The following is a 48,313-nucleotide window of genomic DNA, read 5'->3' as shown; positions in this document are numbered from 1 at the left end:
CCGGAGACGTCGAGACCGGGAGTGTGCGGCAGCGTCACCGGGATGGGGCCCTGCATGAAGCCCCCGCGGATGTTGCCGTCGACCGAGTTGAACGATGTCGCGGCGACCCGGATCCGGACCTGGTCGGCGCCGGGGACGGGCTGCTCCACATCCTCGTAGCGCAGGACATCGGGGTCGCCGTACTCGTGGAAACGCACCGCCTTCATCGGAGATCTCACTCTCACTCGATTCGGATTTGCTTCGAAATCGAAGCAACTGCGATCACGCTACCACTGCTTCAACTTCGAAGCAAGCGGATGTCTATCGGCCGGAGCGGTGTGGAGGACGCACCGCCGCGACCAGCGCGGCGGCGGCTTGGTCGATGTGCTCGCGCAGTCGCCCTGGGCCGCCGTGAGGCGATCTCTCCCAGTCCTCCGGGCCGGCGACGACGACAGTGGGCACGGGCTCCGCGTGCAGGCAGGCGAGGCGGTCACGCATCACCTGCCCGAGGTCAGGTGGCCGCCGGCGCGAGCCGCTGTTGACGGCGAGCAGGACGGGCATGCCGGACAGGGCTCCGTCCTCGAGCACGTCGAAGGACGATTCGAATACGTCACTGGGGGATGTCACGACCACCGGAGTGGCCACCACGAGCCCGTCGGCCACCGCGACCGCCGCGATCGCCTCACACAGGTCGAGGCTGGCCGGCCCCCGTGTGGAGCACCCAGTGAGGTCGGCCGCCAACCGGCACAGCTCCAGCACCTCCAACTCGACTCTCACTCCACTCGCCCTGAGCGAGACGCAGACGGACTTCGTGATCTGGTCCGCGAGCAGGCGGGTGGGGCGTGGGTGGCCGACGCCGGCGCTGACGACGGCGAGGGACACAGAGCTCACTGGTCGTCCCTGCGGCCGGCCGTGGTGCCGTCAGCGGGGAGGGCCGAGGAGGACGTTCCCGGACAGTTCGGCGGCTTCGGCGAGCAGTTGCATCGGGATCTCGAAACCCTCCGGGCGCGGCTCGCGCAGGTCGCGGCCCGCGTAGCTGCTGCGACAGTCGGCCACGGTGCCCGTGCCGTCCCCGCCGCGCTCGTCACCGGAGGGGTGAGGTCGCGAGGGCGTCGCGGACCGCGGGTACGACCTCCTCGGCGAAGATCTCGTACTGCCGCACTTCGGTCAGCACTACGCACGCCTGACGCAGCGCGCGGTCGGCCGGCAGGGTTAGAGGGTCGACGTTGGCTCCGAAGATCACGGGCGGTGGCACGGCAGGCTCCTGTCGGGTCGGCGGCCACGGCACCCCGCGGCCGGTCCTCCCCAGCCTTGCCGCTGGAACGACGTCATCCCAGAGCTGGCAGGTGCCCACCCATGCCCGCAGGTGCCCGCCTCGGCCCTCCCGCGTACCGGTTCGTCACGCTCCGCCTTTGCGGCGGCGAGGCGCCGCCGAGCGAGGCGGCGTCGAGCGCATGTGGTCGCGCACCGGCGCCAGCAGGCCGGCGAGGGCCTTGACGTCGTCGCGCGAGAGCGGCTCGAAGAGCAGGCCGCTGACCACCTCGATGTGACCGGGCAGCACCTTCGCGAGCAGCGCGCGTCCGGCATCGGTGATGGTGACCGTGACGCTCCGCTCGTCATCCGGAGAGGGGGCGCGCACGACCAGGCCCGCCTTCTCGAGCAGACCAGCCTGGTAGGTCAGGCCGCTGCGGCTGTAGACGACGCCGTCGGCCAGGTCGGTCATGCGGTGGCTGCCCGTCGGTGAGTCTCCGAGACGGGCCAGCAGCTGGAACTGCACATAGCTGAGATCACCGGCCTCGCGCAGTTGTTGCTCGACCGCGTGCCGGAGCAGGCTGGTCACCTCGATCAGGTCGAAGTAGGCGCCCAGCTGCACGGGATCGAGTGACGGCGGTGAATCAGGCATGACCGGATTCTACTGCTTCGAATTCGAACGAGCACCGTCGTCGCGGCGGAATCCCCCGGGTGCGGCCCTGAGCACAGCCGGGGTAGCAGATGCTGGCCCAGATGCTCGGCCGCCTATCCTGCTGTGGGTGTTCCAATTCGGATGGCGAGCACGGAGGGCGGACGACTATCCGACCATGGTGTCGGAACGGTGCACCAACTGGGATTCCGCGAAGCTGTACCCAGCCAGGTGTCAGGCACCGACGCAGTATGGCGCTTCGGGATGGTGACCGCAGATCTTGTCGAGCTGGGTCAGTGGCTCCTGGACGCTGAGCCTCTACTGCGCAGTGGGCTCGGTGCGCAGCTACGCCGGTTGCCGTACAGCCAGATCATGAGCCGGGTCGCCGAGCTCGGCGTGCAGACCACGGCCCGGACCCCCGCCTGGTCGGCGTGGAATGGAACGTCGACCGTACCGGTGTCATCGCTCCACGGGCGGTGCACAACGCCGCTGACATCGCCCGCCGAGGGCTGATGATCGGCGACCATGTCACCGTCAAGAAGGCGGGCGACGTCATCCCACGCGTCGAGGCACCGGCGGCGACGCCGGTCACTACTTGATGGGCTTCAGACTCAGGTGGGTGAGCCAAGCCTCGCAGTGGCCGCCGGTGCCCTTGTCGAAATCGACCCAGAAGACGTTGGCGAGCGCGCCGAGGTTACCGACGCCAAGGTAGGCGTACTGAATCCACGGGCCCTTGTGCCAGTGGTCGTCCTCTTTGGCGTTCCAGCCGGTGTAGCCGGCGCCGCCCATGTACCGCCAGGTGCCCGTGCCCTGCTTGACGGCCTCGATGTCCATCACACGGGTGTTGGCGTGGTTGCCCTTGGTCTTCTGGATGGCATAACCCCACTCGACGATCGGAACGACCGGCTTGCTCTTGGTCGGCTTGGCGGCGGTCTTCACGTAGCCCTTGAACCAGCGGCCCTTGGCCTTGCAACTCGTGTAGGCGATGTACTTGCCCTTGGGCAGCCCTTTGACCTGGCTGGTCACAGAGCGCGTGTTCTGGTCGGTGTCAGCGGACGCAGTGGGGGCGAGCGCGGCGAGGCCCGCCGTCGCGAGAACGGCGGCGACGCCTATTCGCTTGATGCTGCGTGACATGGGCGTTCCTTCCTTGACCCCGCCGGATACGGGGGGCACGGGAATGGGATCAGGAAAACGATCTTGAGCCCGGCCGAACGCGGCATGAATGGCACCCTGACCATGGATGAAGCGTGGCCGACCACTGGGAGCCATCGGGTCGGCCGCTGCGCGCGCTGAGGGCCGCGTCGCGCAGCACCGACACGGCCGGCTCGGGTGGGTCGTCCGCCGGCAGGTCGGCCAGGCTCACGCCGGCCAGGATGTCCTCGAACCGTTTCCGTACTCCGGCCCACAGCTCCGACAGCCGCGCGGCCGACCCCGGGTCGGCTACTGGATCCCGGCACGGACCGACGTGATGCGCTGCGTGTTGAAGCCGAGCCAGTGCATCCGGCCCACGTAGCGCGCGTGCTCGATCTTGAGACAGCGGTCCATGATCACGGTTACGCCGCCGTCCTCGGCGATCCGCGCGCCCTCCTCGTTGACCACACCGAACTGGCACCAGAGGGTGTCGGCGCCGATCTCCACGGCCTCCCGCGCGATCCCCGGCAGTGCGTCCGGCGCGCGGAAGACGTTCACGACGTCCACCGGCACGGGAACGTCGGACAGGCTCGCATAGCACGTCTCTCCGAGGATCCGCGTCTCGCGGGGATTCACGGGGATCACGCGGTAGCCGTGCCGCTTGAGGTAGTAGCCGACGAAGTAGCTGGCCCGCAGCTCGTTGCTCGAGAGACCCACGATGGCGATCGTCCTGGCCGTGTGGAGGACGCGCTGGATCGCCGAGGCGTCCTGGTACCGCGTGAGATCGGTCATGAGCCCTCCTTCGCTTCCTTCTTTCCCGCCGCCGCGGTGACATGCGTGAAACCCTGCTCCAGGTCCCAGATCAGATCGTCGACGGATTCGGTGCCGACCGACAGGCGCACCGTGCCCGGCCCGACGCCGGCGGCGCGTAGTTCGTCGTCGCCGAGCTGCCGGTGCGTCGTGCTGGCGGGATGAATGACCAGGCTCTTGGCATCGCCGACGTTGGCCAGGTGAGACCAGAGCGTCAGGCCGCGGATGAGGGCCGTCCCGCCGGTCCGGCCGCCGGCGCAGTCGAACGAGAAGACCGCGCCGGCGCCGTGCGGCAGGTACTTGTCCACGAGCGGCCGGTATCGGCTCGTGGGCAGGCCGGGATACGTCACGTTCGACGCCAGCTCGTGCGACTCCAGGAACGCCGCGACCGCCCGGGCGTTCTCGACATGGCGTTCCATCCGCAGCGACAGCGTCTCGAGTCCCTGCAGGAACAGGAAGGCGTTGAACGGCGGCAGCGCCGCACCGAGATCGCGCAGCGTCTCGGCCCGGAGCTTCATCAGATAGCCGTACGTCCCGAACGTCTCGTGGAACCGCAGGCCGTGGTAGGCCGGTGACGGGTCCGCGACCACGGGGAACCGGCCGTTGGACCAGTCGAACGTGCCGGCCTCGACGACGACGCCGCCGATGCTCGTGCCGTGGCCGCCGATGAACTTGGTCGCCGAGTGGATCACGATGTCGGCACCCCATTCGATCGGGCGGCAGAGGTACGGCGTCGCGAACGTGTTGTCCACGATCAGCGGCAGGTCGTGCTCGTGCGCGACGGCCGCCACGGTCTCGATGTCGAGCACGTTCCCGGCGGGGTTGCCGATGGTCTCGCCGAAGAACGCCTTCGTGTTCGGGCGCACCGCGTGCCGCCAGGCGTCCGGATCGTCGGGATCGACCCACGTCAGCTCCACGCTCATCTTGCGCAGCAGGTGCTTGAGCTGGTTCACCGTGCCGCCGTAGAGCGCCGACGACGAGACGACGTGGTCGCCCGGCTGGAGCAGAGTGAAGAGTGCGGCCGCCTGCGCGGCGATGCCGCTGGCGAACGCCACCGCGCCGCAGCCGCCTTCGAGGTTGGCCACGCGTTCCTCGAACACCGCGACGGTCGGGTTCATGATGCGGGAGTAGGTGTTCCCGTACTCCTGCAGGTTGAAGTACGCCGCCGCGGATTCGGGATCTTCGAACACGTAGCTGGACGTCTGGAAGATCGGCACCGCACGCGCGCCCGTGTTCGGGTCGGGCCGTTGCCCGGCGTGCAACTGCCGTGTCTCGAACCCGAACGCGTGGGCCTCTTCGGTGGGGGGAGGGTTATCGGTCACGAAGGTCTCTTCCTCGACGTCATCCGGCCCCGCCTTGGGCCGGACGGTGATCACTCAAGAACCGGCGGATGATGGGCGTCTGTCGCGCTTCTTCCAGGAGGAAACAATCGTGGCCGTACGGCGCGTCGATCACGTGGCACTCGACCGGCTTACCGAGAGCCAGGAGCGCCTCCTCGATCTCTTTCGACGCGGACGGCGGGTACAGCCAGTCGGAGCTGAACGCGATCAGCAGCGTCCGTGCCGAAACGCCCTGGAGCGCCCGCACGAGCGATCCACCGCCGTACTGGCGTGTGAGGTCGAAATAGGTCAGTGCGCGCGAGGTGTAGAGATAGGTGTTGGCATCGAAGCGCTTGACGAACGAGCCGGCCTGGTGGCGCAGGTAGCTCTCGACCGCGAACTCCGCGTCGGCGATCGTGTAGCGGATGTCGTCGGCGAACTGCAGCCGGCGGCCGAACTTGGCACTCAGCGCCGGTGCGGACAGGTACGTCACGTGGCCGACCATCCGCGCCACGCCCATGCCGGCATCGGGCGCGCGGCCCGTTCCGTGGTAGCGGCCGCCCTGCCAGGCCGGGTCGCGCATGATCGCTTCACGCGCGATCGCGTTCCAGGCGACGCCCTGCGGATGGAGGGCGTGCGTGCTGGCGATCGCCACGACGGCGTCGACCTGGTCGGGGAACAGGATCGCCCACTCCAACGCCTGCATGCCGCCGAGCGAGCCTCCGGCCACCGCCGCGAGCCGCTCGATGCCGAGCGCGTCGAGGAACGCGCGCTGGGTGCGCACCATGTCCGCGACGGTGATCACGGGGAAGTCCGGCCCGTACGGCCGGCCCGTCGCCGGGTCCACGGACGACGGCCCCGTCGTCCCGCTGCATCCGCCGAGCAGATTCGTGGAGACGACGAAGAAGCGATCGGTGTCGAACGCCTTGCCGGGGCCGATCATCCCGTCCCACCAGCCGAGCCCCTTCACGGCCGAGCCGTCGCGATCCTCGGCCCCGAATCCGTCGCGCGTGCTCTCCTCGGGCGGTGCCTTCGCGAAACCCGCGGCGTGGGCGTCACCGCTGAGCGCGTGGCACACCAGGATGACGTTGTCGCGCCGGGGGGACAGGACACCGTAGGTCTCGTACGCCACGCGAACCGGGTGCAGCTCCCGCCCGCAGTCGAGTCGCACCGGCTCCGGCAGGTCGAGGTACCGCGTCTCGACCGTGCCGGCCGACCCGGCCGCGAGCGTGGAAACCGATTTCGTCACAGGGGCTATGGTGCCCGTTACTGTCGGTGTATTGTCAAGCAGATCCATCGGGAATGTGGGTAAACCGACGAGAGGGCATCATTCGACATGACCACGGTCGTCAACGGAGTCAACGTGCAGGCGCTGCTCGAGGCGCGCGACGCGCTCAAGGGCGCTCCCGAGGCCGCCCAGTTCACCTGGCGGGCCTCCTCCAAGTGGCAGGACGGCGTCCACAGCACCACGACGGTCCGCGACTTCTTCGGCCTCGGACAGGAGCAGAGCCACAAGACCGAGTCGGTGTTCGAAGCCGACCACCCCGCGGTCTTCGCGGCGGAGGACAACGGCATCACGCCGATCGAGTATCTCCTCGTCGGCCTGGCGGCCTGCCTGACGGCGGGCGTGGCGTCTGTCGCGCAGAACCGCGGCATCCAGCTCCGCTCGGTCGAGTCGACGGTCGAGGGCAAGCACGACATTCGCGGGATCCTCGGCGCCGACAGCGACGTCCGCAACGGCTTCACCGACGTCAAGGTGACGTTCACGATCGACGCGGATGCCTCGAGGCAGGAGATCGAAGCGCTGGTGGCCCAGTCCCAGAAGCGCTCCGCGGTGTTCGATGCTCTGACGAACCCCACGGACGTCACCGTCGACGTCGCCTGAGGGGTCCCACCATCGAACGCGTCACGACCGTCGTCATCGGCGCGGGGCACGCGGGCCTCGCCGCGAGCCACTTCCTCGGCGAAAGGTCGATCGACCACGTCGTCCTGGAGCGCGGCGAGGTCGCGAACTCCTGGCGCCACGAGCGCTGGGACTCTCTGCGGCTCCTCACGCCCAACTGGCAGAGCCGCCTGCCGGGCCATCACTACGAAGGCCCGAACCCCGACGGCTACATGACGATGGAGGAGGTCACCGAGTTCATCGAACAGTTCGCCAAGGTCACCGGCGCTCCCGTCCGGACCGGCGCGAACGTCACGTCGCTGCGGCGCACCGACGACGGGTACCACGTGACGACCGGCCGCGGCGAGATCCGCTGCCGGACGGTGGTCATCGCGAGCGGAGCCTGCAACCGGCCGACGGTGCCGCAGTTCGCGGACGCCGTGCCGGCGTCCGTCCGGCAGCTGACGCCGTTCGACTACCGTGGCCCCACCGGGCTGCCCGACGGCGGCGTGCTCGTCGTGGGAGCGTCGGCGACCGGCGTGCAGCTGGCGGCGGAGCTGCGCCGGTCGGGTCGGCCGGTGACCATCTCGGTGGGGGAGCAGGTGCGGATGCCGCGCACGTACCGCGGACACGACGTGCTCTGGTGGATGAACGCCTCCGGCCTGTGGGACCAGCGGTACGACGAGGTCGACGACCTCGAGCGGGCCCGGCGGCTCCCCTCTCCCCAGCTCGTCGGAACTCCCGAGCGGACGACGCTCGACATCAACGCGCTCACCGCGATGGGAGTCGAACCGGTAGGTCGCTGGGCGGCCGTACGCGACGGCCGCGCACTGTTCTCCGGTGGCCTGCGCAACGTGTTCTCGCTCGCGGACCTCAAGCTGGAACGCCTGTTGGACACGTTCGACGAGTGGGCGCGGAGGAACGGGCGCGACGCTGACGTCGCTCCTCCCGAGCGTCTCCCGCCCACACGGGTGCCCGCCTCGACACGGTTGCAGCTTGATCTGCGGAGCGGTGAGATCGCCGCGATCGTGTGGGCGACGGGGTTCCGGCCCGACTACGGATGGCTCGACGTACCCGTGCTCGAGGAGAAGGGCCGGCTGCGCCACGAGGGCGGCGTGGTCGACAGCCCGGGACTGTACGCGCTGGGACTGCCTGTGCTGCGACGGCGCAAGTCCACGTTCATCTACGGCATCGAGGACGACGCTCGCGAGGTCATAGACCACCTCGCGGGGTATCTGGCCGCGCGCCGGTGACGGCTACGGCGGTCACCGAGGTCCGGCGGCGACAGATCCTGGGCATGCGGTCGGCGTCGTCGCATGCACTAAGAGATCGAGCGCGAAGGCACGCCATCGCCGATCCAGGGCGGCAGCGAAGTCCGCCCGGGCGAGCGTGCCGGATTGAACCGTCGAGCGTTCCGCTCCGTATGCCGGAGAAGGGGTGGTCTTGTGTCGCCGTAGCGAAGGGGATGAAGCGGTACTGTCGGATGAAACGCCGGGTGCGCGAGCCCAATGGCAGTCTTGCCGGGCGAAGACCCGCTGTGCGCGTGGTGCCCGCCAGGTCACCGGGGCGGACATCGTCCGGATCTCCCGCACGCTTGCCGTGGAACCGTGGCATTTCACGCAGACCGCGCCCGCCGTGGCCGGCGACCCCACCGGGATCGTTCTTGACAAAGGTCGGCGCCGTGTCTTCCTCAAGCTTGCCAACGCCATGCACGGGTGCGTCTTCTCGGTCCGTACTCCCAGCGGCGCGACCTGCTGTGGCCTGGGAGACGTCGCTCCGGCCTCATGCCGGATCTTCCCGGCCGCCACGAAGGACGGCGCTCCGGAGGTACGTCCCGAGCCCGAATGTGACTGCCGGGAGTGGAAGCTGGAGGATCTGGACCAGGAGGCGCTGACCGAAGCCCTGCGCACCTGGTCGGCCGATCGCGACCATTGGTTCGAGGTCGTGGCGCGGTGGAACGCGCTGGCCACCGAGTCCGATGAGGAACTGGGCATCGAGGATTTCCAGCGCTACCTGCTCGAGGCGCAGTACGCCCGCGAGGCCGGCGCCGGGTGGCCCGAGGAGGTGACGGTATGAACGGCAGTGGTGCCAATGTCGCCGGCTGTGCCAGTTGCGCCGGCAAATGCTGCCGCTCGTACGTCGTCGGAGTCACCGTCAGGGACGTCCGGGCGCTCGCCGAAGGAACCGCCATGCGTCCCAGCGACTTCATCAGGCTGCGGGACACCGACGGGGAGGGCTTCCGTCTTCGGCCGGGCGGGCCCGCGAAGGAGATCTGTCTGCAACGCAGACCGGAGACCGGCGCCTGCGTGTTCCTCATGGAGATCGCCTCCGGCAGTGCCCGGTGCGGTGTCTACGCCCACCGCCCGTTGGTGTGCAGCACCTTTCCCCTGCGCCTTCAACGTGGCGTGGTGACGACCCGCGAGGACACGGTTTGCGGTCCCGACTCCTGGAACCTCGCCACGATGGACCTTCCCGCCTACCGGCGCGACCTCACCCGCGACCGATCAGCCCGGGCCGAAACCCGACAGGTCACGCGGGCCTGGAACGAGATCGTCGAAGCCCGCCGGTGGGAGGCGACACCCCACGACCTTTACGAATATCTGCTGACCTGCCCGCTCGAAGCGGCGGCGCAAGGTCGCGAGGACTGAACGCTACGGCCGCGCACCGTGACCAATCCGCGGGGCATCTAAGAAGTGCCTACGCGTTGTACTGGACGACTCCCGTTACCCCCCATAGCCGCCCGGCCTGACGGGGGCGCCGGCGGAACTGCCGGAAACGGTGGGAGTCTCATGGCCTCAACAACGTGGAGACCGTCACGGCGCGCAGCCCGCGCCGGCGCAACCCCTCCAGCAGCGAGGGCATGGCCGTCGCAGTTCCGGAATGGCCGAAGTGCATACTGACGATCGACCCGCCATGCGCGCTGCGGAGCACGTTGCGGACGACGGCCTCCGGGCCGGGATCGGAGAAGTCCAGGGAATCGACGTCGTAGGACAGGCACGCGTGGTAGCCGACCTCGGTCGCCTGGGCTCGGACCATGGCGTTGGCGTGCGGCGTTCGGGAAGGCCGGAACCAACTGCCGATGGTGCCCGTGAGATTCCGCAGCCGTTCGGCGCACTGGGCGATTTCGGCGCGTGCCGCGAGCGGAGTCATCGCGTTGATGTCGGGGTGGTTCTGTGTGTGATTACCGAGTTCATGACCGCCGGCGAGGATCAGCCGCGCCATCTCCGGCTGGGCGTCCAGCCAGGTGCCGACCGCCAGCACGGTGATCTGCGCCCCGGCGGCCGCAGTCGCGGCCAACACCCGCCGCGCGACGGCCGGGTCGCCGGCGCCATGGAAGGTCAGGGCGACCTGCCGGCGCCCGCGCGGACCGTGGACGATCTCGCCGGAGAAGTACGGGGCCCTCGCGCCTGGCGTCACGGCCGTGGACTGGGCTGTGGTGGTCGGCCGCGAGAGGCCGCTCCCGCATGCTGCGGCGGCCCCGGAGGCCGCTGTTGCCGCGATTGCCCCGAGAAGACGCCGACGCTCGAACTCCACGGTCCGCAGCCTACGAAGGCTCAGATCAGGACGCGGTCAGCCCGACCTCTGGCAGAGGCCAACATCGTGCGGCCCGTCCCGCCCCTGGCCGATGGCGGCGCCACATGTCAATGATCAAGCGTCAGGCGGTGTGACGAGGACATGACCGGGGATGTCGGTGCGCTCGGATCTGTACCAGTCCACGATCGCCGCGGCCCAATGACCGACCGGGATCCGGCCGTCGCCTGACTCGTCCAGTTCCTCGAACACGGTCGCGCTGTTGGCCTCCGCGAACCCGCTCGCGGTCATGCAGGTGAGGAAGTCGTCCCGTTCGACGTATCCGTCGTCGTCGCGGTCGACCAGCGCGGCCATTGATGTCGCGTAGTCGGTCACGGCCTGCTCCGCGTCGCCGGGGTCGCCCAGCCGGGCGAGGTACTCGGCCAGGCTGATCCGGCCGTCGCGATCGGCGTCGAGGGACGCGCGCAGGCCCGCCCAGAAGCGGTGATGCCCGTCGAGAACCGCCTGGCCCTTCGCCGACTCGCGCGGCTCGCCCAGTGCACTGAGCACCTTGGTGGCGAGCCGGTCGAAGTCGCTCTCGTCCAGGTAGCCGTTACCGTCGGAGTCGAGTATGCGGAACCGCAGTAGCAGTCGCTCGTGGGCGCCGGAATCAACCTGTGCGGACTCGTGGTTCATAGGAACCTCTCGATCGCCGATTGTGATCAATGGCATACATTAAGTGAGTATTTTCGGCGCGGGTCTCTTCGCCGAGCCGGGTCCTGGCCGGATCCTTCTCGAAGTTGGTGATGGCACTGTTCATGCCGTCGGCCCACCTGATGAAGTATGGCGTTTCCTGTCAGTGGTAGACGGGGCCACGCCGTCGCGGCGCCGGCATGGTGGGCTCGTCGGCCCGCGCATCGGTCAGCTCGGCGCGCAGCGCGTTCAGCAGTATGTCCGCGGTGTCGCGGCTGAAGCCGTTGCGGATCACCATGCGCATCACGGCTACGTCGTCGAGGGCGTCGGGCAGGTGGTAGGCGGGTATCTGCCACCCGTGTTTGCGCATCCGGTCGTGTATATCGAATACGGTCATGGGCGTGTCGGGCCGCATCCGCAACGCCACGACCGGCAGATGGGTTCCATCGGAGATGACCTCCAGCGCGGGTATCGTCGCGATCTGTTCGGCCAGATAGGACGCCACATCACGGCAGGCTTGTTGCACCGCGCGGTAGCCCTCGAACCCGAGGCGCAGGTAGGTGTAGTACTGCGCCACCACCGGGGCGCCTGATCGGGAGAAGTTGAGCGTGAAGGTGGGCACACTGCCACCGAGCAGCTCGCATTCGAAGATCAGCTCTTTGGGCAGCGCCTTCTTGTCGCGCCAGATGATCCACCCGATGCCTGGGTAGACCAGTCCGAATTTGTGGCCCGAGGTGTTGATGGACAGCACGCGAGGCACTCGGAAGTCCCACACCAGGTCGGGCTCGAGGAACGGAGCGATGAAGCCGCCCACCGCGGCGTCGACGTGCAGCGGCACGTCCAATCCCCGTTCGGCCTGGAGCCGATCCAATGCGGACGCGATCTCGGCCACCGGGTCGTAGATTCCCAGCCCGCTGGACCCCAGAATGGCCACCGCGCCGATGGTGTTCTCGTCGCAGAGGCTCGCCACCTCGGACGGGTCGACGGTGAAGCCGGGTTCCCGGATCGGCACGTAGCGCGGCTCGACATCCCAGTAGCGGCAGAATTTCGGCCAGCAGGTGTGCACCATGCTGGGCATCACCAGGTTGGGCCGGTCCGCCGGCAGGCCCCGCGCTCGTCGCCGCGCACGCCAGTTGAACTTCATCGCCAGCCCGGCCAGCATCGTGGCCTCGCTGGAGCCGCTGGTCGAGCACCCGACACCGTTGGTGCCCGGGTCGTTCCAGAGGTCGGCCAGGATGTTCACGCACCGTGTCTCCAGCTCCGCCGTCTGGGCGTACTGGTCGTGGTCTACCAGGTTGCGGTCCAGGGAATCGGCGATCAGCTCCTTGGCCTGGGGTTCCATCCAGGTGGTGCAGAAGGTGGCGAGGTTGAGGCGGGCGTTGGAGTCCAGCATGATCTCGTCCCGGACCAGCGCGGCGGCCGAGTCCGGCGCCATCGGACCGGGCGCCAGCCGGTAGCGGGGAATTCCGCCGGCCGGCACCAGTCCGCTGTACAGCGGCTGCACGGCCAGTTCGACGTTCCGACGCTCGCGATGCACCTGCTTGACCACGTCGATCACACTCCTGCCGGGACGGAGGCCATGAACACGAGGGCTGATCGGCGACAAGGCCGGCTCCACAAGGCGCTGATCCGGGGGCTGGTGCGCATGACGTCTCCTTGGCGTGTCCGTGGCATGTCCATGGCGCCTGCCTGTCGCCACCAGCATGGGATACGCAACGTAGTTGCGTGACTACCGAATGGGTTACATCTTGGTAGGGGTGCGGGTGATCGTTCCTGATCAGTCTCCGCCCAGACGTGGGTCCATGGGTCTTGCCTTCCGTCCGGAGCGGCGACCCGACCGGCGCCGACCGGCTACGTCGATTGACGTACGGCCCTCCCCATTCACTGCAGGGGCGATTCTTCATCCGCTCGCGGTACTCCTGTCCACGCGGCTACGCCATGCCGAACTAAGTCACCGCCCCGGAGAATCGATCGAAGGCATCCGCGACGTCGTCAGGATCGCCCGGCGCAGCCGCCAAGCGCTTCGATTAGGGATTGCCCTAAGGTTCTCCGGACCTCATTGCGGCGAATTCGGGCTGTCGCCAGGATTCGAGGTGGTCCGACATTCCGTCTCGGTGTCGGCGAGCGGTTGTTTCCTGACCGGTCGCGGATGGGGGGATGACGGGGGCGAGCCACGGATGCCAGGCCGTTCACAGGGCGCCAGTAATCCCGCCCGCGCCCGTGACCCGCCATGGAGGAACCATGAATCTCCGCTCCATCCCTCGCTGCGCCGGCTTAGCCGCCGCGCTGGGCACCGCTCTGGTCACCACCGCCCTCACCGTCCCGGCCGCGCAGGCCGCCCGGACATCCGATCCCGCCGCGACCGCCGCGAATCTCGCGCGCACCCTCGGATCACGCACCGCGGGCGCTTACCTCGACCACGCGACGCATCGGTTGGTCGTCACCGTCACCAATGAAGCCGACGCACGCACGGTACGCGCGGCCGGCGCCGTCCCACTCACCGTCGTCCGGGACGGCGCTCGGCTACGGCATGACACCGGCACGCTCGACCGGACGGCGCGGGTACCGGGCACGGCGTGGTTCGTCGACCCGCGAACCGACCAGGTCGTCGTCTCGATCGATCAGTCCGTCACCGGAGCACGACTCGCCAAGATCAACAAGGCGGTCGCGGCACTCGGCGACGCGGTCGCCGTGCACCACGTCGCAGGCCGCTTCCGCCCACTGATCAGCGGCGGCGACGCGATCTACGGCGGCGGTTACCGTTGCTCCGTCGGGTTCAATGTGCAGGACGGCTCCGGTAACGCGTACTTCCTCACCGCCGGGCACTGCGGAAACGACGCGTCGAGCTGGACCGATGATTCGGGCCAGCCCGCCGGTGACACGATCGACAGCCGTTTCCCCGGTACCGACTACGCCATCGTCCAGTACACCGGCTGGGCGGACCATTCCAGCGACGTCGACCTGTACGACGGGAGCACACAGCCGATCACGCAGGCCGGCGATGCCTACGTCGGTGAATGGGTGCGGCGCAGCGGCAGTACGAGTGGGGTGCACGGCGGCACGGTCAACGGCCTGGACGCCACCGTCAACTACTCCGAGGGCACCGTGTACGGTCTGATCGACACGGATGTGTGCGCCGAACCCGGCGACAGCGGCGGATCGCTGTTCGACGGCAGCACCGCGGTCGGCCTCACTTCCGGCGGCAGCGGCGACTGTTCGTCCGGCGGCGAGACCTTCTTCCAACCCGTCACCGCGGCCCTTGACGCGTACGGCGTCTCCATAGGCTGATGCGGCGACGCGCGATCTGAGCCCAGCGGCGTCGAGCACCGAAGCAGCAGGCGGCAGATCGCGGGATGAACCGTCGGGAGGCGCACCGGCCGCTCACCAAGGCCGGTGCGCCTCCGCACAGCCGCATAGGCGGGGCCGTCCGCCCCTGACTCGGGTTACTCGAGCACCGTTTCGAACGGAAGCCTGCCGGATTGGTCGGAGGCGGTACATTCGTCCGGTGCGGTGGCGAGACGGTGACGGAACCCCGATGCGGTTGCGTCAGCAGCGCCTGGCCTGGGGGCGGTGGGTCAAGCCTGAGGCGGCCATGCACCTGATGCCCGGCGGGCTCGGCGAGGACCCGATCTCGCTGATCATCGGACTTCCGGGCCTTCTGGCCACCGCGGTGCTGCTGCCGTTCTGGCTGCTCGAACTCGCCCTGCGTCTGCTCCTCGCTCCGGTAGCGGCCGCGCTGCGCCTGACCAGCGTGATCCCGTACCGGGTGGAGCTCTACCGTAAGCGGCGGCTCACGGGCACCTACACGCCGAGGGGCCGCCGTGAGCTGGTGCGACTACGTGATCGGCTGACGGGCCGCGACGCCATCGCGGCCTGACGCCCGGGTCGCGACCCCGCGCTCTGCGCGCCTGGGCGGTATAGGGGCGAGTGTCCGGCCAACACCGCAACCGCCCTGGTCGGCCGTTTCCCGGACGGGGATCCCCTCATCGGCGCCGGAGTCCAGCGCACGCTAGAAGATCGTTGGGGCGGTAGCGCCGTAGACTCCGCCGAAAGCAGATGACCGAAAGGTGGCGCATGAAGCCGTCGCGGGCGGGTGATCCGCGCCAGGAGCGCGAGTCGGCGATCGACCACGCCATACGGATCGCTCGTTCCATCGACGACCACGAAGAGCGAGAGAACGCGCTCTTCGTGGTCGCCATGGCGCTTGCCGCGGCCGATCTCGACCATGCTGAGCAGCACCTGCGGCGCATCCCCTCGACGGAGGTCCGAGCACTGGCTTCGCTGGCGCTCGCCAAGGAGCTCTCCGACCCCGAGCGGATCCAACAGCTGATCGGTCACGCCGATCCGCTCATCGATCAGCTCCTGGAAGAGGGGCCGGCCTCCGTGGACCACGAGACGTTCGAGTCCCTGGTCGGCCGGCTCGTCGAGGTGGACTCCCGGCGAGCGCTTGCGGTGCTCGGCCGCGTTGAGCGGCTTGTCGTGGGCTTCCACGATCCAGGCGCCGACGACCTGGGCCTGCGACGGGTGCTGCGAGCCCGGGCGCTGGCCGCCGAGGCCGACAGACTGTCGGCCACCGCCCCTGACCGGGCCGCGGAGCTGATGGGCCAGGCGGTGGAAGCGGCGGGCATGATCCGCCCCGACCCCGACGATGAGCTCCAACTTCGCGACTCTCTGCTGCGCCGCACGATGGTGGAGATCGCCAAGGTCGGTTACGCCATCGACCGGCGATATGCCGAGCGTTTGATCGATCTTGCCGAAGCGTCGGCGCTCGGCGTCACGGACGAATACTCGCGGGACGGGGAACTCCAGTCGACCGCTGTGAGAGTGGCGGAGATCGACCCCGCCAGAGCCGAACGGATCATCGGCAAGATCACGACGGCGTACATCCGCGCATCCGCCTGGGAAGGCGTTCTCAAGGCCGCGGCCTCCACCGGACCGGAACACAAGCCGCTGCTCGATGCGGCCGAACGGAGCGTCATCCCCCCTGTGGAGCCCGGCTCCTCGTGGGACCGCCGGCGAGCCGAACCCGGGAACGGCGACAACCAGAACAGCGGCCGCTATCACCCCTACTATCTGGGATACATCGCTAAAGGCGCGGCGCGGTGCGACCCGTCGCGGGCCGAGATCATCGCCTCACGGATCACCGATGCCGGCGCTCGGAACGAGGCATTCGCCGACATGGCCGGCGAGATCGCCGAGGCCGATCCCTCGCAGGCACGGCGGTGGCTCGACGTCGCTTACCGGACCGCTCTCGAGGTCGAGCCGAGGCGGGCTCTTCCCGTGATGGGAAAGATCGCGGCGATCGGGGCCACCGTCTGCCCTGACACCGCGCGGCGGGCCGCCTCCCACATCGCCGCCAACGTCGACGTCGCGGACCTCGGGTTCGAGGAGGCGCAGCGGCTGGCGAAGATCGCCGAAGATGTCGTCGCCGTCGACCCGAGCCTGAGCATGCGCCTCATCGACCTCGCCGGAACCCGAGCGCACCAGCGTGTCAAGCAGCGGCTGGACAACGATGATCTGAAGCGCATCGCCAGGACCCTGACGGCTGTGGCGGCGGCGTGGGCCGACTCCAGTCCTGAACGAGCCACGCGCATCACGAGCCAGGTGCTGGAGGTGGCCCTGGCCGCACAGCCGGCCGACCCTCTGCTGATCTCCCTGCTCGACCAGGTGTCGGCCGCGTATCTGTCGATCAACGAGCTCGCCGCGCAGAAGCGACAGTCCCTCAAGCGGCTCATCCGGCAGTACCACGGTCCCGGCCGGGATCATCTGCTGTACGTCGCGGTTCCGGTATTCGCCGCGAGCGACGTCCGCCGTGCCGAGCAGATCGCCCAGGAGATCAGCGACGATTCCCTGCGGTGCGTGGCACTCAAGGTCCTCGCCGAGTCGATCGTCAAGCAGACCTTGGGCTCAGCTGAGGCGGCGCCTGCAGGCTGCCGGAGGAGCCGCTGATCGTGCCGGCGCGGGAACACCACCGCCGTGACGGTGCGAAGGCGGCGGCCTACCTGCCGCAGCCGGAGGCGTCGTCGGACGGGGTGGGACCAGACGCGATCAGGCCCGCTTCGCGCATCACCCGCCGAACGGTCGCCTCCAGCGCGCTGTCCTCGGCGATCACCGTCTCGCATCGGTCGGGCAGCAGGTCCAGCGGTCGGTACCACTGACGCATCTGCTCGGCCCCGAACTCGTCTCGCTGCGGCCGGCCCGCGTGCCGTCGGAGCGTCTCTTCCCAAGAGGCGTCCAGATAGAACCAGGCGCTGCGCGGGTGGTCGCGTCGCAGAGCCCGCAACATGGGCCCGTAGCGGTCGGCGGCCAGGATTCCTTCGAGGACCACGTGGTACCTGGCCCCGAGCGCGTGGCGAGTGATCGCGTCGATCAGCCCGATGTTCACCCCGCCGGGCACATCATGCTCGCGCAGCATCTGGCGGCGTACGACGTCCTGGCTGATGATCGCCAGGCCACGGCCGTAGGCCGCCCGCACCGCATGGGCGATGGTCGTCTTGCCTGCTCCCGAGTTCCCGCGCAGGACGATCAACGTCGGTGCGGAGATGCTTGGCACCGGGCCAGCATAAGAGTCCTCCCGGGATTCCCGCCCCCGTACCTCGGCCGCCCGGTAACCGCGCCCACCCCGCCATGAGTGAGGTGAGTCACATCGGGTTCGCACATCCGTGATGCATTCGTAACATGGAATTGCATAGATGCCTAATGCAACTATGCGGACCGTGAGCTGAGGGCTACGTCCGGTGCGAGTCCTCGGCGTTGGCGCTGGAGGTAGCCCATGTGCGGAATCACCGGTTGGGTGGCGTTCGGCCGTGACCTGCGGGCGGAACAGCCGACCGTGGACGCGATGACGGAGACGATGTCCTGCCGTGGCCCGGATGACCGCGGCACCTGGGTCGGCCGGCACGCGGCGCTCGGCCACAGACGGCTGGCCATCATCGACCTGCCCGGCGGCCGCCAGCCGATGAGCGTCGAGACGCCCGGCGGGCCCGTGGTGATGGTCTACTCCGGCGAGGCGTACAACTTCTCCGAACTACGCCGCGAGTTGATCGGGCGCGGACGCCGGTTCCGGACCGATTCCGACACCGAGGTCGTCCTGCAGGCCTACGTCGAGTGGGGTGACGCCTTCGTCGAGCGGCTCAACGGCATGTACGCCTTCGCCATCTGGGACTCTCGCGAGAACCGGCTCATCATGGTCCGCGACCGTATGGGCATCAAGCCCTTCTACTACTACGAGACCTCCGACGGCGTGCTGTTCGGCTCGGAGCCGAAGGCGATCCTGGCCAACCCCCTCGCAGAGCGCACCGTGACCCTCGACGGCCTCCGCGAGCTGTTCGCCTTCGTCAAGACGCCCGGCCACGCGATCTGGGAGGGCATGCACGAGGTCGAGCCCGGCACGATCGTGACGGTCGGTACGAACGGCGTGCGCACCACTCGCTACTGGACGCTCGAGACCCGTGAGCACACCGATGACCAGGAGACGTCGGTCGCTCACGTGCGCGAACTGCTGGAGGACATCGTCCGGCGCCAGCTCGTCTCCGACGTGCCGCGGTGCACCCTGCTGTCCGGCGGCCTCGACTCGTCGGCGATGACGGCGATCGCCGCCGCGCAGCTCGCCGAGGTCGGCGAGACGGTGCGCAGCTTCGCCGTGGACTTCGTCGGGCAGACCGAGAACTTCGTCCCCGACGAGCTGCGCGGCACGCCCGACACGCCGTACGTGCACGACGTCGCGGCGAAGTCCCGCACCGAGCACCAGGACATCGTGCTCGACTCCGACGAACTCGCCGATCCGGACGTGCGCTCGAAGGTCATCCGGGCCCGGGACATCCCGGCGGGCTTCGGTGACATGGACGCCTCCCTCTACCTGCTGTTCAAGGCGATCCGCGAGCACTCGACGGTGGCGCTGTCGGGGGAGTCGGCCGATGAGGTCTTCGGCGGCTACCAGCAGTTCTTCGACCCGGTGGCCCAGCAGGCCACGACGTTCCCCTGGCTGGTGCGGTTCGCCCGGCACTTCGGTGAGGACGACAGCATCCTCACTCCCGAGCTCGCCGCGACCATCGACCTGCCGCGGTACGTCCAGGACGCCTACGACACCTCGGTGGCCCGGATCCAGCGGCTCGACGGGGAGAGCGACTTCGAATGGCGCATGCGCAAGGTGTGCTATCTGCACCTGACGCATTTCGTGCGCATCCTCCTGGACCGTAAGGACCGCGCCTCGATGGCGGTCGGTCTGGAGGTGCGTGTGCCGTTCTGCGACCACCGCCTGGTCGAGTACGTCTACAACACGCCCTGGTCGCTCAAGACCTATGACGGGAGGGAGAAGTCGCTGCTGCGCGGCGCCGCGCGCGACGTGCTGCCGCAGTCGGTGGTGGAGCGGGTGAAGTCGCCGTACCCGTCCACGCAGGACCCCGCGTACGCGGTGAAGCTGCAGGAGAACGCGCGCGAGTACCTCTCCACCCCGGACCACGCCGTGTTCGACATCGTCAGCCGGGACTGGCTCGCCCGCGCGGTCGAGGTCGATACGCCACAGATCACCCAGGCGTCCCGCCACGGTCTCGAGCGCACGCTTGACCTGGCCCTCTGGCTGGACATGTACAAACCAACCCTGAAACCATCCTGACCATGACCGACGAGGCAGTGCACACCGACGAGGCGCTCGACGTCGTCATCGCGATGCACCGCCTCATGCGCCGTCTCCGCCGGTCGGGCCAGAGCGGCGCGGTGCACCCGACACAACTGATCGTGCTGGCGTTGCTGGCGCAGTACGGCCCGCTGCGCATCGGCGAGATCGCCCGGCGCGTCCCCTGCTCGCAGCCGACCGCCACCACCGCGGTGGCGGGGCTGCTGGCGGGCGGGTACGTCGACCGCAAGGCGGACCCCACCGACGGCCGCGCGAGCCACGTGGTCAGCACCGAGGCGGGCCGGGAGATCCTCCGCTCGTTCGCGCGCGGCCAGGCGGAGGTCCTCGCCGGGCTGATGTCGGCCATCCCGGCGGAGCAGGCGAACCTGCTCCTGTCCACCGCCCCCGTCCTCAGCCACCTGGCCGACCTGCCGACCCCGCCGGAGCCGCGCCGGCCGGGCGACGCCCCCGAACGCGACGGGACGCTGACCGGGCCTCCGGCCTGACGTTCCGGCCGGCGAGCGAGCCCACTGCCGGACGACTCCGCCGACGCGTCTCGGAACGCGCCGAGGCCGCCGGACCGCCGCCGCGCCCGGCGCCACCGACCCGGACCCTCCCTGGCGTCCCCGTCCCTGACCCGGCAGGCGGGTCAGCGGGCGGCAGCCGACGTACGGTGGATCCCGGGTGGCCGCTCTCGAGCGTCCGCCCCTAATGTGTGGTCAATGGCCAGGTACTTCGATGTGCATCCGGACAACCCGCAGCCGCGGGCGCTCCGTCAGGTGGTCGACCTCCTTCGCGCGGATGGACTGATCGTCTACCCGACTGACTCGTGCTTCGCGCTGGGATGTCGGCTGGGCAACAAGGAGGGCATCGACCGGATCAGGGAGATCCGCCGCCTCGACAGCGGCCATCACTTCACCCTGGTCTGCAAGGACTTCGCGCAGCTCGGCCAGTTCGTCCAGGTCAGCAACGCGCTGTTCCGCTCGATCAAGGCGGCGACTCCGGGCGGCTACACGTTCATCCTGCCCGCGACCAAAGAGGTGCCGCGACGGTTGCTGCACCCCAAGAAGAAGACCGTCGGGGTTCGGATCCCGGATCACACCGTCACCCAGGCCTTGCTCACCGAACTCGGCGAACCGCTCCTGTCGAGCACCCTGCTTCTGCCCGGGGAGGGCGAGGCCATGACCCAGGGCTGGGACATCAAGGAAAGGCTCGATCACGCGGTGGACGCCGTCGTCGACTCCGGAGAGTGCGGCGCCGTGCCGACGACGGTGATCGATTTCTCCCAGGACGAGCCCGAGATCCTTCGCCGAGGTGCCGGAGACCCCTCCCGCTTCGAATAGCACGGCCGTCGCCGTACCGGTGGCGGACGCGAGTTCCGGTGGGCGGCGTTCATGCCGTGCGCCGCCGACGCGCCACGGCGCGCCAGCCGAGCATGAACAGCCCGAGAAAGACCAGTGAGACGAGAATGAAGGTGGCCGCCGTCCCCTGACCGGAGAGGACCCGCAAGGCCATGCCCACGGCGACGGTCGCCAGCCAGACGCCGACGCCGGTGCCCGCGAGGGCCGCGGGTCGCCGCCAGGCCCGCGTCACCAACCAGCCGATCAGCATTCCCGTCAGGAACGGCCAGGCCGTGTTCGCGATCCCGGCGATGGTCTCGCCCTCGCTGTGCCCGGCCCGCCCGATCACCACGAACGCCATCACACAGCACAGATCGAAGATCACCGCAGGTACCGAACGCATGTGCCCAAGCGTATCGATCGAGGATCGCCGATCTGGCCGTGGTGGGCACTGCCGCAGGAGGCGCCGGCCGGACGTCTCTGCGCGTCCGGCCGGCGCGGTCACCGAGTGAACGTCAAATGCCGATTACGGGGTCAGTTCTGGGTCCACTTCTGGCTGCTTCCGCCGGTACAGGTCCCGAGGACCATCAGGGCCCCGTTCGCGGTACCGGAGCCGTTCGGGGTCAGACACAGGCCGGACTGCACGCCGCTGATCGTGCCGTCGGCGTTCAGGTTCCACTGCTGGTTCGCGCCGCCGTTGCAGTCCCAGATGATCACCCGGGTGCCCACGGAGGTGGCGGCGCCCTCGGCGTCCAGGCACTTGGATCCGTACACCTGCAGTTGCCTGGACGACGTCGGCGTCCACTGCTGGTTGGTCCCGCCGTTGCAGTCCCACAGCTCGGCCTGTGTGCCGTTGGTCTGTGACACGTTCGGTACGTCCAGGCAACGGCCGGACGCCGCGTTGACCAGCGCGGAGGTCGGCCCGCCGCCGGTGCCGCCGCCCGAGCCAGGGGTGATCCTGAGGTTGTCGAACTGAGCGGTCTCACCCTGGCTGGTCCCCAGGCCGATCTGGCCGGTTCCGTAGGTGGAGTCGCTCACCGAGCCGATCGCGGTGCCGTCGACGGTGGCGGTGATGGTGCCGCCGGAGAAGCCGAGGGCGAGGGTGTGCCACCGGTTCGTGCCGAGTGCGGAGGTGGTGCCGCTGCGCAGCGTGGTCCACTGCGCGCTGGTGTTGGAGCGCAGGATGGACCAGGCGCCCGTGTCGGCGACCCGCAGGTAGTAGGCGTTCAGCCCGTTCGGGTCGCCTGTGCTCTGCGCGCCGGCGCGGCCGATGACCTCGGCGTACCCCGACTTCTCCAGCAGCACGTCGGAGGAGACGGTGTAGTTGTTCCAGTTGGTGTTGCCCAGCAGCGCGTACGGGTCGGAGATCGGCTTCCACCCGATCGCGGCCTGCGTACCGGCCTGGCGGACGCACATTCCCGTACGGCCGCCGCCGCAGGCGCTCGCCTCGAACGCGCCCTGCATGTCCATGAGGTACTTGGCCTCATGGCCGGGGGAGTAGGAGTCGAAGTCGTCGCCGTACGGCAGGTTCAGCGAGCCCTGCGCCGGGCCGGTCGCGGTGCCCTTGCCCTGGCCGGTCGTGGTCGTGACGGTGTAGAGGTAGCCGGGCTGGACGGTCAGGGAGAAGTTCCCGCCGGACGGGGTGATGTCGGTGGTGTGCACGAAGTAGTCGGCCGGGTTGCCGGAGTTGAGGTTGGTCGCCCACACGTGCACCTGGCCGGTGGACAGACCGCCGGTGACGCTGAGGTTGAGCGTCTGGGCGCTGGTGGCGTCCATGGTCTCGATGATCGTGCTGTAGTCGGTGTTGTTCGTCGACTTCAGCGATACGTAGCTGCCGTTGTTCCGGTCGCCGCCGATGTAGCCGCTGGAGGAGTCGAGGTACTTCCATCCCGGGGCGGTGAACTGGGTGGTGTGCGCCAGTGCCCACGTGTCCTTGCCGACGGAGTAGGAGCCCGACCACGGCTGGTTCGCCAGGATCAGTCCCACGGTCGGCCACGGGATGTTCGGCGTGACCGAGGCGATCAGGTCCCAGTTGAGGTAGGCGGTCATCTTCCCGTCGATGTAGGCCCGGTTGACGCCCCGGGCCAGGGGCGCGGCGCCCCCGTTGTAGTCCTGCGATCCGTTCTCGCTCGACCACAGCACCTTGCCGGAGTCGATGAAATTCGACGGCACCGAGCACGAGTTCTGCGCGCTCAGATACCCGCACGGATAGTGCCCGCTCAGTACGTCCACGTCGGCTCGGAAGGTGGCGTTGCTCGCGACCTGGTCGGCTCCGACCCAGGCACCCGGGTACTGGTCGCCGACGATGAGCTTGACGTTGGAGTAGCCGGCCGAGTTCAGCGCGTTCCGCAGGTTGATCGTCCAGTTGACGTCCCAGAGCTTCTCGTTCTGGGCGGCCGTGAGGTAGTCGATCGACAGGTTGTGCTGTTTGGCGCAGCCCAGCCAGGACACCAGGTAGTTGATCATGTCGGTCGACAGGAACGTGCCGTTGCCGATCCACCCCGGCGCGCCCCAGGCCAGCCCGACGAGCTTGAGGTTCGGATTGCGCGCCTTGGCCTGCTCCATGATCCACCACTCGTAGCCGCGGTCGCAGTTCAGGTCGCCGCGGAAGTGGGAGTGACTGGGTTCGGCGCCGCTGGTGGAGTTGGTGTCACCGCCGATCTCGACCTTGAGGATCTGCAGGGAGGCGCCGTAGCCGGGCTTGAAGAGGTAGTCGAGGATCTGGCCTCGCTGCGGCTCGGGATAGTCGATCAGCAGTCGACTGTTGCCACCGCCGCCGCTGACCGCGCCGACGCCGTCGAACGTCCGGCCGCCCGACGTGCCGTTGACGGTGATCGAGGTGGCCGCCCGGGCCGGTGTCGTCGTGACGCTCACGACGCCGCTCGCGGCCAGGACGACGCCGACGACCACGATCACCGAGACCCTTAGCCGCCGGAACAACCGGCTGATTTCTAACATTGGGGTTCGTCCCTTTCGGGGGAGCGGAGGGGGATTGCACCCGCCTTGCCGGCTGACCGGCCTGCGGCGGCCGAACGGGGGTGAGGGGGACATGACGGGATGCCTCTCGGGGCGGGGACGGGCGTTGCGGGTGGCCGTCAGTGGTCGCCCTCGTCGCATCGATTCGCTGATCGGCGGGTTTCGAGCGGATGGTATGACCGGTGATCAAGCGGGTCAATGTCTTTCACGCCCACTTGCGAATCGGTTCGCAGCACGCTCTGGACGCTGAGCGTGCCCCCAGGCGCTCAGCGCGGCGCGGGCGCCGGCCCGGTGCTGTTTCGCAGCGAGATCGGCGGAACGAACAGGTGCTGCCTGGGCGGTGCGTCCGGGTCGGTGATGCGTTCGAGGAGGAAGTCGACGGCGGTCGCGCCCATGTCCACGGCGGGCACGTCGGCCGCGGTGAGCTGTGGATGGAACTGCTCGGCCCAGCACCGCGCGGCGACGCCGGCGACGGAGAACCGGGCTGGGATGTCCAGCCCCGCATCTTCGAGTGCCCGCTGGACGCCGGGCAGGGCCGCCTCGTTGATCGTCGCGGCCGCGGTGATGTCGGGATGGGCGCGCAGGATCTCCTGGACGCACGCCGCGCCGGCCGGCGCGGCGTCGGCGCAGCAGAACTCCACCCCTTCGATGCCGCGGCGGGCGACGGCATCGGCGAATCCCTCGCGAGCCCGGTGCGCGGGGCCGTAGCCGGAGGCGACGAGTTCGGCCGGTCGGTTGATCAGCGCGATGTGGCGGTGCCCGAGGTCGGCCAGATGGTTCACGCACCGGCCGATGAGCGTCGCGTAGTCCACGTCGATCCAGCACATTCCCTGCGGCCGGGCGGTGCGACCGATGGTCACGAACGGCAGCCGCAGACCCTGCAGCCGGCTGACCCGCGGGTCGTCCAGGCGGATCTCCATGAGGATCAGGCCGTCCACCCGGCGGCCGCCGACGATGCGCTCGAAGGAACGGTCGTGGTCGCCGCGGGACGGCGAGAGCAGCAGGTCGAGGTCGGCGCGGTCGGCGGCCTCCATGACGCTGGCGACGAACTCCAGCTGCATGAATGTCAGCCGTCGCCGCGCGGGCGGGACGACCAGCCCGAGTGTGCGGGTGCGGCCCTCCTTCAGCGCCCGCGCGGCGGCGTTCGGGCGATAGCCCAGCTCGTCGATGACCGCCTGGACGCGTTGCCGGGTCGCCTCGGACACGGCACGCTTGCCGCTGAGCGCGTACGACACGGTGCTGCGCGACACTCCGGAGCGGCGGGCGATCTCCCCGATGTTCATAGAGCTCCTCCGGATGCCGGCACGGCCGGCGCAGGTCTTCCAACCGGCCGGCTTCTTCGACCGTATGTGTCGAATCGTTTCGTCGGTATCCGCGAATCCTAGTCATCCCGCCTGATCGCCGGCAATGCGGTCGGCCGTGCGGCGCGGTCGGCCGGCTCCTCCCCGATCAGGCGGCCGAAGCGATCCGCGAGCGGGAGGCCGGGGCCGCTGAAAGCCCATGAAAGAACTGGTGGGCGCCGATCGCCGCGGAGGTGTCCCGAGCAGGGCGAACGCGACCTGTCCGGCACGCTCGTCGGGGTCCTGCGGTCGGACATTGACCTCTCCGGACCCCGGTCATAGCATCCAGCCGCTCGTTCGAATCGATTCGAAAATCGTCGGAGCAGGACGACGGAGGTTCGTCATGTTTCCAGTTCCCAAGGGCCTGCCCCGGGCCGGCCGGCTGCTGGCGGCCTGTCTGCTGGCCGCGGCGGCGGCCGTGCTCGCCCTCGGCACCCAGGCCGCCGTCAACACGGCCTCCGCGGCGTCGCTTCCGTGCGACATCTACGCGGCCGGGGGCACGCCGTGTGTCGCCGCGCACAGTACGACCCGTGCGCTGTTCTCCTCCTACAACGGGCCGTTGTACCAGGTACAGCGCAAGTCCGACCAGAAGTACCTCGACATCGGCCTACTGGCCGCCGGCGGGTACGTGGACGCGACCCCACAAGCGTCGTTCTGCGCGGGCACGTCCTGCACGATCACGAAGATCTATGACCAGACGGCGAACCACAACGACCTGCCGATCTCCTGGGGCGGCTACTGGAAAGGACCCGGCCCGAATGGCGCGGACATCGGAGCGGACGCCATGGCGCTCCCGATCACCGTGGCCGGCCACCCGGCGTACGGGATCAAGTCCACGCCCGGCACCGGCTACCGCGTCGACCACGCCAAGGGCGTGCCCACCGGTTCGCAGCCGGCGGGCATCTACATGGTGACCTCGTCGAATTATGTGAACCAGTGGTGCTGTTTCGACTACGGCAGCGGCGAGAACTCCCACACCGACACCGGCAACGCCACCATGAACGCGATCTACTGGGGGACCGCGTGCTGGTTCGGCGGGTGCACCGGTAGCGGCCCGTGGGTGGAGGCCGACCTGGAGAACGGCATGTACCACACCGGTACCGGCTCCAACCACGACCCGAACAACAGCGGGGTGCACTTCCCGTTCGTCAGCGCGTGGGAGAAGAACAACGGCACCAGTAACTTCACGCTCAAATACGGCAACGCCACGAGCGGTGGCCTGACGACCCCGTACTCGGGTTCGCTGCCCAACGGCTATTCGCCGATGCGCACGGACAGTTCGATCCTGCTGGGCACCGGCGGTGACAACAGCCCCAGCGGCCAGGGCGAGTTCTTCGAGGGCGCGATGACCTCGGGTTATCCGTCTGACGCGACGGAGAACGCGGTGCAGGCGAGCATCACGGCGGCCGGTTACGGGTCGGGTGGTGGCAGTGGTGATGGTTTCCCGAGTGGTTATCACCGGTTGGTGGTCGGCAATGACGGGTTGTGCCTGGATGTGTACGGCAATAGTTCGGCCGCTGGTGCGGCGATCGATCAGTGGACCTGTAACGGGCAGTCGAATCAGCAGTTCCAGTTCCTGCCGGGGTCGAACGGTTTCGGGGAACTGCAGGCGCAGAACTCCGGTCAGGTGGTCGGGGTGGTGAATGGCTCGACGGGGCAGGGGAGTCCGGACATCGTGCAGCAGGCGCGGAGTGGTGCGGCGGGCACGCTGTGGAAGCCGGTCCAGCAGTCCGACGGGTCGTTCGCGTTCCAGAACGCGGGTAGCGGGCTGTGCCTGGACGTCTATGGTGCCGGCGGCAACCTGGGCCAGCAGTTGGACCAGTGGCCGTGCAAGAACGCGGCCGGCACCAACCAGGACTTCACCCCCCGCTGACGGGATCATTCGGGTACACCGATAAAGGCAGTCGGCCGAATCCGGAGGACGCGGAGCGGCTGACCAAGAGGAGGGCCCTCGAGGTTCACCAACGTCGAGGGCTCTTCGATGCTGCCATCCGGCGATGGCAAAGGACGTCACCGGCCGGGGCCGACCTACCCGTATCGGTATACGGGCGGTACGTGCATTGCCACCTTACTTTCAGCTGTTTTCATGCGCCGCCGGGCTGGAACCGCCGCTGCCAGCGCCGCAACGATTCGCCGGCGCGCGTGAATGTTAGACGCCTTGACTTCGCGGCTACAGCCCGGATACTCCCGGCTGAATCTTCAGTCCAATATCTCGTACCTTGTTCGAGATATCGAACTCCAGAGAGCTGGGGTGACAGCCGATGCGAGGACCTCGACCCGCCGTGGCGACAGAACGGCGCGGCCACCTGATGTGGCAGGGAGAATCATGAAATCCTTGATCCGGCCCCGCCGGGTGCGGGGGCTGGTCTCGGCGCTGTCGGCCGCCGCCGTGGTCGCCGGGGCCGCCATGCTCGTTCCCGGCTCCGCGCAGGCCGCGAGCACCCTCGGAGCGCAGGCGGCCCAGTCCGGGCGTTACTTCGGTACCGCCGTGGCCGCCGGCAAGCTCGGGAACTCGACGTACTCGACGATTCTCGACCGGGAATTCAACATGATCACCCCGGAGAACGAGATGAAGTGGGACACCACCGAACCGTCCCGCGGCTCGTTCAACTTCGGCCCGGCCGACCAGATCGTCAACCACGCCCTGGCGCACGGGCAGCGCATGAGGGGCCACACCCTGGTCTGGCACTCCCAGCTCCCCGGCTGGGTCAGCGGCATCACCGACGCCAATACGCTGCGCAGCGTGATGGACAACCACATCACGACCGAGATGACCCACTTCAAAGGCAAGATCTACGCGTGGGACGTGGTGAATGAGGCGTTCGCCGACGGCAGCACCCAGCACCGCAGCTCGGTGTTCCAGAACGTCCTGGGCAACGGCTTCATCGAAGAGGCGTTCCGCACCGCGCGGGCCGCCGACCCGAGCGCCAAGCTCTGTTACAACGACTACAACATCGAGAACTGGAGCGACGCCAAGACCCAGGGCGTCTACGCCATGGTCAAGGACTTCAAGTCCCGCGGCGTCCCGATCGACTGCGTCGGCTTCCAGAGCCACTTCGGTTCCGGCGGACCTCCGGCGAGCTTCCAGACCACGCTGTCCAACTTCGCCGCCCTCGGCGTCGACGTCCAGCTCACCGAGCTCGACATCGCCCAGGCGCCGTCGACCGCGTACGGCAACACGGTCAGGGCATGCGTGAACGTCTCCCGCTGCGCGGGCATCACCGTGTGGGGAATCCGCGACAGCGACTCCTGGCGCAGCGGTGAGAACCCGCTGCTGTTCGACGCGAACGGCAACAAGAAGGCCGCCTACGACGCGGTCCTGTCCGCCCTCGGCAGCGGCGTCCCGTACGGCGGGGGAGGTTCATCCACTCCCACGCCCACACCCACACCGCCGGGGAACGGCGGGTGCTCGGTCAAGTACACGATCGGCTCGCAGTGGACCGGCGGGTTCAGCGCGAACGTCACCGTGACCAACCTGGGCGATCCCGTCTCGAGCTGGACGCTGACCTGGTCGTTCGGGGCGGGACAGCAGATCACCCAGGCGTGGAACGCCGCCGTGACCCAGAGCGGGGCGAACGTGACCGCCCGCAACGTCGACTACAACGGCTCGATCCCCACCAACGGCAGCACGAGCTTCGGGTTCAACGGGTCCTGGAACGGCAGCAACCCGGTGCCCTCGAACTTCGCGCTGGGCGGCACCGCCTGCACCACCGGCTGATCACCCGGCCGCAGGCGCCCCCCATGTCGGGCCGGACGTGTGCGCGACGCGTCCGGCCCGGTCCCCCGCTCCGCCGGTCGCGCATCGTCTCGAGGTGCGCCACCCCCCGCCGAAAGGTCCCCGTCATGCCTCCGTACCAGTTCCAACTGAGCCGCCGGCGCCTGCTCACCACGGCCGGCGCCACCGTCGCCGCCGGCCTGCTGGGATTCCGTACCGCCGGAGCCACCACCGGCCCGAGTGGTTACACCGCGAGTTGGCCGTCGGTCGACCAGCACCCGCCGGCTCCCGAGTGGTACCAGGACGCCAAGTTCGGCATCTACTACCACTGGGGGGTGTTCAGCGTCCCCGCGTTCGGTAACGAGTGGTATCCGCGGAACATGTACATCGGCGGATCCGCCGAGAACAACCACCACAAGAGCGTGTACGGCGACCCGTCGGCGTGGCCGTACCACGACTTCATCAACGGCGCCCGCGACAAGGCCGGCAACTGGGTGCAGTTCGCCCCGAAGCTGAAGTCGGCGGGCGGCAACTGGGACCCGAACGCGTGGGCGCAGCTGTTCGCCGACGCGGGCGCGAAGTTCGCCGGGCCGGTGGCCGAGCACCACGACGGCTACTCGATGTGGAACAGCACCGCCAACGAGTGGAACTCCGTCGCCACCGGGCCCCGGCTCGACCTGCTGCGGCAGCACGCCGACGCGATCCGGTCCAAGGGCCTGAAGCTGTACGTGTCCCTGCACCACGCGTACCACTTCAACGGCTACTACGACCACGTCCCGGCGCAGACCACGACCACCCTCAAGAAGCTGTACGGCCAGCTCGGCGTGACCGCCGAGAACCAGCTCTGGTACGACAAGCTCAAGGAGGTCATCGACGGCTACCAGCCCGACATCATCTACCAGGACTTCGACCTGAACCTGGTCCAGGAGTCGCTGCGGCTGCAGTTCCTGGCCTACTACTACAACCAGGCGGTCGCCTGGAACAAGGACGTCGTGGCCACCTACAAGGACGGCTTCGACAACAAGGGCGAGGTCTACGACTTCGAACGCGGTGGGCCGGGTGGCATTCAGACGCCCTACTGGCAGACCGACGACAGCGTCTCCAGCTCGAGCTGGTGCTACACGGTCGGCATCGGCTACTACTCGACCAAGGCCATGATGCACGCGCTGATCGACCGGGTCAGCAAGAACGGCACCATGGTGCTCAACATCGCCCCGATGGCCGACGGCACCATCCCGGTGGGGCAGCAGGCGATCCTGCAGGGAATGGGGGACTACCTCAAGCGGTTCGGCGAGTCCGTCTACGCCACCCGCGCCTGGGCGTCCTTCGGCGAGGGGCCGACCCAGATGGGCGGCGGCTCCTTCACCACGCCGCGGGAGGGAACCGCTCAGGACATCCGCTTCACTCGCAGCAAGGACAACACGGTGCTGTACGCCACCGTGCTGGGCTGGCCGGGGAGCACGCTGACCATCACGACCCTTGGCGCGGGCCGGATCGACCTGAGCAGCCTGACCTCGGTACAGCTCCTCGACCAGACCGCCGGCTCGTACGTCGACCTGCCGAACCGCGGCCAGGACGGCGCCGGACTGCACATCTCGCTGCCGTCGTCCGGCGCCCCCTTCAGCGCCCTGGCGTACGTGGTCAAGCTGACCTTCTCCGGCCAGATTCCCGCCCTGGGCAGCGGCGGCACGACCACGGGCTGGGTGAAGATCGCCAACGTGACCAGCGGCCTGGTCCTCGACAGCGGCGGCAACGTCTCGTCCGGGTCGGTGCTCAAGCAGTGGAACTACGACGGGTCCACCAACCTGCAGTGGCAACTGGTGGACCTGGGCAACGGCTACCACCGCATCGTCAACCGCACCAACGGGATGGTGGCCGACAGCTGGGGCAACACCGTCAACGGCGCGAGCTGCCTGCAGGCGGCCTGGAACGGCGGCAACAACCAGCAGTGGCGGCTGAACGACGCCGGCAACGGCCGCTATCAGATCATCAACCGCGGCACCGGAACGGCCCTGGACGGCGCCGGTAGCACGACGGTCGGCGCCACCACCGTGCTGTGGACGCCGAACTCGAGCACCAACAACGAGTGGATCATCACCGGGGTCTGAGCCCCGGCCACACCGGACCATCCACCCCCCCACCCACCCGAATTCCCACGACACGATCGCGGGGCACCCATGGGCCCGCGAAGAAAGAGAGTAGCGGTGAGACGGCTCATCAAGGCGCTCGCCGGCATCGTCGTCGCGGCACTGGCCGTGGCGCTGTGCACGGTCACGGCTCTCGTGCCGCGAGCGTCGGCGGCGTCCCTGACGCAGGTGTCGAACTTCGGCGCCAACCCCGGCACCATGCAGATGTACGTCTACGTCCCCGCCGGCGCGCCGGCCCATCCGGGCATCCTGGTGGCGATGCACGGCTGTAACGGCTGGGCGCCCGGCTTCTACCAGGGCACCGAGTTCGCCTCGCTGGCCGACAGGTACGGCTTCATCGTCATCTACCCGCAGGCGTCGCACAGCGTCAACGGCATGTCGAACTGCTTCGACGTGTGGTCGGACGCGGCGCTGCACCACGGCGGCGGCAGCGATCCGGTCTCGATCGTGAACATGGTGACCTACGTGGAGCAGCACTACGGCGGCGACCCGCAGCGTGTGTTCGCCACCGGCTTCTCCTCGGGGGCCATGGAGACCAACAACCTGCTCGCGACCTATCCGGACGTCTTCAAGGCCGGCGCGCCGTTCTCCGGCATCCCGTACGGATGCATGGCGGGCGGCGGCATGTGCGGCGACAAGACGCCGCAGCAGTGGGGCGACATGGTCCGTAACGCCTACCCGGGCTACACCGGCCCCCGGCCGCGCGTGCAGGCGTGGCACGGCACGTCCGACTCCGTGCTGCCGTACTCGATGCTGCAGGAGGAGGTGGACGAGTGGACGAACGTCTTCGGGGTGAGCCAGACGCCCACGTCCACCGACACCCCGCAGTCCGGGTGGACCCGGCGGCGGTTCGCCGACTCCTCCGGCACCGTGGACGTCGAGGCCTACACCATCGCCGGCGCGGGCCATGACCTGCCGCATCCGGGGATGGCCGCCTACGCGATCCACTTCTTCGGCCTGGACGGCGGTGACGGCGGTGGCGGAGGTACCGGTGGCGGGACGGGCGGGTCGTCCGCCTGCCGCGTGACCGCGACGGTCGCCTCATGGTCCGGTGGGATGACCGAGAACCTCACGATCTCCAATACGGGCGGCTCGGCGATCAACGGCTGGTCTCTGGCGTTCACGCTGCCGTCCGGGCAGACCATCACCTCCGGGTGGAACGCCACCTACAGCGGCGGCAGCGGCCAGGTCACGGCCAAGAACCTGAGCTACAACGCGGTCCTGGCTCCGGGCGCCTCGACCGGCATCGGGTTCCAGGCGAACCAGACCGGCGACGCGACGGCGCCGACCGGATTCACCCTCAACGGCACCGCCTGCGCCGTGAGCACCTCGGGCTGAACGACACCGACGACCAATGGACCTCGGGATCGGCGATGGAGGCCGAACGTGACCGTCAGAAGAATCTTGATCGACCCATGGAGGGCCCGGCTCGGCGGTATCGCCGCCCTCGCCGTGGCCGCGGTGATGATGTCGGCCGCGATGACCGGCACGGCGTCGCCGGCGCGGGCGGCGACGACCCTGCGCGGCCTGGCCGAGGCGAAGGGCCGTTACTTCGGTACCGCACTGACCGCGGCCGACCTCAACGTCAGCGGCGAGACCGGCGTCGCGGGGGCCCAATTCGACATGGTGACCCCCGGCAACGAGATGAAATGGGACACCACCGAGCCGTCGAACGGGTCCTACAACTTCGGCCCCGGCGACCAGATCGTCTCCTTCGCCCAGTCCCACACCATGCGGGTACGGGGGCACAACCTGGTCTGGCACTCCCAGCTGCCGTCCTGGGTCAGCGGCCTGCCGTCGAACCAGGTACAGGGGGCGATGGAAGCTCACATCACCACCGAGGCCACGCACTACAAGGGCAAGGTGTACGCCTGGGACGTCGTCAACGAGCCGTTCAACGAGGACGGCAGCCTGCGCAAGGACGTCTTCTACAACGCCATGGGCAGCAATTACATCGCCGACGCGCTGCGCACCGCGCATGCCGCGGACCCCAACGCCGAGCTGTACCTGAACGACTACAACATCGAGGGACAGAACGCCAAGAGCAACGCGATGTACTCGCTGGCGCAGTCGCTGCTGTCCCAGGGCGTGCCACTGAACGGCATCGGGTTCGAAAGCCACTTCATCGTCGGCCAGGTGCCCTCGTCCATGCTGTCCAACATGCAGCGGTTCGCCGCCCTGGGGCTGGACGTGGCGGTCACCGAGCTCGACGATCGCATCCAGCTGCCGGCCGGCAGCACCACTCTGCAGCAGCAGGCCACCGACTACGGCGCCGTGACGAACGACTGCCTGCAGGTCTCCCGCTGCGTGGGCGTCTCGCAGTGGGGCGTGGACGACGGGCACTCCTGGATTCCCGGCACCTTCCCCGGCTACGGCGCCGCCACGATGTACGACTCCAACTACCAGCCCAAGCCCGCCTACAACGCCGTCGTCACCGCGTTGGGCGGCTCCTCATCCGGCGGCGGTACCACGGGTGAACTGCATGCGGTCGGCGCGGGCAAGTGCCTGGACGTGCCGAACGCCGCCACCGCTGAGGGCACCCAACTGCAGATCTACGACTGCTGGGGCGGGTCCAATCAGCTCTGGACGCGCACCTCCGGCGGGCAGCTGACCGTCTACAGCGGCGGCTCGACCGTGTGTCTCGACGCCTACGGCAACCAGACGTCCCCGGGCACCAAGGTCGAGATCTGGCCCTGCAACGGCCAGGCCAACCAGCAGTGGCAGGTCAACTCCAACGGCACCGTCACCGGCGTGCGGTCCGGCCTGTGCCTGGACGTGAGCGGAGCGTCGACGGCCAACGGCGCCCTGGTCCAGCTGTGGACCTGCAGCGGCCGGTCGAACCAGCAATGGACGTTCGGATGAACCGCTCAGCGCCACGTCGGTCAAGGAGTAGGACATTGCGGTCTTCATTCGTTCTCGGGTCGCCCCGTAGGCGTCGTGGGCGGCGTACGCCGACGGCCGTCGCCCTTCACGTCCTGGCGATGCTGGCCATGGTGCTGGCGACCGCGTTGACCGGGTCGGCGCCGGCGTCGGCGGCCGGTACGGGTCCCTGCGACATCTACGCGTCGGGCGGTACGCCGTGCGTCGCCGCGCACAGCACCGTGCGAGCGCTCTACGGCTCGTACAGCGGCAACCTCTACCAGGTCAGGCGGTCCTCGGATAACAAGACCAGGGACATCGGCGTGCTGACCACGGGCGGCTTCGCCAACGCCGCGGCCCAGGACTCGTTCTGCGCCGGCACGTCCTGTGTCATCACCGTCGTCTACGACCAGTCGGGGCACGGCAACGACCTCTGGTACCAGGGCCCCGGGGGAATCGGAGGCTCCGACACTCCCGCCAACGCGACGAGCGAGTCGCTGACCGTCAGCGGCAACAAGACCTACTCGCTCTACATCAACGCCGGCAACAGCTATTGGCGGAACGGCTCGTCGTCGGGAGTCCCGACCGGCAGCGCGCCCGAAGGCATGTACATGGTGACCAGCGGCACGCACGTCAACGGCGGCTGCTGCTTCGACTACGGCAACAGCGAGACGGATCGGAAGGCCGACGGTCCGGGCGCCATGGACGCGATCAACTTCAGCACCTCGTGCTGGTTCGGCGGGTGCTCCGGGTCCGGGCCCTGGGTCCAGGCGGATCTCGAATGGGGCCTGTTCCCCGGCGGGAGCACCTCCTGGAACCCGAACCAGCGGGCCTTCACCAGCAGATACGTCACGGCGATGTTGAAGAACAACGGCACATCGCGATTCGCGATCAAGGGCGCCAACGCCCAATCCGGCAACCTGACCACATTGTGGGACGGCGCGCTTCCCAGCGGATACAGCCCGATGAAGAAGCAAGGCGCCATCATCTTGGGAAGCGGCGGTGACTGCTGCAACGGCAACACCAACCTGAGCGTGGGAACCTTCTACGAGGGAGCCATCGTCTCCGGCTATCCGTCGGATGCCACCGACAACGCCGTGCAGGCCGACCTCGTGGCCGCCGGTTACGGGTCCGGCGGCGGAGGAGGTGGTGTTCCGAGCGGCTACCACCGGCTCGTCGTCGGCAGCGATGGTCTGTGCCTGGACGTGTACGGCAACAGCGGCGCGGCGGGCGCGGCGATCGATCAGTGGACCTGCAACGGCCAGTCGAACCAGTAGTTCCAGTTCCTGCCGGGTTCGAACGGCTACGGGGAGCTGCAGGCGCAGAACTCCGGTCAGGTCGTGGCGGTGGCCAACGGCTCGACGGCGCAGGGGAGCCCGGACATCGTGCAGCAGGCCCGGAACGAGGCGGCGAACACGATGTGGCAGCCGATCCAGCGGTCCGATGGTTCGTACGAGTTCAAGAACCAGAACAGCGGTCTGTGCCTGGACGTCTACGGGGCCGGCGGCACCCTCGGGCAGCAGCTCGACCAGTGGCCCTGCAAGAACGCCCCGGGTACCAACCAGGACTTCGGCTTCGGCTGACGCCCCGGTCCGGGTTCGGCTCGCGATGCCTGATCGAATGGATCAGCCGAAGACACGGCGCTGGCTCTTGCGCCGGTGGTCCTCGAGGGTCTTATCGAGTAAGGCGAGGCGGCCGCTCGCCGTACCCGCTGTTCCCTTCACCGAGGAACGCGAAAGGACTCGTAGTGAAACGCTCCGCCCGGTTCGTCCCGACGCGGCCCGTCCGACGCGAGGGCCGGTCCTCCCGGCAGACCACCCCTCCCCGCGCAGGGGAACCCGCGTGAACGTTCGACGCGTCGCCTACGCCGGGGCGCGGCGGCTGGCGATCGAGACCACCGGGCTCACGCCACCGCCGCCGGGGCACGCCCGTGTCGACGTCGCCTACACCGGCATCTGCGGTACGGACCTGCGTATCTTCCACGGTGACTGGACGGCAGGGTCCACCCGCCGTGTGTCATCGGCCACGAGATGTCCGGCCGGATCGCGCAGGTCGGCTCCGGTCTCCTCGACTGGCGGCCGGGCGACCACGTCACCGTCATGCCGCCGGTTCCCTGCCGGACCTGCCCGGCGTGCCGGGCGGGCCACACGCACATCTGTCACCGTCTGGTCTTCCTCGGAATCGACGCGGCCGGATCCATGCAGAACAGCTGGACGGTCCCCGCGGCGGCACTGGTCCGGCTCCCTCAGGACCTGGCCCTGGACCAGGCCGCTCTCGTCGAACCCACCGCCGTGGCCGTGCACGACGTACGGCGCGCGGAGCTGCGGCCGGGGGAGAAGACGATCGTGGTCGGCGGCGGTCCGATCGGGTTGCTCATCGCGATCGTCGCCCGCCGGTCCGGTGCGGATGTGTTGCTGGTGGAGCCCGAACCGTACCGCCGTTCTGTGGCCGAAGGGCTGGGGCTGCCCGTCACCGACCCGAGCGAAGCGGGCCGTGCCGAGATCGTCGAACGGTGGACCGGTGGGGCGGGCGCCGCGGTGGCGTTCGAGGTCTCCGGCGCGGCCGCCGCTGTCGCCACCGCCGTCGACTCGCTGGCCATCCGCGGCCGGATGGTCCAGGTCGCCATTCACCGCGCTCGGCCGCGGATGCCCGGCGCTGAGCGCCGACTTCGCCGACCGCACGGCCGTCGCCGACCTGGCGGCCCGGCTCGAGGAACCCGATCGTCCACCGGCCATCAGGTCCCCGCGCTCAGCGGTCGCCGGCCGGGACGCCGGGGACGCTGAGTCGGTACAGGCGCAGGGCGAGCTGGATCTCCAGGGCGTGCTCGGGCGACTGCCAGCGCTCGCCCAGCAGCTTGCCGACGCGGTCGAGCCGCTGCGTGACGGTGTTGACGTGGATGTGCAATCGCCTCGCGGCCCTGGACAGGCTGCCCCCGGGCCTCGAAGTAGGCCTCCAACGTCCGCACCAGATTGGTCCCCCGTCGTTCGTCGTAGTCGATCAACGGGCCGAGCGCGGCGGCCAGGAAGCTCTCCACGTCCCGGCCGTCGCCACTCGATCGCGCAGCGATGATAGGCGTCGAAGTCGGGATTGTCGGAAGTCCCGATCGCGCGTCAGCGATCAGATGGGACTGCACAGTGAGTTGGCCAGCGGCTTCTTCAATAGTTGTCCCGTCGCCGCGTCACGGGCCTTTGGCGTGGGTCGTCAGTCCAAGGGACACGTCGGGCGGATCGGCCGGGGCGGTTGGCCGCAGAGCCCTACTTCGTTCCCGCGGACCAGGCCTTGGCGCGCTGCTGCTTGAGGCGGAGCTCCTCTTGGCGGACCTTGGCCTGGATGGCCTGCTCGCGTTCTAGCCAGTCGGGGTTTTCGGCCTTCAAGGTCTCGATCTCGGCGGTGGTGAGGGGGCCCGTGATGCCGGCGCGGGCTAGGCCCGAGGCGGAGACGCGAAGCTTGGCGGCGACGACCTGGCGTGGGTGGGGACCCATGCGGCGCAGGTCGGCGAGCCAAGAGGGCGGGTCGGCCTGGAGCGCGTTCAGCTCGTCCCGGGAGACGACGCCCTCCTGGAATTCGGCGGGCGCTGCCGACAGTAGGATCCCCAGCTTCTTGGCCGCGGTCGCCGGCTTCATGGTCTGCGGGGTCTTCGCCCTGGACGTGCTCATGACATCAAGGGTAGCCAGCGGGAGGGAGCCGGCTGGACGCCACTAGGCTGAGAAGGTGACCAAGGGGGAGTTCCGACTGGCCTACGCCCCGGGAGTGACGCCCGGGAAATGGGCCGGAGTGTGGGCCGAGCGGGTGCGGGAGGTGCCGCTTCGGCTGATCCAGGTGCCCGCCGCCGACGCTGTCCCTCTGCTGCGGGACGGCGGCGTGGACGCGGCGTTCGTGCGCCTGCCCGTCGACCGTGAGGCCCTCCACGTGATCCCGCTGTACCTGGAGACGACCGTGGTGGTCGTGCCGAAGGATCACGCGGTGGCCGCGGTCGAGGAGGTGGAGCTCGCCGATCTCGCCGACGAGGACGTGTTCGAGCCGCTCGACGAGGTCTTGGCCTGGGGCGACCGCCCCGGGCAGCCCGCCTTCACCCGTCCGGAGAGCACGGCGGGCGCGATCGAGTTGGTGGCGTCGGGGGCCGGCGTCCTCCTGCTCCCTCAGTCTCTGGCCCGCCTCCACCACCGCAAAGACCTCACCTACCGCGCCGTGACCGACGCCCCCCAGTCCCAGATCGGCCTGGCCTGGCTCGAGGCCGCGACGACCGACCTCATGGAGGAGCTGATCGGCATCGTCCGCGGCCGCACTCCCAACAGCTCCCGTGGCCGCACCCCCCAACAACAACCCACCCGTAAGAAGCCCCCGCAAAAGCACTCCACTCCCAAGCCTCGCCACCGGACGCGCCGCCGCCGGACGTGAGAAGAGGTCACGCTTACCGAGATGGTCGGGGTCGGCCGGCCCCTTTGTGGCGCGCCGGCGGCGGCAAGGGTCACGACGGTGGCGTAGTGGTCGGGTCCGCGTCCGGCGTGTTCACGAGCATTGTTTCGCGTCGCCCGCCGGGTGCCTGGTGGGCGCCTGGAGCGCCGCGCCGGGCGTGACCTCGCGGACGCCGCTGCCCGCGACCCGTACCGGGAGCGGCGGGCCGGACCGCACGGTCAGCTTCGTGGCCCGCTGGCCGACGGAAAGGTCGAAAACGCGCCCGTGCCACTCCACTCCGTGATGTCGACGCCCGGCAACTGCGGCGGGAGGAAGGGGTTGATGGTGATCCTCCTGCGTGGGAACCGGGCCGACTCGACGCCGTCGGTTCCTTTGCGGGAGGGGCACCGGCTCACCTGCACGCCGGCGGCCACCGGCGCGCGATCACCGTGGATCACGCAGGCTAGCGCTGCAGCGTCAGCAGGCCCGGACGCCACGGCAGTTGGTCGTAGGGGCCGCTGGCGCTGGGGGACTTGCCCTGGTAGAGGAACTGCAGGTTGCAGGGATCGATGGTCATGGTCTGGTCAGGGTTGCTGCGAACCAGGTCACCATGGCTGATGTCGTTGGTCCAGGTGGCCCCGCTGTTGGCCTTGCCCGCGAACGGGTTGCTTTCGCTGCTGGCCTGCGGAGTCCACGAACCGCTCAGGCTGGATGCCGTGAACGAGCGGAAGTACCGCCCATTCGCTCCCATCGCCTCAACGATCATCAGGTACTGGTTCTGCCCCTGGACCTTGTAGACCTGGACCGCCTCGAACAGGTTGGCCGTCGAGTCGCTCATCACCGTCGTGTACGACGAGCCGAAGCTACCCGGGAAGTTCCCGATCGGCATGCTCGCCCGGTAGATCTTGCCGTTGTCACCGGCGAAGAACAGGTACATGTTCGAACCGTCGCCGATCAGCGTCTGGTCGATCGGGCCGGTGCCGGAGCCGGAGATGCTGCCGGTGAACAGCGCCTGCGGTGAGGACCAGCCGTTGGGGTTGGTGGGGTCGCTCGACGTCCGGTAGATGAAGGGCCACGCTCCCCACTGGTAGGCCAGCACCCAGATGTTCTTGGGTGCGAAGTAGAACAGCGTGGGCGCCACCGCGGCCTGACTCATCCCGATCTGGCCGGCCGAAGCCATGTCAGACCAGTTCGTGAAGGGACTGAACGCCATCGAACCGTACGACGATCCCGACACGTTCGACGCGTAGACCAGGTGCTTGCCGTTGTAGACGACGTTGGTGAAGTCCTTGAGCGAGACCCACCCGTTCTGCGGCGTCGCCAACGCACCCGTCGACGTCCAGTGGTACGTCGACGGAAGAGAGCACGTGCCGCCGGTCGGGGGCGGGGTCGGAGTCGTGTCCGACAGGCCGGTCCACTTCTGATTCGAACCGCCGTTGCACGTCCAGAGATCGACCGCGGTGCCGTTGGCCGTACCGGCGCCCGTGACGTCCAGGCACAGCCCCGACTCCACGCCGACCACCGTGCCATCGGCGTTCACCCGCCACTGCTGGTTGCTACCACCGCTGCAGGTCCAGATCTGCACCCGGGTACCGGCCGCGGTGGCGTGGTTCGGCACATCCAGGCACTTGCCGCCGTACACGGTCAGTTGGCCATTGGACGTCGATGTCCACTGCTGGTTCGCGCCGCCCCAGCAGTCATAGATCTGCAGGGACGTGCCGTCGGTCTGGCTTTGGCCGGACACATCCAGACACCGGCCGGAACCGACGCCGCGCAGCGCACCGGTGACGTCGGCCCGAGCAGGGGCGGCCACCAGTGTGAGCGCGAGGACGACCGCGCCCGCGGCCACCATCGCCAGCGCCGCCGTCAGCGCGCGGCGCCCCTGCCCGATACGTGCTCTGTGCATGGGAACCTCCTCCCAGGTCAACTGCGGGACCACTTCTGGTTGCCGGCACCGTCGCGGGCCCGGATCTGTACCGGGTCCGTGACGGCGCTCGAGCCGGCGGTCAGGACTTTCGGTCGGACGGTGCGGGGTGGATGTCTCATACCGATCCTTGCGTGAGACGGTTCGGGAGGAATGAGGCCGGCAACGGGTTCGCCGCCAACCGGAGGACACCGTTGTGAGGCACGGGCGAGGAGTGGATGACCGAGACCCGCATCAGACGTGTTACCGGTAACATGGGTCGCCGCCTTATGTCTGTGCCAACGGTTGTCAATTGGATGTGGACCGGCTGACCGGGCCTTAGCGGGAGCGGACTCTGACGGTGGTGGAGACGTCGTCGAAGGACGCCGCGGTGATGACGCCTTGGCGAAGGCCGCCGATGGCCGCGTCGCCGTTGCCGCCACCGGTACTCGCGCTGATCGAAGCACCGGATGCGCCCTCAGGCGCGGTAGGCGGAATGTCATCGCTGTCGATCCGGGCGGTCGATCGAGCTCCTTTCTTCGGCGGGTTTGTCGAAGGTGGTGTGGGGCGGAGCAAATATGAGCGGGGGAGATATGTCAAGGGCTCCCATGCGCACCCTGAGAGCGCGCCAGGGCCGAGCGTGGCTCATCTGGCGTTATCCGCGAAGATGCGCCTGGCCGGCGAAGCGCCGTGATGAAAACTATCATTGCGATCCGCACTCAGGAGGAGAGCGTCGAAAGTTTTCGGTAGCGTACTCGCCCGCCGGAAGAGGTGGGTGACGCTGGGTTGATCGTGATGAGTGTCCGAAATATTTTCGAAAGTATTGACACGTTTTCTGGGCGTTACTCACACTGAGTCCCCGAGGCGGTCGGGCCTGCCGGGCGTGGCAGGGCCCACCAACTGGCGACGCCTTGGTGGTGTGCGTTCCCGGCGAAGGAACGCGGCGTCGATTCCGCGTTTCCGACCTTTCCCATACTTCAGTTATGGAGGCTCAGGAGTGAGCACCGAAGAAACACCCTCGCCCGGAACCAGGCGATCCGTCCGCCGCTTCCGCCGGGCCCTGGTCGCCCTCGCCCTCGGCGTTGTCGGGACGACAACCGTCGCGCTGGCGGTGGCGGTTCCTTCGAATGCCGCGGCGAGTACGCTCGGCGCGGCTGCCGCACAGAGCGGGCGGTACTTCGGCACCGCCATCGCCGCCGGTAGGCTCGGCGACTCGGCGTACACCACGATCGCGGGTCGCGAGTTCACCATGGTGACGCCCGAGAACGAGATGAAGATCGACGCCACCGAGCCCCAGCAGGGCCAATTCAACTTCAGCGCCGGCGACCAGGTCTACAACTGGGCGGTGCAGCACGGGATGCGGGTCCGTGGCCACACCTTGGCCTGGCACTCCCAGCAGCCCGGCTGGATGCAGAGCCTCAGCGGCAGCGCGCTGCGCCAGGCGATGATCAACCACATCAACGGCGTGATGGCCCATTACAAAGGCAAGCTCGCCTACTGGGACGTGGTGAACGAGGCCTTCGCCGACGACGGCTCCGGGGGCCGGCGCGATTCCAACCTGCAGCGGACCGGCAACGACTGGATCGAGGTCGCCTTCCGCACCGCGCGGGCGGCCGACCCGAGCGTCAAGCTCTGCTACAACGACTACAACATCGAGAACTGGAACGCCGCCAAGACCCAGGGCGTCTACAACATGGTCAAGGACTTCAAGTCCCGCGGTGTTCCGATCGACTGCGTCGGCTTTCAGTCTCACTTCAACAGCGGCAGCCCCTACAACAGCAACTTCCGCACCACCCTGCAGAACTTCGCTGCCCTGGGCGTCGACGTGGCGATCACCGAGTTGGACATCCAGGGCGCCTCGGCCACGACCTACGCCAACGTGACCAACGACTGCCTGGCCGTCTCGCGCTGCGTCGGCATGACAGTCTGGGGCGTACGGGACAGCGACTCCTGGCGGTCCGGCGACACCCCGCTCCTCTTCGACGGCAACGGCAACAAGAAACCCGCCTACACCTCTGTCCTCAACGCCCTCAACGCCGGATCATCCTCCACTCCGACTCCGACTCCGACCGTCACGCCGCCCGGCGGCGGCGGACAGATCAAGGGTGTCGCCTCCGGCCGCTGCCTGGACGTGCCCAACGCGAGCACGACCGATGGCGTTCAGGTGCAGCTGTGGGACTGCAATGGCAACAGCAACCAGCAGTGGACCTACACCTCCGCCAACGAGTTCAAGGTCTACGGCGACAAGTGCCTTGACGCCGCCGGCACCGGCAGCGGTGTCAAGGTACAGATCTACTCCTGCTGGGGCGGCGACAACCAGAAATGGCGCGTCAACTCCGACGGAACCATTGTCGGCGTCCAATCCGGACTGTGCCTGGACGCCTCTGGCCAGGGCACCGGCAACGGCACCCAGCTCCAGCTGTACTCCTGCTGGGGTGGCGGCAACCAGAAATGGACCTGGGACGGCGGCGCCAGCTTCAAGTAACCCGCTGATCCCCGTTCCTGACGAGAGAAGCCTCCGGCGCGGGAGGCCCGCCGCGCCGGAGGCGACCACACGGCCCTAACGGGGTGTGAGGGTCCAGAGGTGATCCGCGGTGCCGTTGTCCCCCCACTGGACGACCTGGGCGCCGGGGGCGGTGCTCATGTTCGTCACGCCGAGCAGGAGGCCGCTGTTGTGATTGGTGATCTTGTAGTGGCCGTTCCCGTCGGCGGTGAACTGCCACAGGTGGTCGGCGGTGCCGTTGTCGCTCCAGATCAGGGCGGTTCCGCCGTCGCTCTTGCTCATGTTCGTGATGCCGAGGAACAGCCCGCTGGCCTTGTTGACGATCTTGTAGAGGCCGGAGCCGGCATCGACGAGGGTCCAGGTCTGGGTGCTGCTGGACGAGGGAGCGGCCTGGTCGACCAGAGTTCCCTGGGCGGCGCCGGAGTTCTGGGTGTCCAGGGCCAGGCCGCTGTTCGCATTCTTGATCTGGTAGGTGCCGGCCAGCGAGGATGATCCTCCGCTGCCCGGAGTGACCACCACGTGGTACCCGTAGCTGGCGTTCATCCCCGAGATGGGCACGGTGATGGAGCCGTTGGTGACGGCGTAGTTCGACTCGGCCAGCGTGCTGGGCCCCGAAACCGCCACCGTGCGCCCGGGGGAGGGGGTGTACTCCACCTTCACGTGGACGGTGCTTCCGAAGGAGCCGAGTCCGTTGATGGTCACGGCGCTGTCCCCGGAGCCGTGACCGACGATGACGCTGAGCTGGTTGCCGGCGCTGTTGATCGCCGCCGCGCCGTCGATTCCGGTTTGTGCGGGCGGGGTGGTGAGGACCATCTGGCCGTTCATGTCGGCGTACCACTTGTAGAGCCAGTAGGCGCCGTTGGGCGAGCCGCCCTGGCCGGTGAGCAGGTCGCCGAGCGCGCCGGACTGGTTCCAGAACGCCAGTTCGGCGTCGTGGACACCCAGCCGCTCGAACTTGGCGATGTAGCCGACCAGCGGGCCGGGGATGCCGACCTCGGACGGGGCGGCGTACTCCTCGATGGCGATCGGGCGGGGGCTGATTGCGAGGTTCTTCTCGATGGCGGTGACGTTGGCGACGTCACCGGCGATCTTGGCGGAGTTCGACAGCTCATGCCACGCCAGGATGTCGGGGACGGTGTTCGTCGCGACCGCGTTCTTCAGGAAGTTCTGCATGTCGCTGATGTTGTCCGAGAAGCTCGGGCCCTGGATCGGGGTCGTCGCGTCCTTGGACCGCACTTCGCGGTAGGTACGGGTCCAGAAGTCCTCGAAGGTGCCGTTGGAGGACGACCAGGTGCCGTCGGCCTCGTTCCACAGCGCGTACGCGGCCAGGTTCGTGATCCCGGACGCCTTGACCTGAGCGATCTGCTGGTCGACGAGGGTGAACCAGTTGTTCCAGCTGAACTGGTACGGCCAGCCGGCGTAGATGTCGGAGAGGCGGTCCACGACCTTCGCGCCCGCCCGGGCCGCCTCCGGCGCCACGGTCAGGATGTCGCCCGTGGGCTGCTGCTTGCCGCCCTGGGGCTTCTGCACGAAGGTGTTCGGCTTGATGGGCTGGACCAGGCTGTCGGCCGGCGTCGTCGCGTTCGCCAGGCCGTAAAGCGAGCCGGTCGCCACGTGTGTCACCGGACGCAGGACCTGGTTGGCGTTGACCACCAGGGTGGTGGCGGCGTGCGCGGGTGTGGCGGCGAGGGCGGCGCCGCCTGCGATGAGGGTCAGCGAGGTGAGGAGGGCGGCGGCTCTTCCGCCTCTGCTTCTGGTTGTTTTCACTTCGGGCTCTCTCGTGGAGTGAGGGGACTCGTGGGTGGGAGCGGCGAAGGCCTGCGACAGTGCGGATTCAGGCGGCGTGTGGAAGGTCGCGGGCGCGGGGGGCCGCGCGCGCGGTGCGCCGGGGGCCGAGGAGGCATGGGGTTCAGTCCTTGACGGCGCCGGCGGTGACGCCGGCCGCGACGTAGCGCTGGGCGACGACGAGGAGCAGCCCCGCGGGGATCGAGGCGACCACGGCGGTGGCCATGATGGCGTTCCACTCCTGGTTGTTGTTTCCGATGTAGCGATAGATGCCGAGGGTGATGGGGCGAAGGTGGCCGCCGCTGTCCAATGTGTTGGCGAAGACGAAGTCCGACCAGGCCCACAGGAAGCTGAAGAGGGAGACGGTGACCAGGGCGTTGCGGCTGATCGGCAGGACGACGGACCAGAAGGTGCGAAGGGGCCCGGCGCCGTCGATGCCGGCGGCGGCCAGGAGCTCGTCGGGGATGCCGGACATGAACGCTCTGAAGATCATGACTCCGAACGGCACGGCGATGGTGGAATCGGCGACGATCAGTCCCCACCAGGTGTTCATCAGGCCGAGGTTGAGGAAGATGCCGTAGAAGCCCATGGCCATCACGATTCCGGGGATCATCTGGGCGATCAGGAGCACCATGCCCAGGGTCCCTCCGCCGCGAGGACGCAGCTTGGCGAGCGCGTAGCCGGCCGGCGCCGATAGCAGCAGGGTGAGGATGACAGTGCCCAGGCCGATCAGCAGGCTCGTCAGCAAGTAAGGCATCTGGTCGTCGAGGACGGCCTTGTACCCCTCGAAGGTGGGGTGCAGCGGGACCAGGTCCGGAGGGTTCTTCCGCATGTCCTGCTGGGGCGTCAGCGAGACGTTGAGCATCCAGTAGACGGGGAACAGCATGATCGCCGTCAGAACGATGCCGATGACGGTCGTGCGGACGCTGCGACGCCGCGGGGTGGGGACGGTCATGATGCCTGACTCCTCTGGACGCGGACGTAGAGCAGTCCGAACACCAGGGCGATCAGGATGAGGATGTCGCCGACTGCGGCGCCGGGCCCGAACTGCGGAAGGAGGGAGCCGAACCCGAGCCGGTAGGACCAGGTGGCGAGGGTGGAGGACGAGTCCCCCGGACCGCCCTTGGTCATGATCCAGATGAGGTCGAAGACCTTGAGCGTGTAGATGAAGCCGAGGAGCAGCACGACCGCGGAGACGGGCCGTAGCAGCGGGAACGTGACCCGGCGGAACACCTGCCAGGGTCCTGCGCCGTCCAGCGCGGCCGCCTCGTACAGCTCGGCGGGGACGTTCTGCAGCCCGCTGTAGAGGATGACCAGGTTGAACGGGATGCCGATCCAGATGTTGGCGATGATGACCGAGGTCAGGGCCCAGTCGGGTGAGGTGAGCCAGTCGACCGGGGAGACGCCGATGAAGTGGAGGGCGTAGTTCAACACGCCGGATTCGCTGTTCATCATCCACGCCCACGTTGAGGAGGAGACGATGAGCGGCAGCAGCCAGGGGATGAGGAAGAGCGCGCGCAGCAGCCCGGACAGGCGAAAGTTCCGGTTGAAGAAGGCGGCCAGGGCCAGACCCGCGCAGTATTGGACGGCGATGGAGGCCAGCGTGAAGGCGAAGGTGTCGCCCATCGCGGGCCAGAACGTGGGGTCGTGCAGGACCTGGCCGAAGTTGTCCCACCCGGAGAACGGGGCCCCGCCGGCCACGAAGGACCGCACGGTGTAGTGGTGCAGGCTCAGGTCCAGGTTGCGGTAGAGGGGATAGAGGTAGGACGCGGCCAGGTAGATCACCAGCGGGAGTGCGAAACCCCAGGCGGTCCACCGGTGCTTTCGGGCCGGCGACGCCGGGCCGCGCCGGCGCCGGCCGGAGTGCTCAGGGCCGGCCTGGACGCGGCCGGGGACCGCTGAGGACGGTTGGCTGGGGCGAGGGTCATGCTGGGGACTCCTAGCTGAGGGGAGCGGCGTCCAGGACTCCGCGCTGAGCCGCCGTGCCGGAGGGATGGTCAGAGACCGGTGCGGCCGCCACCGGCTGTGCGGGTCAGCCCTGGTGGCCGACGGCCGCCTGCGCGACGTCGAGGGCGGCCTGCGGGCTCTTGCCGCCGGACAGCGCGGACTGCACGGCGGTCCACATCTGCTGGGAGATGACCGGATATTTGGTGCCCAGCCCGTTGCCGGTACGGCCGCGGGCCGCGGCGACCGCCGAGATCCACGGCTTGAGGGCGGCATTCTGCTGGACCTGCTGCCCCTGCACCGCGCTCGTGGGCGCGATGTAGGACAGAGTGGTGTCGGTGGCGAGCAGGTTGGCGGGGCTGATCAGACAGCCGACGATCTTTTTCGTCACGTCGTACCGGCCGGTGTCCTTCTGTACCGGCACCGTCACGAACTCACCGCCGGTCGGCGCGGGGGCGGAGCCGCCGTTCCGGCCCGGGATGTTGATGACGCCGTAGGGAAAGCCGGCCTTGGCGGCGTTGGTGAGCTGCCAGGTGCCGTTCTCACCGAAGGCGTACTGGCCGGTGGCGAACTCCTGCCAGCTGGTGGTCTGGGTGTTCTGTAGCACGTCGTGAGGCGCCAGCCCCTGCGAGACCCAGTCCTTCCACAGGGACAGCGCGGCGACGCCGTTGGCGTCGTTCAGCTTGGTCAGGTCACCGTTCGCGCCCCAGAACCAGGGCAGGAACTGGAAGCTGCCCTCCTCGGTGCCGATCGCGGAGAAGGTGATGCCCTTCTTGCCGGCGGCCTTGACCTTCTGCAGCGCCGCTGTGAGGGTGGCCCAGTCCTTGATGCCGGCCGGGTCGACGCCGGCCGCATCGAGGACCTTCTTGTTGTAGTACAGGGCCAGGGTGTTGGCGCCGATCGGGACTCCGTAGGCGGAACCGTCCAGGATGCCCGCGCCGAGGATGTTCTGCTGGATGGAGGAGGTGTCCAGGCCGAGGTCGCCGGTCTTGGTGAGGATCCCCGCCTGGACCAGAGTCGAGACGACGGGGTTGTCGACCAGCATCACGTCTGGGGCGTTGCCCTGTTGGGCCGCGAGCAATGCCTTGTTGCCCAGGTCCGTGGTGTCCATGGCGGTGCGCTTCACGGTGACGCCGGCCCGGGTGCCGCAGCCGGCGACTCGCTTGCCCCACGTCGAGGAGGCATCGAATTGGGGGTAGGGGTCCCAGAAGGTGTAGGTGCCCTTGGCGGAGCCGGCTGAGGCATCACTGCCGCCGGCGGAGTTGCAGGCCGCGGCGGAGGTGAGCGTGCCGGCGGCGAGCACGGCGGCGATGACGGTACGGCACAGATGTCTCATGGTGTCCTCGTCATGGGGGCGGAGGGGGCTGGAACAGGGGCTCGCGGACTAGTACTACATGCCTAGATCGCTTCTGGTGATCGGTCGATTCCTCTGCGTGAGATGGGTGGGGTGTGTGACGGTGTCTGCATGCCTCAGCCCCTCCAATACGCCGGTGCGGTGACAGCCGCGGATCTGGATGCGTGGAAGTCGGAGTTCGAACGAGTGTGTGCGCGGTTTGAGGGCCGGTGGG

The 48,313-nt window shown here is 68.5% G+C and carries 44 protein-coding genes and 2 pseudogenes; 22 read left to right on the top strand and 24 right to left on the bottom strand.

What is annotated here, in order from left to right:
* From AB0K82_RS36825 to AB0K82_RS36805, 5 genes and pseudogenes are all read right to left on the bottom strand, one after another.
* Positions 1-206, bottom strand: a pseudogene (locus AB0K82_RS36825) (NADP-dependent oxidoreductase); the annotation flags it as partial.
* A gap of 94 nt (positions 207-300) precedes the next feature.
* The gene (locus AB0K82_RS36820; RefSeq protein WP_364405947.1) at positions 301-870 is read right to left on the bottom strand and encodes an NAD(P)H-dependent oxidoreductase; all 570 of its coding nucleotides are present in this window, start codon (positions 868-870) and stop codon (positions 301-303) included.
* A gap of 30 nt (positions 871-900) precedes the next feature.
* Complete coding sequence (locus AB0K82_RS36815) at positions 901-1,035, bottom strand: hypothetical protein (protein WP_364405944.1); 135 nt, start codon at positions 1,033-1,035, stop codon at positions 901-903.
* 28 nt (positions 1,036-1,063) lie between these two features.
* The gene (locus AB0K82_RS36810) at positions 1,064-1,234 is read right to left on the bottom strand and encodes a hypothetical protein (protein ID WP_364405941.1); all 171 of its coding nucleotides are present in this window, start codon (positions 1,232-1,234) and stop codon (positions 1,064-1,066) included.
* A 144-nt stretch (positions 1,235-1,378) separates the two neighbouring features.
* Positions 1,379-1,882 (bottom strand): MarR family transcriptional regulator, encoded by a 504-nt coding sequence (locus tag AB0K82_RS36805; protein WP_364405938.1) that lies wholly within the window; start codon positions 1,880-1,882, stop codon positions 1,379-1,381.
* 428 nt (positions 1,883-2,310) lie between these two features.
* Between AB0K82_RS36805 and AB0K82_RS36800 the strand changes: the two genes are divergently transcribed.
* Complete coding sequence (locus AB0K82_RS36800) at positions 2,311-2,478, top strand: hypothetical protein (RefSeq protein ID WP_364405935.1); 168 nt, start codon at positions 2,311-2,313, stop codon at positions 2,476-2,478.
* On the opposite strand, the gene AB0K82_RS36795 is transcribed toward AB0K82_RS36800, so the two are convergent.
* The 4 genes from AB0K82_RS36795 to AB0K82_RS36780 form a co-directional block, all read right to left on the bottom strand.
* Positions 2,471-3,013 carry a hypothetical protein gene (locus AB0K82_RS36795; protein ID WP_364405932.1) on the bottom strand — a complete coding sequence of 181 codons (543 nt, stop codon included), beginning with the start codon at positions 3,011-3,013 and terminating at the stop codon, positions 2,471-2,473. The genes AB0K82_RS36800 and AB0K82_RS36795 overlap by 8 nt on opposite strands.
* A gap of 306 nt (positions 3,014-3,319) precedes the next feature.
* A complete protein-coding gene (locus AB0K82_RS36790) occupies positions 3,320-3,802 on the bottom strand; it encodes a CoA-binding protein (protein ID WP_364405930.1) in 483 nt (160 codons plus the stop codon).
* Positions 3,799-5,142: an O-acetylhomoserine aminocarboxypropyltransferase/cysteine synthase family protein gene (locus AB0K82_RS36785; protein WP_364405927.1), complete on the bottom strand. Its 1,344-nt coding sequence runs from the start codon at positions 5,140-5,142 to the stop codon at positions 3,799-3,801. Before AB0K82_RS36785 ends, AB0K82_RS36790 begins: the two co-directional genes overlap by 4 nt.
* A 19-nt stretch (positions 5,143-5,161) precedes the next feature.
* Positions 5,162-6,388 carry a homoserine O-acetyltransferase gene (locus AB0K82_RS36780; RefSeq protein ID WP_364405925.1) on the bottom strand — a complete coding sequence of 409 codons (1,227 nt, stop codon included), beginning with the start codon at positions 6,386-6,388 and terminating at the stop codon, positions 5,162-5,164.
* A gap of 87 nt (positions 6,389-6,475) precedes the next feature.
* Between AB0K82_RS36780 and AB0K82_RS36775 the strand changes: the two genes are divergently transcribed.
* The 4 genes from AB0K82_RS36775 (at position 6,476) to AB0K82_RS36760 (ending at position 9,669) form a co-directional block, all read left to right on the top strand.
* The gene (locus tag AB0K82_RS36775; protein ID WP_364405922.1) at positions 6,476-7,024 is read left to right on the top strand and encodes an OsmC family protein; all 549 of its coding nucleotides are present in this window, start codon (positions 6,476-6,478) and stop codon (positions 7,022-7,024) included.
* Positions 7,021-8,274, top strand: a complete 1,254-nt coding sequence (locus AB0K82_RS36770) for an NAD(P)-binding domain-containing protein (protein ID WP_364405956.1) — start codon at positions 7,021-7,023, stop codon at positions 8,272-8,274. The genes AB0K82_RS36775 and AB0K82_RS36770 overlap by 4 nt, the downstream gene beginning before the upstream one ends.
* A gap of 346 nt (positions 8,275-8,620) precedes the next feature.
* Positions 8,621-9,097, top strand: coding sequence for a hypothetical protein (locus AB0K82_RS36765; RefSeq protein ID WP_364405919.1), 477 nt, complete (start codon positions 8,621-8,623; stop codon positions 9,095-9,097).
* Positions 9,094-9,669 carry a YkgJ family cysteine cluster protein gene (locus tag AB0K82_RS36760; RefSeq protein WP_364405916.1) on the top strand — a complete coding sequence of 192 codons (576 nt, stop codon included), beginning with the start codon at positions 9,094-9,096 and terminating at the stop codon, positions 9,667-9,669. Before AB0K82_RS36765 ends, AB0K82_RS36760 begins: the two co-directional genes overlap by 4 nt.
* Before the next feature lie 139 nt (positions 9,670-9,808).
* Here AB0K82_RS36760 and AB0K82_RS36755 read toward each other — a convergent pair whose 3' ends face one another.
* The 3 genes from AB0K82_RS36755 to AB0K82_RS36745 form a co-directional block, all read right to left on the bottom strand.
* The gene (locus AB0K82_RS36755) at positions 9,809-10,438 is read right to left on the bottom strand and encodes a polysaccharide deacetylase family protein (protein WP_364405914.1); all 630 of its coding nucleotides are present in this window, start codon (positions 10,436-10,438) and stop codon (positions 9,809-9,811) included.
* Between the two features lie 231 nt (positions 10,439-10,669).
* On the bottom strand, positions 10,670-11,227 hold the full coding sequence (locus AB0K82_RS36750) for an EF-hand domain-containing protein (protein ID WP_364405911.1): 558 nt from the start codon (positions 11,225-11,227) through the stop codon (positions 10,670-10,672).
* Positions 11,228-11,387: 160 nt separating this feature from the next.
* Positions 11,388-12,782 (bottom strand): glutamate decarboxylase, encoded by a 1,395-nt coding sequence (locus AB0K82_RS36745; RefSeq protein WP_364405908.1) that lies wholly within the window; start codon positions 12,780-12,782, stop codon positions 11,388-11,390.
* A gap of 683 nt (positions 12,783-13,465) precedes the next feature.
* Between AB0K82_RS36745 and AB0K82_RS36740 the strand changes: the two genes are divergently transcribed.
* From AB0K82_RS36740 to AB0K82_RS36730, 3 genes are all read left to right on the top strand, one after another.
* A complete protein-coding gene (locus tag AB0K82_RS36740; protein WP_364405905.1) occupies positions 13,466-14,512 on the top strand; it encodes a S1 family peptidase in 1,047 nt (348 codons plus the stop codon).
* A gap of 247 nt (positions 14,513-14,759) precedes the next feature.
* Positions 14,760-15,101: a hypothetical protein gene (locus tag AB0K82_RS36735; RefSeq protein WP_364405903.1), complete on the top strand. Its 342-nt coding sequence runs from the start codon at positions 14,760-14,762 to the stop codon at positions 15,099-15,101.
* Positions 15,102-15,298: 197 nt separating this feature from the next.
* Positions 15,299-17,173, top strand: coding sequence for a hypothetical protein (locus AB0K82_RS36730; RefSeq protein ID WP_364405900.1), 1,875 nt, complete (start codon positions 15,299-15,301; stop codon positions 17,171-17,173).
* A gap of 49 nt (positions 17,174-17,222) precedes the next feature.
* On the opposite strand, the gene AB0K82_RS36725 is transcribed toward AB0K82_RS36730, so the two are convergent.
* Positions 17,223-17,777 carry an AAA family ATPase gene (locus AB0K82_RS36725; RefSeq protein WP_364405897.1) on the bottom strand — a complete coding sequence of 185 codons (555 nt, stop codon included), beginning with the start codon at positions 17,775-17,777 and terminating at the stop codon, positions 17,223-17,225.
* A 219-nt stretch (positions 17,778-17,996) separates the two neighbouring features.
* On the opposite strand from AB0K82_RS36725, the gene asnB reads away from it, so the two are divergent.
* The 3 genes from asnB to AB0K82_RS36710 all read left to right on the top strand — a co-directional run bounded on the left by asnB (position 17,997) and on the right by AB0K82_RS36710 (position 21,181).
* On the top strand, positions 17,997-19,838 hold the full coding sequence (gene asnB, locus AB0K82_RS36720) for an asparagine synthase (glutamine-hydrolyzing) (protein ID WP_364405894.1): 1,842 nt from the start codon (positions 17,997-17,999) through the stop codon (positions 19,836-19,838).
* Positions 19,839-19,840: 2 nt separating this feature from the next.
* Positions 19,841-20,344 (top strand): MarR family transcriptional regulator, encoded by a 504-nt coding sequence (locus tag AB0K82_RS36715; protein ID WP_364405891.1) that lies wholly within the window; start codon positions 19,841-19,843, stop codon positions 20,342-20,344.
* Between the two features lie 216 nt (positions 20,345-20,560).
* Positions 20,561-21,181, top strand: a complete 621-nt coding sequence (locus AB0K82_RS36710; protein WP_364405889.1) for an L-threonylcarbamoyladenylate synthase — start codon at positions 20,561-20,563, stop codon at positions 21,179-21,181.
* Positions 21,182-21,230: 49 nt separating this feature from the next.
* Here the strand turns inward: AB0K82_RS36710 and AB0K82_RS36705 are convergent, their stop codons facing one another.
* The 3 genes from AB0K82_RS36705 to AB0K82_RS36695 all read right to left on the bottom strand — a co-directional run bounded on the left by AB0K82_RS36705 (position 21,231) and on the right by AB0K82_RS36695 (position 25,437).
* Positions 21,231-21,581, bottom strand: a complete 351-nt coding sequence (locus AB0K82_RS36705; RefSeq protein WP_364405886.1) for a DUF3054 domain-containing protein — start codon at positions 21,579-21,581, stop codon at positions 21,231-21,233.
* Positions 21,582-21,712: 131 nt separating this feature from the next.
* A complete protein-coding gene (locus AB0K82_RS36700) occupies positions 21,713-24,136 on the bottom strand; it encodes a ricin-type beta-trefoil lectin domain protein (RefSeq protein ID WP_364405883.1) in 2,424 nt (807 codons plus the stop codon).
* Between the two features lie 284 nt (positions 24,137-24,420).
* The gene (locus AB0K82_RS36695; protein WP_364405880.1) at positions 24,421-25,437 is read right to left on the bottom strand and encodes a LacI family DNA-binding transcriptional regulator; all 1,017 of its coding nucleotides are present in this window, start codon (positions 25,435-25,437) and stop codon (positions 24,421-24,423) included.
* Positions 25,438-25,837: 400 nt separating this feature from the next.
* On the opposite strand from AB0K82_RS36695, the gene AB0K82_RS36690 reads away from it, so the two are divergent.
* The 8 genes from AB0K82_RS36690 (at position 25,838) to AB0K82_RS36655 (ending at position 36,998) form a co-directional block, all read left to right on the top strand.
* A complete protein-coding gene (locus tag AB0K82_RS36690; RefSeq protein WP_364405877.1) occupies positions 25,838-27,367 on the top strand; it encodes an arabinofuranosidase catalytic domain-containing protein in 1,530 nt (509 codons plus the stop codon).
* Between the two features lie 453 nt (positions 27,368-27,820).
* On the top strand, positions 27,821-29,212 hold the full coding sequence (locus tag AB0K82_RS36685; protein ID WP_364405874.1) for an endo-1,4-beta-xylanase: 1,392 nt from the start codon (positions 27,821-27,823) through the stop codon (positions 29,210-29,212).
* A gap of 125 nt (positions 29,213-29,337) precedes the next feature.
* Positions 29,338-31,317, top strand: a complete 1,980-nt coding sequence (locus tag AB0K82_RS36680) for an alpha-L-fucosidase (protein ID WP_364405871.1) — start codon at positions 29,338-29,340, stop codon at positions 31,315-31,317.
* 96 nt (positions 31,318-31,413) lie between these two features.
* Positions 31,414-32,694 carry a PHB depolymerase family esterase gene (locus tag AB0K82_RS36675; protein WP_364405868.1) on the top strand — a complete coding sequence of 427 codons (1,281 nt, stop codon included), beginning with the start codon at positions 31,414-31,416 and terminating at the stop codon, positions 32,692-32,694.
* A 48-nt stretch (positions 32,695-32,742) separates the two neighbouring features.
* Positions 32,743-34,218, top strand: a complete 1,476-nt coding sequence (locus AB0K82_RS36670; RefSeq protein ID WP_364405865.1) for an endo-1,4-beta-xylanase — start codon at positions 32,743-32,745, stop codon at positions 34,216-34,218.
* A 35-nt stretch (positions 34,219-34,253) separates the two neighbouring features.
* On the top strand, positions 34,254-35,492 hold the full coding sequence (locus AB0K82_RS36665; RefSeq protein WP_364405863.1) for an arabinofuranosidase catalytic domain-containing protein: 1,239 nt from the start codon (positions 34,254-34,256) through the stop codon (positions 35,490-35,492).
* 9 nt (positions 35,493-35,501) lie between these two features.
* Positions 35,502-35,798 carry an RICIN domain-containing protein gene (locus tag AB0K82_RS36660; protein WP_364405953.1) on the top strand — a complete coding sequence of 99 codons (297 nt, stop codon included), beginning with the start codon at positions 35,502-35,504 and terminating at the stop codon, positions 35,796-35,798.
* Between the two features lie 405 nt (positions 35,799-36,203).
* The gene (locus AB0K82_RS36655; protein WP_364405950.1) at positions 36,204-36,998 is read left to right on the top strand and encodes an alcohol dehydrogenase catalytic domain-containing protein; all 795 of its coding nucleotides are present in this window, start codon (positions 36,204-36,206) and stop codon (positions 36,996-36,998) included.
* Here AB0K82_RS36655 and AB0K82_RS36650 read toward each other — a convergent pair.
* Both AB0K82_RS36650 and AB0K82_RS36645 read right to left on the bottom strand, forming a co-directional pair.
* Positions 36,964-37,255, bottom strand: a pseudogene (locus AB0K82_RS36650) (helix-turn-helix domain-containing protein); the annotation flags it as partial. The gene AB0K82_RS36655 and the pseudogene AB0K82_RS36650 overlap by 35 nt on opposite strands.
* Positions 37,256-37,469: 214 nt before the next feature.
* Positions 37,470-37,871, bottom strand: coding sequence for a DUF5997 family protein (locus AB0K82_RS36645; RefSeq protein WP_364405860.1), 402 nt, complete (start codon positions 37,869-37,871; stop codon positions 37,470-37,472).
* Positions 37,872-37,926: 55 nt separating this feature from the next.
* Between AB0K82_RS36645 and AB0K82_RS36640 the strand changes: the two genes are divergently transcribed.
* On the top strand, positions 37,927-38,613 hold the full coding sequence (locus tag AB0K82_RS36640; protein ID WP_364405857.1) for a LysR family transcriptional regulator substrate-binding protein: 687 nt from the start codon (positions 37,927-37,929) through the stop codon (positions 38,611-38,613).
* A 111-nt stretch (positions 38,614-38,724) separates the two neighbouring features.
* Here AB0K82_RS36640 and AB0K82_RS36635 read toward each other — a convergent pair whose 3' ends face one another.
* The gene (locus tag AB0K82_RS36635) at positions 38,725-39,018 is read right to left on the bottom strand and encodes a glycosyl hydrolase family 65 protein (protein ID WP_364405855.1); all 294 of its coding nucleotides are present in this window, start codon (positions 39,016-39,018) and stop codon (positions 38,725-38,727) included.
* Positions 39,019-39,073: 55 nt separating this feature from the next.
* Positions 39,074-40,516 (bottom strand): non-reducing end alpha-L-arabinofuranosidase family hydrolase, encoded by a 1,443-nt coding sequence (locus AB0K82_RS36630; protein ID WP_364405852.1) that lies wholly within the window; start codon positions 40,514-40,516, stop codon positions 39,074-39,076.
* Between the two features lie 361 nt (positions 40,517-40,877).
* Here AB0K82_RS36630 and AB0K82_RS36625 point away from each other — a divergent pair, with 361 nt between their 5' ends.
* Both AB0K82_RS36625 and AB0K82_RS36620 read left to right on the top strand, forming a co-directional pair.
* On the top strand, positions 40,878-41,207 hold the full coding sequence (locus tag AB0K82_RS36625; protein ID WP_364405849.1) for a hypothetical protein: 330 nt from the start codon (positions 40,878-40,880) through the stop codon (positions 41,205-41,207).
* Positions 41,208-41,510: 303 nt separating this feature from the next.
* A complete protein-coding gene (locus AB0K82_RS36620) occupies positions 41,511-42,998 on the top strand; it encodes an endo-1,4-beta-xylanase (RefSeq protein ID WP_364405846.1) in 1,488 nt (495 codons plus the stop codon).
* 75 nt (positions 42,999-43,073) lie between these two features.
* On the opposite strand, the gene AB0K82_RS36615 is transcribed toward AB0K82_RS36620, so the two are convergent.
* From AB0K82_RS36615 to AB0K82_RS36600, 4 genes are all read right to left on the bottom strand, one after another.
* Positions 43,074-44,783 carry an RICIN domain-containing protein gene (locus AB0K82_RS36615; protein WP_364405843.1) on the bottom strand — a complete coding sequence of 570 codons (1,710 nt, stop codon included), beginning with the start codon at positions 44,781-44,783 and terminating at the stop codon, positions 43,074-43,076.
* A 142-nt stretch (positions 44,784-44,925) separates the two neighbouring features.
* Positions 44,926-45,756, bottom strand: coding sequence for a carbohydrate ABC transporter permease (locus tag AB0K82_RS36610; RefSeq protein ID WP_364405840.1), 831 nt, complete (start codon positions 45,754-45,756; stop codon positions 44,926-44,928).
* Positions 45,753-46,586, bottom strand: coding sequence for a sugar ABC transporter permease (locus AB0K82_RS36605; RefSeq protein WP_364405837.1), 834 nt, complete (start codon positions 46,584-46,586; stop codon positions 45,753-45,755). The genes AB0K82_RS36610 and AB0K82_RS36605 overlap by 4 nt, the downstream gene beginning before the upstream one ends.
* 247 nt (positions 46,587-46,833) lie before the next feature.
* Positions 46,834-48,081 (bottom strand): extracellular solute-binding protein, encoded by a 1,248-nt coding sequence (locus AB0K82_RS36600; protein ID WP_364405834.1) that lies wholly within the window; start codon positions 48,079-48,081, stop codon positions 46,834-46,836.
* Between the last annotated feature and the right edge of the window lie 232 nt (positions 48,082-48,313).

The organism is Actinoallomurus sp. NPDC052274, from assembly GCF_040679475.1.
GTDB classification, from domain to species: Bacteria; Actinomycetota; Actinomycetes; order Streptosporangiales; family Streptosporangiaceae; genus Actinoallomurus; species Actinoallomurus liliacearum.
The sequence above is the reverse complement of the archived record's forward strand: the minus strand, read 5'-3'. Positions and strand labels throughout refer to the sequence as shown.

Excerpts from the sequence above, each read along its gene's own strand:
- AB0K82_RS36700 (WP_364405883.1), bottom strand. The coding sequence starts at position 24,136 with ATGTTAGAAATCAGCCGGTTGTTCCGGCGGCTAAGGGTCTCGGTGATC.
- AB0K82_RS36750 (WP_364405911.1), bottom strand. The coding sequence starts at position 11,227 with ATGAACCACGAGTCCGCACAGGTTGATTCCGGCGCCCACGAGCGACTG.
- AB0K82_RS36740 (WP_364405905.1), top strand. The coding sequence starts at position 13,466 with ATGAATCTCCGCTCCATCCCTCGCTGCGCCGGCTTAGCCGCCGCGCTG.
- AB0K82_RS36760 (WP_364405916.1), top strand. The coding sequence starts at position 9,094 with ATGAACGGCAGTGGTGCCAATGTCGCCGGCTGTGCCAGTTGCGCCGGC.
- AB0K82_RS36735 (WP_364405903.1), top strand. The coding sequence starts at position 14,760 with ATGCGGTTGCGTCAGCAGCGCCTGGCCTGGGGGCGGTGGGTCAAGCCT.
- AB0K82_RS36680 (WP_364405871.1), top strand. The coding sequence starts at position 29,338 with ATGCCTCCGTACCAGTTCCAACTGAGCCGCCGGCGCCTGCTCACCACG.
- AB0K82_RS36805 (WP_364405938.1), bottom strand. The coding sequence starts at position 1,882 with ATGCCTGATTCACCGCCGTCACTCGATCCCGTGCAGCTGGGCGCCTAC.
- AB0K82_RS36645 (WP_364405860.1), bottom strand. The coding sequence starts at position 37,871 with ATGAGCACGTCCAGGGCGAAGACCCCGCAGACCATGAAGCCGGCGACC.
- AB0K82_RS36690 (WP_364405877.1), top strand. The coding sequence starts at position 25,838 with ATGTTTCCAGTTCCCAAGGGCCTGCCCCGGGCCGGCCGGCTGCTGGCG.
- AB0K82_RS36685 (WP_364405874.1), top strand. The coding sequence starts at position 27,821 with ATGAAATCCTTGATCCGGCCCCGCCGGGTGCGGGGGCTGGTCTCGGCG.
- AB0K82_RS36715 (WP_364405891.1), top strand. The coding sequence starts at position 19,841 with ATGACCGACGAGGCAGTGCACACCGACGAGGCGCTCGACGTCGTCATC.
- asnB (WP_364405894.1), top strand. The coding sequence starts at position 17,997 with ATGTGCGGAATCACCGGTTGGGTGGCGTTCGGCCGTGACCTGCGGGCG.
- AB0K82_RS36730 (WP_364405900.1), top strand. The coding sequence starts at position 15,299 with ATGAAGCCGTCGCGGGCGGGTGATCCGCGCCAGGAGCGCGAGTCGGCG.
- AB0K82_RS36705 (WP_364405886.1), bottom strand. The coding sequence starts at position 21,581 with ATGCGTTCGGTACCTGCGGTGATCTTCGATCTGTGCTGTGTGATGGCG.
- AB0K82_RS36695 (WP_364405880.1), bottom strand. The coding sequence starts at position 25,437 with ATGAACATCGGGGAGATCGCCCGCCGCTCCGGAGTGTCGCGCAGCACC.
- AB0K82_RS36790 (WP_364405930.1), bottom strand. The coding sequence starts at position 3,802 with ATGACCGATCTCACGCGGTACCAGGACGCCTCGGCGATCCAGCGCGTC.
- AB0K82_RS36600 (WP_364405834.1), bottom strand. The coding sequence starts at position 48,081 with ATGAGACATCTGTGCCGTACCGTCATCGCCGCCGTGCTCGCCGCCGGC.
- AB0K82_RS36630 (WP_364405852.1), bottom strand. The coding sequence starts at position 40,516 with ATGCACAGAGCACGTATCGGGCAGGGGCGCCGCGCGCTGACGGCGGCG.
- AB0K82_RS36710 (WP_364405889.1), top strand. The coding sequence starts at position 20,561 with ATGGCCAGGTACTTCGATGTGCATCCGGACAACCCGCAGCCGCGGGCG.
- AB0K82_RS36795 (WP_364405932.1), bottom strand. The coding sequence starts at position 3,013 with ATGTCACGCAGCATCAAGCGAATAGGCGTCGCCGCCGTTCTCGCGACG.
- AB0K82_RS36775 (WP_364405922.1), top strand. The coding sequence starts at position 6,476 with ATGACCACGGTCGTCAACGGAGTCAACGTGCAGGCGCTGCTCGAGGCG.
- AB0K82_RS36610 (WP_364405840.1), bottom strand. The coding sequence starts at position 45,756 with ATGACCGTCCCCACCCCGCGGCGTCGCAGCGTCCGCACGACCGTCATC.